The following is a 57,671-nucleotide window of genomic DNA, read 5'->3' as shown; positions in this document are numbered from 1 at the left end:
TGGCGTCAACCCTGATCTCCCTTGGTAGTATGCTGGGGAAATCTGTCGTTGCTGAGGGGATCGAAACTCAGGGGCAGGCAAATTTCCTTGATGAAAACGAGTGCGAATTTGCCCAAGGGTTTTATTACTATCGACCTATGGGTTTTGATACGCTGACCAAGGTGCTTCATTAATCTCTAAAGTAGATTCTTTGACCTGACGGGATGATCCTGACGGGGAAAGAGATTACATTTGGAGCTTCTCAGTAATTTAGCAAGCGAACTAGATCGTGAATAAATGGCTAACACAATGGAGTGTGATGCTGCTGGCGATGCTGATGTCAGGCATGGTTGCGGCGAAAGATGATGCTGAATGGGATCGTTTGGAAGATCTGGTATACCGCTCCCCCCCAGATGCTGTAAGAGAGTTAAGCACTGCGCTGAATGAACGTCAGCATGATGCCGAGTCTTTTGCCTTTCTCAGTGCCTTACTTACTGACGCATACAGTGGCCTCCGTAACTGGGAAGAGGCTGAGCGAGTTGCAAGACTGGCATTGGCCAGGTTACCCGATACGCCTTCAGAGGCCCGAGCACACCTGATGACAGGGCTGGCGTACACCCTGCTTTCACGTAGTCAGTACACCGAAGCAAGAGAGCTATACGGTAGTGCAATAGCCTATGCCGAAATGGCGGGGGATGCTGATTTAGGTGCCGAAGCGCACATGGGTATGGCTAACCTGTTGTCTACTCTGGAACAGAATGAAGGGGCGCTGAAGCATATTAGAATCGCCCACGATTTTGCCTTGCTGAGTGAAGAAACTCGCCTACTAGGTGCCGTTGTCAACGAGATGGCAACCATATACAGCTACATGGGCCGACACCAAACCGCCATTAAGTATTACGGTGAAGCCTATGACTTAGCCGCGCAGCATGGTGACCCTGTTGAGATTGCCGTCAGCCTCTACAATCTAGCCAGTGCTTATCAAGCTGATGAGCAATATCAGAATGCTATTGCCAGTTTTGAGCAGTCCTATGAGGCAGCACAAAAGATGGGACTGAGAGAGGATATGGCCTATGCGCAAATGGGGCTTGCCAATGGATGGTTGGCGCTACAGCGTTTTAGTCGTGCAGAACGCGCCTTTCTGAAAGCGGAAAGAATGGTTGCTGATACTGCTGATCCTGGATTTGCTGTTCAGCTCTATATGACGGGAGCTGAAATTAGTCTGGGCTTGGATAAAGTGTCTGAAGCCGCCGTCACCATTAAAAAAGCTGTCGAGATTCTGGAGGTCAATCCAGACCTGGAAAAAACCTGGATGAAGCAGCAATCGCTGCGCCTGCAGGCCAGCGTGCTGGCGGCGCAGGGTGAATATAATGAAGCTTATTTCAGGCTTAATCGCCATGTCGATCAGTTGGTTGAGTTCTATCACACTGAACAGCGAGATCGAGAAGCATTGCTCAGAGTTGCATTCGATGTTGACCGTCATGCACTTGAAAATCAGATGTTGGAGCAGGAGAGTGCGTTAAGGCAGATGCAGCTAGAGCAGAGCCAATCGGCACAGCATCGCTGGTTTGTTTGGAGCAGTGTGCTTGGTCTGATGTCACTGGCCTTGGCTGCATCGCTCTACTGGCAATGGCGTGCGTATAGGAAGTTGCAGTTGGTGACAAATACCGATCCCCTGACTTCTTTGTATAACCGCCTGTATATGGTTGGTGCTATAGAGAAAATGCTGCATCCACGGGGAATAAGATTACCCTCAGCTTTCAGTGTCATGATGTTTGAAATACGAGGATTTGGCCTGTTAACCGAGCAGGGAAAACATCAATTTGGTGAAGACCTGTTGGTACAGCTGTCCGTTTCCGCGTCTCAAGTATTGCGCGGAAATGATGTACTTGGACGCTTGGGAGGCGAGCGTTTTGTTGTGCTGTTACCGGACACAGACGATAGGCGTGCCTGGCGAGCTTGTGATCGTATGGAAGATGCGATTAATCAGGTACTTCAGCATAATTTGCCATCCTCTCAAGGCCTTGGATGTCGTTTTGGAGTGGCGACCTATACTGGCGATGACCTGAAAGCAGAGCAATTGCTTGAACGAGCGCAACAAGCAATGTTAACGGCATCATCTGAGCGTGAACAGACCACTTCAGAGCAGATTGACCCGCTAATATCTGGTCCTGTTTAAAACAGCTTGGTGTGACATGAATCTGCTTAGGGCAACTTAGTTGCCAAGGTAAGGAGATCCATATCAAGCTGTGCTTAATTAGCTTTTGCATCACTCAAGAGCCTGTGGATAATCAGCTGAATTGCTGATAGTTACGCGTTATTTGGACCCCGTAGTAGTGAAGTGGGCATTTAATTTCAGGCTTGGACTGAGTTGGAAAATCGTTGGGTTACTGGGATTTCTTATCCTGGTGCTCTTTGCTACGTATGCCTACCTGAATCACCGCAACCTCAATAACTACTTCGCCCTAGAGCGTCAAAATCAAAGCCAACTCAGAAACGCTCAGCTTGAAGGCATGCTGGCCAGCATGCTGGAGCAACTTCAGGTTCTCAGTCAGAACCGCTTAAGCCAAGTGGGTCTGAATGGCTCTGATGAAGGGCCACTGACAGACGAAAGCTATCAGGCCATGTCCAGCTTTTGGAGTGGCCTGCGTAACAACCTGGGCTATTCGGTTGATAGTCTGATGTTGTTTGACAGCCGCGCTCGTTTTCTGGATAGCTGGGGATATCAGACACTTCCTCTAGACAAACTCTCCCAAGACATGCTGTTTACACCAACAGCAAAGAATTACCTGCACTGCAGTAAAGAGTGTTATCTGGTGGCGGTTGTGCCATATCGATTCTCATCTGGACTCGCCGTGGTTCAGCGCTATAGCCTGGTGTATGTCATCAAGTTTAATCAGTTGATGCCCGTTATGGAGACTAAATTAGGCTCCATGCTGTTTACCGTCAGGGCGGATAAGGATTCGTTTGAACTACTGGAAGCGGCCTACAAGAAACGTGGAGCGCTGAAAGAACTGCTTAACCAATGGCATCCAAGCCAGTTGGCGCTCGAACCTGTGATGGTAGAGATGGATGACAGAGCACTTGAGATGCGCCTATCTTCTTTGCCGCTGGCGGTGACCAATCAAGAGTCTTTCTACATCGGCTCGTTGGTGGATATCGATGGCACCATGAAAGCGGTACAAAATGCCCAGCGCAATAACCTGCTGTTCAGCGTAGGTTCACTGGTTCTTTTGCTCGGTTCTTTGCTCGTGGTTCTAAAAGGCCCTCTGTTTCGCGTTCGAAAAGTCATTGGCCTGCTGCCACTGCTTGCCCAGTCTCGTTATCGTGATGTTCATAATGAGATCTCCACACTACCCAAAATGCGTTTTTCTGATGAAACGGATGACTTGGCCAATGCGACTTACCAGCTGGCAGACCAGTTGGAAAATATGGAGAAGGAGCTGACTCACCGAGCTGAAGAGCTGGAATGGCTGGCCTCCCATGATTCCCTGACCCGCCTGATCAACCGTCGTCAATTCGAAATCCTGTTGCGTCAGCAGCTGATGAAACATGAACGAGGTTGCCTGTTCTTTATCGATCTGGATAACTTCAAATACATTAACGATTACAGTGGTCACAATGTTGGAGACCGTATGCTGCGCGCCGTTTCTGGTGCATTAGAGCAGGTATTGTCTCCGAATGTTCTGTGTGCGCGATTTGGTGGCGATGAGTTTGCCTTCTACCTACCGGGCGTTGATACCGAACTGGCAGAAATGGTGGCCGCTCGTGTGGTTCGTGTCGTTTCGCAACTGCGGATTGGTGGTAAAGAACAGCTGCACTCAGCCTCCGCCAGTATTGGTATCGTGGCGTATCCAGAGCAGGGCGACTCCCTGGATGAACTATTAGCTCACGCTGACCTGGCTATGTACCAAGCGAAACAACAGGGTAAAAACTGCTATAGCCTGTATCAGCGTGAATCGATAAAAGACGATAAACGTCAGCGCGGTTATTGGTTGGAGCAAGCCCGCCGTGCGGTTGATCAGGAACGACTTCAGTTGGTGTTCCAGCCTATCCAAGAGATGTCCGACGGCAGCACCAGTCATTATGAAGTGCTGCTTCGTTTCCAGGATGAAAGTAACCGTTTGGTGTCTGCCTACCCATTGATTGTGGCGGCAGAAGAGGGTGGCTACATCTCTCGCATCGATTTGTTTGTTATCGAAAATGCTGTGCAGACTTTGCTTGGCCTGCCTGCGTCACAGCAGCATGTCAGTCTGTCGATCAACCTGTCTGGGCGTTCATTTGCCGATCAGCGGGTGATGCGGCAAATCGAAAAGATCCTGACCGCATCGCGTGTTGATTGTCGCCGCCTGATCTTCGAAATCACTGAGACTGCTGCCCTTAATAATCTCACCCTGGCGTGTGAAGCCATTGCAAGACTCAAGGCGCTTGGATGTCGTTTTGCACTGGATGACTTTGGTGTCGGGTTTTCGTCTTTCCATACCCTAAAAGAGCTTCCCGTCGACTTTATTAAGATTGATGGTTCGTTCGTTCGAGAGTTACTTAACAAACCGTCTGATCGCGTATTTGTTAAAGCCCTTGTTGAGATCGCTGGGCACTTTGGGTATCAAACCATTGCCGAATACGTAGAAAATGCCGCTCTCTATGAAGTGCTTAAAGAGTTGGGGATCGATTACGGGCAGGGCTATTTCATTGGAAAACCCGGCCCCATGCTTCATTCTGTTCAGCCTGCACTTGTCGAAGTGACTGCAAGTTAGACATAAGTTGGCGATTAATTCGTCGGCCAGTGTGATAAACCCCGCGAGTTGCTGCTCCTCCTATTCAAGCCTCCGCTAATTTCTGGCAAGGTATAGCGGCCTAACGAATAACAGATATAAGATCCTTGCCAGATGAGCGATTCCACCGCATTCAGCCTTGACGGTGTAGAGCAGGTCCCCCTGCGTCAGTTTACCGAAGAAGCCTACCTTAATTACTCCATGTACGTGATCATGGACCGTGCCCTGCCTCATATTGGTGACGGTCTGAAACCGGTACAGCGGCGTATTATTTATGCCATGAGTGAGCTCGGGTTATCCGCGGCTTCGAAACACAAGAAGTCGGCTCGAACCGTAGGTGATGTATTGGGTAAGTATCACCCCCATGGTGATAGTGCCTGTTACGAAGCCATGGTGTTAATGGCACAACCGTTCAGTTATCGCTATCCGCTGATTGATGGTCAGGGAAACTGGGGTGCTCCCGACGATCCTAAGTCGTTTGCGGCAATGCGTTACACGGAAGCGAGACTGGCCAAGTTCTCCGAAGTACTGCTATCAGAGTTAGGGCAGGGCACCGCTGACTGGCAGCCAAACTTCGATGGCACCATGAAGGAGCCAAAGGTATTGCCTGCGCGCCTACCTCATGTGCTGCTGAATGGTGTGACCGGTATTGCCGTTGGTATGGCGACAGACATTCCGCCACACAATATCAACGAAGTGGTTAATGCCTGTGTACATCTGCTGGATAACCCCAAGGCCGAACTAGATGCCTTGATGGAGTTTGTTAAAGGTCCAGATTTTCCAACCGAGGCGGAGATCATTACGCCTCGCAGTGAACTACAGAAGATTTACCAAAGCGGTCGCGGCAGTCTGAAAATGCGCGCCGTGTTCCAAATTGAGTCAGGCGATATCGTGATTCACGCGCTGCCACATCAGGTCTCTGGCGGCAAGATCCTGGAACAGATCGCGGCTCAGATGCAGGCCAAAAAGCTGCCGATGGTCAGCGACCTGCGCGATGAGTCCGACCATGAAAATCCCACACGACTGGTGATCTCGCCGCGCTCAAATCGAGTCGATGTAGAACAGTTGATGCAACACCTGTTTGCGACCACGGATCTGGAGCGCAACTACCGGGTTAACCTCAATATGCTCGGTCTGGATGGTAGGCCACAGGTTAAGTCGCTGGACCGCATTCTCAGCGAATGGTTGGAGTACCGCAAAACGACGGTTCGTCGCCGCCTGCAGTACCGTCTGGATAAAGTATTGGCGCGTTTGCACATCCTTGATGGTTTGCTTATCGCTTTCCTCAATATTGACGAAGTGATTGAGATTATTCGAAATGAGGATGAGCCGAAACAAGAATTGATGGCACGGTTTGGCCTCAGCGATAAACAGGCGGAAGCGATTCTCGAGCTGAAATTGCGTCACTTGGCCAAGCTCGAAGAGATGAAGATCAAGGGCGAGCAGACCGATCTGGACAAAGAGCGTCAGCAGCTTGAACTGACACTTGGCTCTGATCGCCGTATGAAGACGCTAATTAAAAAAGAACTGCAGGAAGTTGCTGAAAAGCACGGTGACGAGCGTCGTAGTCCGCTAGTTGAACGCATCGAAGCAAAAGCGCTGTCTGAAAAAGACCTGGTGCCAAGTGAAGCTGTAACCGTAGTGGTGTCTGATAAAGGCTGGGCCCGTTGTGCCAAAGGCCATGACGTTGATGCTCCGAATCTCAGCTATAAATCTGGAGACCAATACAAGGCATCAGCGGCAGGCCGAAGTAATCAGCCTGTGGTATTCCTTGATAGCTCAGGACGGAGTTTTGCTACCGATGCCCATACCCTGCCATCCGCCAGGAGCCAGGGAGAGCCGCTGTCAGGACGCTTTAGTATCGTTGCTGGTGAAACCATTGAGCATGTGTTGATGGCGACACCTGGTCAGCGTTATCTGATGGCCTCCGATGCCGGTTATGGTTTCGTTGGTAGTTTTGACAACATGGTCAGCCGCAACAAAAACGGTAAGGCACTACTGACGCTGCCCACTGGCGCCAATGTACTTAAACCATGCACTGTGAAAGATGTTGAGAGCGAGTTCTGTCTGGCCATCTCTAATGAAGGTCGCATGTTGGTGTTCCCACTGAGTCAGTTGCCAGAACTTGCCAAGGGTAAAGGGAATAAGATTATCAGTATTCCTTCTGCGCGCTCTGCGAGTCGGGAGGAGTATGTGAAGGTCCTTGAAGTGATCCCAGCAGATGCGGAAGTTACCCTGTGGGCGGGTAAGCGCAAACTGACCCTGAAGCCAGCGGATATTGAACACTATAAAGGTGAGCGTGGTCGTCGCGGTAACAAGTTGCCAAGAGGACTGCAGCGAGTTGACAGTGTTGAATGGACATTGGCATCGCCCAGCGACGATAGCGTCGATGGTGGCTCGGAGGATTCTGACCCTACCAATCCATCATCGGGAACAGGTGAAAGTGAAAACCTGTTCTGATCACTAGGGTCTGTTGGCCTTTAGTGTATGGATTTTGTTCGAATGAAACACGTTTTGAGCAAGAAATGAGCTACGTAACTTAGCGATCTAAGAAAGTAGCGAATGACGCAGCGCAGAACGTGTTTCAACGAATCCCATTTCCTTCAAAAGAAGGGGCAGCATTTGCTGGGAATTTATGCTTCGTTATCGGCTGCTTATTGAGGGCCACTCAACTTCACAGCCTCTGCCTCGCCTAAATCCCCAGCATATTGCTGCAAAAACATACAGCAAAGGTCAACAGACCCTAAATAACAAAGCGGCTTTAAAGCCGCTTTGTTATTACTTCGATACTTCCTGAACCTGTTTGTAGCCAGCAACCAAGTGCTGCCAATCACTTTCCTGCCAATACCAAGTGTCCACACGGCCAGCCTCCTTGCGACAGGAACGCAGTAATCGGTCGAGATTTGCTTGCTGCCACGCTGGCGATGGTTCGCGTTGTTCGCCACGGTCAAAATCGATCAGGTAAAGCTTGCCTGCGGCATCCCGCAGAATATTGTGAATGTTGAGATCTGCGTGATAGATACCCTGGTTGTGGAATGTCGCTATAAGCCTGCCGACCTGCTGCCACTCCTCCGGGGACATCGCACTGCTTTGCAACTGGTGATAGAGGTCCTGGGCGCCACTAATTTGCTCAATCAGGATATCTGCACGATACCAGAGAGCATGCCGTGAAATGCGACCAGCAATAGGTTTAGGAACCGGCAAGCCTTTGTCATGCATATCCAGCAGCAACTTAAACTCCTGCCAGACACGGGTTTTTTCACGACCAAAAAAGAAATAACTATCGTCACTCAGGTGCGCAACCAAGCCGCCACGTCGGTAGTGGCGAAGCACCCAGTTGTTGCCTTGGTAGTTAACAAAGTAAGTGGTTCCCCTGCCATGGCTGGTACCGGTCACGGCACCTTGCTGTTGCCAAAAGTTGGGAGTGAACCAGTCGACTTGCGGCGTGATTTCGAGACTGTCATTCCAAAGCAGGCAATCGGCGCCGAGGGTCTGGTGTTGCATTCACTAAGGCCTTGAATGGGTTGAGATCAATTAATACCAATCCGTATAAGAATATGACCATATCTTTATGCGGATTGGTATCATTGCCTATTTTATGTGGCGAAGCAGTTATATACCATGTTGGGATAAAGAATATCTCGAATAGCAGGTGAAAGGCCTGCTTGAACTGCAAGTATATGTAGAGATCAGAGGTGTCTATTGCCTCAACCAACGTATACTGCGCCCTCCAAAAAGGAACTAAGCGAGGAACCATGCTGGCTGTGATTCGGGTGTTGCTGATGCTCACCTACCTGATTATCTTCACCGTGCCCTGTGTACTGTTTTGCTTGTTGCGTCCGTTTCACCCTAATTTGATGCACTGGTGTGGCCGTCCATTCAGCTGGATGGTGATTCTTCTTGGTATGCGTCTGAGGGTTAAGGTTCCCGAGTCTGTCGCGCCGATTCAGAGTGCCGTTTATGTAGCCAACCATCAAAACGTCATTGATATTCTGGCGCTTGCGGGTGTATTGCGGCCACGCACGGTTTCAGTCGGTAAACAAAGCCTTGCCTATATTCCTCTGTTTGGATTGTTATACTGGGTCACGGGGAACATTCTGATTAACCGCAGCAACAGTCGCAGTGCGGCGGGCACTATCAAGCAAGTTGTTAAGGCGATTTCAGACAAACAGATGAGTGTTTGGATGTTCCCAGAAGGCACTCGCAGTCATGGTCGTGGTTTGCTGCCATTCAAGAGTGGTGCATTTCGTGTTGCACAAAAAGCAGGTGTGCCTATTGTGCCTGTCGTTGTGTCTGATCTGGAGCATGTCCGCTGGAATAAGTGGAATAATGGCTATCTCACAGTGGAGTACTTGGATCCTATCGCCATCTATCCCGAGGATGATGTGCGCAAGGTGATGAAAAGTACTCACGCACTAATGGCTGAACAGCTGGATCGAATTAACGGTAAGCCGACTGAAGACGCCCCTAAAACTGACGGTAACGCCCAAATAGGCTAGAATCCGCCGCATCTGAAACAGGGCCAATGCCCAGAGCCTGGAGCAACTATGTCTGAACTCGAACAAGAGATCGCAGAGCAGCTGGAAATTAACCGTGAAACGGTGGAAGCACTGCTGGAAGATGGCAGTGATGCAGACGCGGAGTATACGCTCGAACATCATTTTGCCAGCGATAACTTTGATCGTTTGGAGAAGCTTGCCGTTGATGCCTTCAAGAAAGGGTTCGAAGTAACAGATGCGGAAGAACTTGAGCTTGAAGAGGGCGGTATGCTGATCTGTTGTGACGTGATCGCCAAATCTCCGCTCAACATCGAAAAAATCGACCAACAAACTCAAGAAATGTTTGCCCTCGCCGAAAAGCATGATGTGCACTATGACGGCTGGGGTACCTATTTCATCGAATAATTCCCCCCTTTTCGACGACTGACGTACGACCTGCCGCAGATAATTGTGATGGAGTTATAGAAGTCAGCACGGTAACGCTATCAGTGCGTTTGATTGTGCTAACTTTTTAGCTCCAACCCCTTGGCTCAGCGAATAAAAAGGTCGTCGTTATGAGTTGGATCTACAACTTAAACTTTCGCGGTAAACAGCTTTTCCTATCCTCTCTCTTTGTTCTGGTTCTGTTTGTGGTTTCTGTGGTCGCCTATAGCGCCATCAGTGACTTAGTTGCCGAGAACGAAGAGATCAATAAAGAAACCATGCCACGGCTAGGATTGCTGTTACAGGCTGACAGGGACCTTTATCAAGCTCAGGTTGCCGAGCGTTCGCTGGTATTTGTGCCGCCCAATGACCCTTCATATGCGGTGTTTAAAAAGCAGCACAAAGAGAACATGCAGCAGAGCGCAGATCGCATAAACAAGTTTGCTGAACTGAGTAAAGACGACAAGTCGAAGCAGCTGTTCGAAAGCTATAAGCGTCTGCGCAGTACCTGGGAAAAGAGCACCCTGAAAGTATTGGCGATTGCCGATGCAGATTGGGAAGCCGCTAAAGAACTCAGCCTGGGTGATGCAGAAAAGCAGTTCCAGGCGATGCGTGACATCGTGGATCAGCTGACCGAACTGGTGGAAAGCCAGGCCGATCAACAGGTGAAAACCACTGATGAGCACGCCTCCTTTGCCTTAGCGCAGATTTTTATTTATGGCATCGGTGGTGCCATTGTCAGTGTACTGGTCGGGCTCTGGGTGGGCACTGTCGCAGGTAAAACCCTGTCCTATATCCGTGACCGTATGTCAGAAATTGCTGATGGTGAGGGAGATCTGACTCATCGTCTGCAAGTGGAAGGTAAAGATGAGGCTGCGCAGCTTGCTGAAACCTTCAATCGTTTTGTCACCAATCAGTCCGATCTAATCAAACAGATCCAAGCGTTGGTCGCTGGCCTCAATACTGAGCTGGAGCAGGTAAACAGCCTTGCTGATCGCGCCAAACAGGCGGCTAACGAACAGCAGGGTGAAAACGACCAGGTAGCGACTGCGGTGACGGAGATGGCAGCCTCGGTACAGGAAGTGGCCAGAAACGCTACTGATGCGGCTGAAGCGACTCACCAGGCTGATAACGACGTGGTTAACGGCCGAACTGTGGTTGATCAAACCATCGCCGGGATTGAGCAGCTTGCCGCAAATATTGAGCAGGCCGCAGGCGTGATTCAACGCGTGGAAGATGGCAGTAAAGATATCGGCACCGTGATGGATGTGATCAGCGGCATCGCCGAACAAACCAACTTATTGGCGCTGAATGCGGCGATTGAAGCGGCACGCGCTGGAGAGCAGGGCCGTGGTTTTGCCGTTGTAGCAGATGAAGTGAGAACCCTTGCGCAACGGACCCAGGATTCAACTAATGAGATCCGTGAGATCATTGAACGCTTACAAGCGCTCTCTCACGACGCGGTGCAGGCGATGGGTGAGAGTCAGGGCCGTGCGACCGAGTTGGTCGAACATGCGGGCCATACCGGACAGGTGCTTGAACAGATAACGGGTGCAGTGCAGGAGATCGCGGGTATGAATACCCAGATAGCCACGGCTGCTGAAGAACAGTCCAGCACCGCAGATCAGATTAGTGAAAATGTGGTTCGCATTAAACATATGGCAGAAGAGACCGATGCGATTGCCCAGGAAGTTTCTCACTCCAGTGTTAGAGTGCAGGAGCAGAGTGGTGATATAGCAGGTTTGGTAAACCGCTTTAAGGTTTAGTCATCACGTTTAAGAAAATAAAAAGCCGCCCTAATGGGCGGCTTTTTTAATCGTGCTTTTCTAATTCGCTAGAGTGCAGCGATCGTTGCTTTCTGTTCTTCCAGCTTGGCCAGCTGTTTCTCTGCATCTGCCAGCTTATCACGCTCCTTGGCGATAACGGCTTCTGGCGCATTGCTGACAAACTTCTCGTTGCTTAGTTTGCCTTTCAGGCGGCCCAGCTCTTTGCTCAGCTTTTCAGCTTGTTTTGCCAAACGAGCCAGCTCTGCTTCTTTGTCGATCAGACCCGCCATTGGGATCATCACTTCCATATCACCAACCAGCGCAGTGGCAGAGGCCGGTGCTTCTTCACCTTCAGCAAGAACTTTCACAGAAGTAAGTTTTGCCAAGGTACAGAGGAAAGCTTCGTTTTCTGTCTGTCGACGCTGATCATCGGCAGAGGCGTTGCGCAATAGCACTTCCAGCGCTTTATTTGGACTGATATCCATTTCGCCGCGAATATTACGAATACCGACAACGAACTGTTTAACCCACTCCAGATCCTGCTCTGCACTGTCATCAACCAAGTCAGCTTGTTTAGCCGGGAACGGCTGTAGCATCAGGCTGTCACCTTCGACACCCGCTAACGGTGCTACGCGCTTCCAGATGGTTTCGGTGATGAACGGCATCAGCGGATGCATGATGCGTTGAAGCTGTTCAAGCACGGTAACCAGCGTCTGGCGTGTACCACGTTGCTCAGCTTCGCTGCCTGATTGCAGTACAGGTTTAGTCAGCTCCAGATACCAGTCACAGAACTGGTTCCAGGTAAACTCGTACGCAGTGTTTGCAGCTAAATCGAAACGGTAGTTGTCGATATGCTGGCTGAACTCCTCAGTCATGCTTTGCAGCGCAGACAGAATCCAACGATCTGGCAATGATAGCGAAATGTCACCGCCGTTCTGGCCACAGTCCTGCTCTTCGGTGTTCATCAGCACATAGCGGCTGGCGTTCCAAAGCTTGTTACAGAAGTTGCGGTAACCTTCCAGGCGCTTCATATCCCAGTTGATATCGCGACCGGTCGATGCCAGTGCCGCCAAAGTGAAGCGCAGTGCATCAGTACCGTGCGATTCGATACCGGCAGGGAACTGTTTCTGAGTGCGTTTGGCGATTTTCTCAGCCAACTGAGGCTGCATCATGTTGCCAGTGCGCTTGTCCAACAGGCTGTCCAGTTCGATACCGTCGATCATGTCCAATGGGTCAATCACGTTACCCTTGGACTTAGACATCTTGTTGCCTTCGTCGTCACGGATAAGGCCGGTAACGTAAACGGTTTTGAATGGCACCTGCGGAGTACCGTCTTCATCTTTGATGAAGTGCATGGTCATCATGATCATGCGCGCTACCCAGAAGAAGATGATATCGAAACCCGTCACCAACACATCGGTTGGGTGGAAGGTTTTCAGGTCTGGTGTCTGCTCTGGCCACCCCAGGGTAGAGAAGGTCCACAGAGCTGAGCTGAACCAGGTATCAAGTACGTCGTCGTCCTGGCGTAGAACCACGTCATCATTCAGGCTGTTTTTGGCACGAACGTCGGCTTCGTCTGTGCCAACGTAAACGTTGCCTTGGTCGTCATACCAGGCTGGAATACGGTGACCCCACCATAACTGGCGAGAGATACACCAATCCTGAATATCGCGCATCCAGGCGAAGTACATATTCTCGTACTGCTTTGGCACGAACTGGATACGGCCGTCTTCTACCGCTTCAATGGCGGTTTTAGCCATCGGCGCAACACGTACATACCATTGGTCGGTGAGCATTGGCTCAATCACAACACCACCACGGTCGCCATAAGGCACTGTCAGTTCGTGGTCTTTAACCTCGTCCAGCAGGCCCAGTTCATCCATCGCGGCTACGATCGCCTTACGGGCAACGAAACGTTCCAGACCCCGGAACTGTTCTGGCAGCTGGCTCGAATAAACGTCGGCAGCTTCGCCATTGGTATCAAATACTTCTGCTTCGTCGCGGATCATGGCATCGAAGGTGAGTACGTTGATCATTGGCAGCTGATTACGCTTACCTACTTCGTAGTCATTGAAGTCGTGCGCTGGCGTGATCTTCACACAGCCGGTGCCTTTCTCCATATCGGCATGTTCGTCACCAACAATCGGGATCTTGCGATCAACAAATGGCAGTACCACATGTTTGCCGATCAACGCCTTGTAGCGAGGATCTTCCGGGTTAACCGCGACGGCGGTGTCACCCAGCATGGTTTCAGGACGCGTGGTAGCAACTACCAGATAGTCTTTGCCTTCGGCTGTGGTAGCGCCATCCGCCAGTGGATAGCGGAAGTGCCACATAAACCCTTTTTTGTCTTTGTTCTCAACTTCGAGATCAGAGATAGCGGTGTGCAGTTTAGGGTCCCAGTTCACCAGGCGCTTGCCACGGTAGATCAGGTCCTCTTTATAGAGGCGGATAAACACTTCCTGAACAGCGTTGGAAAGGCCTTCATCCATGGTGAAGCGCTCACGCTCCCAATCCACAGAAGTGCCCAGGCGACGCATCTGGCGGGTAATGGTGCCGCCGGACTCTTTTTTCCAGTCCCAAATCTTGTCGATAAAGGCGTCGCGGCCAAGTTCCTGGCGGGTAGGGCCATTCTCAGCGGCCAGTTTGCGTTCCACTACCATCTGGGTAGCAATACCTGCGTGGTCGGTACCTACCTGCCACAGCGTGTTCTTCCCCTTCATGCGATGGTAACGGGTCAGGGCATCCATAATGGTTTGCTGGAATGCGTGGCCCATGTGCAGGCTGCCGGTCACGTTCGGCGGCGGGATCATGATGCAGTAAGGGTCACCTTTGCCGGATGGGGCAAAGTAGCCTTTGGCTTCCCACTCTTGATAAAGGTCCTGCTCGATGTTTTGCGGGGTATAGGTCTTTTCCATAAATCTTTAAATATCAGCTAGCTGTGGCATTCGAAGCGGCCAACTCATAAGTGTCGATGGCCAGACCGGACGCACGATATTGTTTGTAACGCTCACGAGCCAACTGTTTGTCAGCGTCGTCAGCGGGTACGAAATCGATAATGAGGCGGGATTTTACCGCAAATGAAGGCACTTGTGGGCAGAGATTAATCAGAACCGAACGTTGGCCTTTGGGAGCGTGAGTACCTATCTCGACCGGGGCACCACCATTAGGGCCTTCGCCGACTAAATTGTGCGGAACAAAGCTGTCTGGCTCAAAGCTGAACAGCAATTCATCAACTGCTTCTGCCTGTGCTTGATCTGCCGCCAACATGTAGACGCGCTCTTTGTCTAAATAGCAGCGCTCAGCGATTTGGCAGGCGGAAGAAAGCAACACAGGCGCACTTGGCGCCTGTGTTTGTTCGGGAAGCAGGTAAAAAACCACCTGCGTCATTTTATTCTCCCAAAGTTTCGTCTGCGCGATTCAGCAGGAACTGCGTCAGCATCGGAACCGGGCGCCCTGTGGAGCCCTTGTCCTTGCCGCTGCGCCAAGCTGTACCGGCAACGTCGAGGTGTGCCCAATGATACTTTTTGGTGAACCGGGCCAGAAAGCAGCCTGCGGTGATCGCACCAGCAGGGCGGCCACCAATGTTTGCCATATCTGCAAATGGACTTTCCAGCATTTCCTGGTAGTCATCCCAAATTGGCAGACGCCATGCGCGGTCACCACTTTGCTCTGACGCATTGAGCAGCTCGTGGGCCAGTGGGTTGTGGGTACTCATCAAGCCGGTCGCGTGTTTACCTAAGGCAATCACACAAGCGCCAGTCAACGTGGCCACGTCAATCACTAACTCTGGGTCAAAACGCTCAACATAGGTGAGGGCATCACACAGTACCAGACGGCCTTCGGCATCAGTGTTCAGCACTTCTACCGTTTGGCCGCTCATGGTAGTGAGCACATCACCTGGCCGGTAAGCTTTACCATCTGGCATGTTTTCGCAACCCGCGAGAACGCCAATGACGTTAAGTGGCAGGTCCAGTTCAGCCAGTGCTTTCATTGTGCCAAGTACACCGGCTGCACCGCCCATGTCATACTTCATCTCATCCATGCCTTCACCCGGCTTGAGTGAGATACCGCCGGAGTCGAAGGTCAGGCCCTTACCGACAAGTACGATGGGTTGGGCATCGTTTTTAACATCCCCTTTATAGTGGATGATGCTCATTTGGCTTTCGTTTTCTGAGCCGCGCCCCACTGCCAGATAACTGTTCATGCCGAGTTCGGCCATTTCAGCTTCACCGACGACATCAACACTGACTTTGTCGTATTTGGCTGCCAGTTCGTTCGCTTGCTCGGCCAGGTACGCTGGGTTACAGATGTTCGGTGGCATGTTGGCAACGTTCTTACAGGTCTCAATACCTGCTGCCACACTCAATCCGTGACTGATTGCCTGCTCGCCAATCGAGAGTTCGCGGCGGGTCGGAACGTTAAATACCAGTTTGCGCAGTGGACGGCGGGTTTCGCCCTTTTTGCTTTTCAGCTGATCGAAGCTGTACAGGTTGTCGTGGGTGGTTTCTACTGCCTGACGAACCTTCCAATAGGTGTCGCGGGCTTTCACGTGTAGTTCAGTCAGGAAACAGACCGCTTCCATGGAGCCGGTTTCGTTCAGTGTGTTGATCGTTTTGCCGATGATTTGGCGATACTGCTTCTCATCCAGCTCACGCTCTTTACCACAGCCAACCAGAAGAACGCGCTCAGACAGTACGTTAGGAACATGATGCAATAGCAGCATCTGGCCAGGCTTGCCTTCCAGATCGCCGCGGCGCAGCAGGTTGCTGATATAGCCGTCACTGATTTTGTCCAGCTGTTCTGCTATGGGGGATAAGCGGCGGGGCTCAAATACGCCTACGACGACGCATGCGCTACGTTGTTTCTCCGGACTTCCGCTTTTTACACTGAACTCCATAGTGACTCCTCAAACCTTAAAGACAAACCAAGGTGTTTGTTACATAATGCGTGCGACGCATTAGTTTGTTAGTGATAAAGCCCGCTAATTGCCGCGAACTTTTGGTTATGTACTATAGTCGAAGTGGTGGCAAAAGCACTGATTTCAACCCGAAAAAATATAAAAACGGTGCGTTAGCTTAAATTTACGCTTAACGCATCCAAAATGAGCAGTTTGTAGGCAGAATATTCGTGATTCTTTTTCGCTACCTGGCCAAAGAACTTCTGAAAGCGCAGCTCACCGTGCTGAGTGTTCTCATGCTGGTGTTTCTCAGCCGCGAGTTCGTGTCGGTTCTAACCAAAGCCGCAGAAGGTAAGTACCCCGCCGATCTGGTTACCAGCCTGGTGTTACTCAACATGCCCGGGTTGATCCTGATGATCCTGCCGCTCAGTATGTTTCTGGGGATCCTGATTGCTCTTGGCCGTATGTATGCCGAGAGTGAAATGGTGGTGATGCGAGCCTGCGGTGTCAGTGAATGGTACGTGGCACGTGTTACCTTGGTGGTTGCCTTTTTCCTTGCTTTCCTCGGCGGAGCAACCAGCTTATATCTGAAACCCTGGGCCGAAGAACAACAGTTACAGATGCTTGAAGAGGCTGATGCCAGCGCAGGATTGCGTACCCTGGTGGAAGGTCAATTCAAACAAACCTTTGATGGCCGGTCTGTGGTCTTTGTTGAAAAGATCAGTCGTGACGGCAAAACCCTGTTCAAGATTTTCTTAGCGCGAACTCCCAAAATTAATGAGCGCCACAAGAATTTTGAGATCGTGGTATCCGATATGGGGGCGATCCAGGAAGCTGAAGGCGAGCCCAGCATGTTGCACCTGAGCGAGGGAACTCGCTGGGAAGGTAACCCACGGCGGATGGATTACCATATTGTCGACTTTGAAGAGTATCAGGTACTGCTCAAAGATTTCGATATCGACGAGAAAGGCCGCAAGATGGATGCGTGGCCGCTGACCAAATTGATGGAAGAGGGCTCTGTAGAGGCAAATGCCGAGATTCACTGGCGTTTAGCTGTGCCGCTCTCTATCCCGATTCTTTCTCTGATTGCAGTGCCGCTTGCTGCTGTAAACCCTCGTCAGGGTAAGTTTGCCAAGATGCTGCCAGCGATTTTGCTCTATTTGGGTTATTACGTGTTGTTGATGTCAGGACATAAGGCGTTGAAAGATGGTGCGTTGCCCAGTGGCTTGGGCCTATGGTGGATACATGGATTAGCTCTTTTCTTCGGTGCTGCACTCCTGATTAAGGGCCGTCCCTTGGGCGTCAGACTTATGGCGAGACTAAAAGGGAGACAGGCATGATTAAGCTGCTTGACCTCTATATCGGTCGAACCATTATCGCTACCTCTTCGCTCTGCTTGGTAGTACTGGTTGGTTTATCTGGCATCCTCAAGTTTGTGGGTCAGTTGCGCCGTGTAGGCAAAGGCACCTATGAGATGACAGATGCCTTGCTGTTTACCTTGTTGAGTGTGCCCCGTGATATCGAAATGTTCTTTCCCATGGCGGTATTGCTGGGTGCATTGATTGGCCTGGGCATGTTGGCGTCCAACAGCGAACTAGTGGTGATGCAGGCGGCGGGATTGTCTCGTTTGCAGATCACGGGGTCGGTGATGAAAACCGCCATCCCACTGATGCTGCTGGTGATGGCGCTGGGCGAGTATGGCGCCCCTGTCGCCGAGCGTATGGCGAAAGAGTTGCGGGCTCAGGAGTTATCCGGCGGTAGCCTGATTACGTCGGAACGAGGGATATGGGCTAAAGATGGCGACAGTTTTGTCAATATTGGTGAAGTGGTTGATGAGAACTCATTGGGGCAGGTCACCATTTATGAGTTTGACCGCAAGTTAGATCTGCACCGCATCGTTTCCGCGCGTACCGCGGAGTTCAAGGGCAGTGTTTGGCAGCTTGAAGACGTCAACTTCACCCAGTTTGAAGAGCTTAAAGTGAGTCATCGCTATCAGCCTACCGACTTCTGGAACTCGTATCTGACCCCTGAAAAACTCAGTGTGGTAACAGTGAAACCTGAAGCGCTGTCGCTGCAAGGGCTTTCTGACTACATTGCCTATCTGGAAAACAGCAACCAGGAGCCGTCCCGCTATCAACTGGCGTTTTGGCGCAAGTTGCTACAACCCATGACCATTGCTGTGATGATGCTGCTGGCGTTGTCGTTTGTGTTTGGGCCACTGCGATCAGTGACCATGGGGGCGAGGATCCTGATGGGAATTGTGGCAGGTTTCACTTTCTATATTTGTGAGCAGATATTCGGACCGATTGCGCTGGTCTACCAAATGCCACCGTTCCTGGGAGCTGCGCTGCCGGGTATCTTGTTTACCGGAGTTGCGGTGCTACTACTGCGGCGAAATACCTAGTTGCACCGACACTCTCTTCATTGGCAGGGCCTGAATATGCTAAACACCCTGCCAGTTTTTGAGTTGATTCGCCTCTTTGCTAAGCACAACAACCACACAATCCGCCATGTAATCTTGAAATGCGCGCTTTTGGCGGCGGTCAAAAATTACTAGAAGATTGCCCAACCCCATCGCTGCGGTAAACAAACGAATAAGTGCCTGAGTAAAAGTGATAGGCGTACCATCTTCATTTTGCACTTTCAGGCGCCAGGCGCGCATGCCAAGGGTTTGACCACTGCGAACCCAAAACCAGCAGAAAAAGCTACAGATACACACTGCCAGATAGAAACTGAACCAAGGCTGAACGCCCAGGTACTCAGCCATATCCTGATATCCTTCAAGTGAAATCAAACCGAGTTTTTCCAGTATTACCGTAAACAGCATGGCAACGGCGCCTGCAACCATATAAATGGCAGCAACCAGCAAGGCGTCGTATATAAAAGCGCCTAATCGACGCAAAAATCCGGCACGGGGAAAGTCAGCATGAGGGTGTTTTGGCATAGCTCGCTCTTATCAAGTTGGCGTTAGTGCGCAGCTAGTGTATCAGATGATTTTTCTTCGCTCTGTATGTTATTTGTGCGGTCGCGCAAACGGGGCTTGTCAGCGCAACATGAATACGTATAATGAGCGCACTTCGTTACTGGTGGACACCAATTCACCCCGGTAACGTCAGGCGGAAGCCTTAAAATTCATTGCCAGTGTGATGGAATTGGTAGACATGACGGATTCAAAATCCGTTGCCTTTGCGGGCGTGGCGGTTCAAGTCCGCCCACTGGTACCAAATTCGGAAACCCAGCCTTATGGCTGGGTTTTTTCGTTTTGGATTATCTTCTCGAGGAGCATTCCTTGATCTGCTTACTCTTTTCCAGCTGTACCTTTACACTTCAGCGATCTCTTCTTCGCTTCAACCATTCGAAATTGCCCCAATGACTGCGTAAACTAGCGCCACAACAATTAAAACTTAAACCATTCCAGAGTTAACAAGGAGCCATTCATGCGCAAGAGCCTGCTGTTATTGCTGTCTCTGTTCGCTGCTTCCGCCGCAACATCGGTTCACGCCAAGCCTCAGGGCTTAACCGTGGACAAAATATCCGAACTCAACAAGATTCACAGCGTAGCTGTATCTCCCAACGGTCATCACCTGGTGTATGGCGTGAACTCGCCAGCCGTCGGTGACAAAGCCAAAACCAATTACCTCTACCTGAAACCGCTGAGAGAGAATGGCGTCGCTCGCCAAATCACCAGTAGCACAGGTGAGCACAATGTTGTTTGGGCACCCGATAATAGTGGTATCTACTTTCTCACCGGCCGTAGCGGTTCCAGCCAGATCTGGTTCCTCAGCCTGACGGGGGGCGAGGCGGTTCAGGTCTCTGATCTGCCACTGGATATTGAAGGATTTAAGATCGCGAAAAACGGCCAAACCTTTGTCCTGTCTATCAGCGTTGATCCTGAGTGCGAGACATTGGATTGCACAGTAAAAAGCAAACAGAAAGCTGCTGAAGAAAAAGCGACCGGTCGTGTCTATGATCAGCTGATGGTGCGCCACTGGGATACCTGGCTGCCTAAATGGAAACGTCATCTGTTTAGCGCCACTCCCGACGCCAAGGGCAAAATCACAGATGCCACTGATTTGATGCCAAACTGGCAAACTGATGTGCCTGCCCGTCCATTCTCAGGAATGGAAGAGGTTGCGATTACCCATGATGGTGCGCAGGTTATCTTTACTGCGAAGGCGCCTGGTCCAGATCAGCCTTGGCATACCAATTACGATCTATATGCCGTCAAAGTTGGTGGTAACAAGCCTCAAAACCTGACAGAACAAAACAAAGCGTGGGATGCACATCCTGTGCTGTCGCCAGATGGTAAAACGCTGGCTTATCTAGCCATGATAAAGCCAGGTTTTGAAGCGGACCGTTTTGGCATCATGCTGATGGACCTGAAGAGCGGTAAAACACACGAAGTGGCGGCTGATTGGGACCGCTCTACCGGTGGCTTAGTGTTTTCCAACGATGGTAAAACGCTTTATGTGAGTGCGCAGGACTTGGGTCAGCGCAGCATCTTTGAAATCGATATTGCCAACGACAAGGTCGAGCGCCTTTATGCCGATGGCTATGTGGGTGACTTGCAGTTTGCAGGTGGCAAGCTGGTGTTTACCCGTCACGCTTTGAATGCGCCAAAAGAGATTAAGGCACTGAGCTTGGCGAACAATAAGGTTTATGCGCTGACCGCAGTGAATGCTGACCATTTGAAAGAGATCAGTTTCGGTGATTTCGAACAATTCACTTTTAAAGGCTGGAACGATGAAACTGTTTACGGCTATTGGGTGAAACCGGTTGGCTTTAAGAAGGGCCAGAAGTATCCGGTAGCGTTCCTGATTCACGGTGGTCCACAAGGCTCATTTGGCAACATGTTCCATTACCGCTGGAATGCTCAGCTTTGGGCGGCACAGGGCTATGGCGTGGTGATGATCGATTTCCACGGCTCTACTGGCTACGGCCAGGAGTTCACCAACTCCATTTCTCGTGATTGGGGTGGCAAGCCACTGGAAGATCTACAGAAAGGCTTTGCGGCTGTTGCTGAGCAACAGGCGTGGCTGGACGCCAATAACGCTTGTGCACTTGGCGCGTCTTACGGTGGTTACATGATCAACTGGATCGCAGGTAAATGGAACGATGGTTTCAAGTGCCTGGTAAACCACGCGGGTTTGTATGATCTGCCTGGCTTCTATGCCACCACCGAAGAGCTTTGGTTCCCAGAGCACGAGTGGGGCGGCCCACAATGGGATGGCAGCGAAGACTACACCAAGTTCAACCCGGCTGACTATGTTGAGAACTGGCAGACGCCAATGCTGGTCATCCACGGCGAGAAAGACTTCCGTGTACCTTACGACCAAGGCCTGGCGGCATTTACCGCGCTGCAGCGTCGTAACATTCCCAGCCGTTTGATTATGTACCCAGAAGAAAACCACTGGATCCTCAATATGGATAACCTCAAGCAGTGGTATTCCGAAGTGTTCCGTTGGATGGATGCCTGGACTGAAAAGTAAAGTTCCCAGTTAACTGAATACCTTTGTTTACCCAGGAGAGCGGTTTAGCTCTCCTGGGTAGGCAGAGTTGCTCCCGCGCGGCATTTCCCATTTTTTAAGTCGCTCAACTCTCACTTTCTGCGCTTCATTTCTTGCTTTACTCATCGTCAAACTCGATGACCTGCCTGTTGATCAGCATGGTCGTTGCATCACTATATTAAAATATTGAACGAACGGTCGGTATTGATCTATGCTTTTATTAGCAGATGAATTGAGAACGTTATGAATAAGAAAGAACTTGCAGCGATACAGATGAAACAGCGCGTCATTGAAAAGACCATCGAGCTCTTTGGTACAAAGGGGCCGATTGAGTTTTCGGCAGCCATGTTGAGCAAGGAAGTAGGTGCAAGCAAAGGCGCGCTGTATCACCACTTTGAAAATCTGGATGCCGTCAAACTCGCTGCGCTGCAGTCATTAATTGATAGTTTTATGTATACCGGCGCTGAGGAAAAACCCTCTTATCCCAGTTTAGAAGCGTACCTGACCGACATAGGTGAGCAGGTGTTTTATCTGATGGAGCAGGAGCCGGTAAAGGTAAAAGCGATGCTGGCATTCGTTCAGCAGGCAGTATTTGAGCCGGTTTTTCAAGAAAAAGTGCGCAAGCTGTTTCAGCATAGCCTTGCACAATATTCCGAAGTTGTACGCTATCTGTTTCCTGACTTAAGCGACAAACAAATCACGGCTGCCGTACAGATTATAGACGCCCATTTAGGCGGAACCATGTTGCATTGGTACTTGTTGAATACGCCAGAACAGTGTCGTGAAAACTGGCGAAGTTTCTGCCGAATATTCTGCAACAGTATTGCTCAGGGGGTTGTGTGATTCGGATGTGGCTGAGCTTAGTGATGGTGCTGATGGTAACCGCCTGCGAAGAGAAAATGGAGGCGGAAAAGGTCTCGCTGCCGTCTGTTAAACCGATCCCGGTTGAAGTCATCACCTTAAAACCCCGTCAGCTCCAAGGCTCGCTCAATCTCTATGGTGTGCTTGAGCCCACGTCGTCCGTTGCCATCAGTGCAGACTTTTCTGCGCCGGTAGCAGAGGTGCTGGTGAAAGAAGGCTTGCGGGTATCGAAAGGTCAGCCTTTGTTGCGATTTGATATGCGTAAAATCTTGCTAAAGCGCCGCCAAATCCAGCATCGATTGGAGCAAGCACAAAGTCAGCGCACCCATGCCGAGCTGTCACTGTCTCGACAGCGTGAACTCATCGTCAGCAATACGGTATCTCAGCAACAGCTAGACAATGCGCAAGCTGATTTTGATTCGGCCCAAGCGCTGGTGATGACTTTGGAAAGTGAACTACAAGTCGTGTTGCAAGACCTCAACAATGCTGAATTACGAAGCCCTGCCGCTGGTGTCATTCGTACTCGCTTGGTTGAGCCTGGAGAAAACGCCGAAGCGTATGCGCCACTGTTCGAACTGGAAACCGACAGCAATTTGCGGGTGTCTGTGTTTGTTGGTGAGAAAATGCTGCCGCTATTACGGTTGGGGAATAACGCCATTGTTGACACCGTGTTTGGTGAGGCGAGCGCCAGGATCACATCCATTGCATCGAATGCTTCTTCAAATACCGGAAACTACGAAGTAAGACTGTTATTGGATAATGCTGATCATCGCTTCAAGGCGGGGATGAGTGTGAGCGTCGCTGTGCAAACCGTGCCTCAGGAAGGTGTCTTGCTCCTGCCTGAGTCTGCGGTCGTAGCCGACGGTGGTGAACATGTCATATATACGGTAAAGAATGAAAAGGCTCATCGCCGAGCCGTTCAGTTGGGATTGGGATTGAATGACAACCTGGTCATTTTATCTGGTGCAAAGTCAGATGATGTGGTGGTTGTGATTGGCGCTGACCGCCTGACTCAGGGCAGTCCCGTTCAGATTGAGGTGGACCATGCACCCCAATAAAAGCAGTGCTAAAAACTACTGGCTAAACCTCTTTATTTTACGTCCAAAACTTGGACATCTGGTCATGGCGCTGGTGCTGGTTTTGGGCCTGATGAGTTTGGTTGTGCTGCGCTATGAAGTGGTGCCGAAGATAGAGATGGGCATTATCAATGTCACAACGACCAAGGCTGGCGCCGGGCCAGAAGAGATAGAGCTGTCCATTTCTGCCCCCCTTGAAGAGGAGATACTGAAGGTTAATGGGGTCAGTAAAGTGTTGTCACGAAGCATGGAAAACCTTTCTCTGATTACAGTGATCTTAGACCCAGACACCGAGCAGGCGCAGTCGTTTAAGCGCTTGTCTGACGTGCAGCGCGCGGTTGATCGAGCCCAATCAAAACTGCCCAGCGACCTGATTGATAAGCCCTTGGTAGAGGCCCTCTCTACCGACAATTTAGCGGTGGCAGAGTTGCATATTACTGGGCCGGCCTCAGAACTTGTGCTCCGACAACAGGCCCGGTTATGGGAGCAAAAGCTCCGGGCGACACCGGGTGTCGCTGGTGTTGAGAGGTTAGGGTATCGACGCCCAGAAATAAGTATTGAACCTGACCTGCGAAAGCTGTGGCAGCTCGGCATTGGATACAGCGAGATCCAACAGGCGATACAGCTCCGAAATGTCCGTGACAGTGGCGGTTCCTTGGCTTCTCTGGTTGGCGAGAAAAAGGTGCTGACAGTGGGCCAGTTTGATGACCCGCTGGAGGTGGCTGATGTCATCATTCGAAGTGCGCAGCCGGGGAATGAAGTTCGCCTCAGAGATGTCGCCCAAGTAGTAAGAACGTTTGAAGATTGGTCGGTGCAGCTCCGCAGCGATGGTCAACTGGGGATCGCCCTGCTGATTAAGAAACAAGGCTCTGCTGACGAATTGAAAACCATCGCCAGCATTCGTGCGTTGCTGGACGAGTCATCTCCGGCACCTGGCGTCGAGCTTAAACTGGTTAACGACGTATCTCGATTTACCTACGACATGTTGGATGCGTTGGTGAGCAATGCTGTACTTGGGCTGATATCTGTTTTTCTAATCTTGTGGTTATTTTTGGGTGGCCGCATGGCGTTCTGGGTCAGTGTCGGATTGCCATTTGCGGTCTTGGCCACTTTCTGCGGCATGTTGATGTTCGGGCTTTCTGTTAACAGCCTCACCTTGATGTCGATAATCCTGGTGTTGGGAATGTTGGTGGATGATGCCATTGTCACAGGCGAAGCGATTCAGGTACGAAAGGAGCAAGGGTTAACATCGGTCGATTCTGCCATTCTCGGCACTAAAGATATTGCGGCACCCGTTCTGGTCAGTGTGCTTACCACCATACTGGCATTTGTACCCATCACCTTCCTGGGTGGGCTGGAAGGCAAGTTTGTTGCCGCAATTCCTCTTGTGGTGGGCATGACACTGTTGGCGTCATTGTTTGAGAGTAAGTTTCTGCTACCTGCTCACCTGGCACATAGCGAGTTTAAAGTTCGTCCCCGCATTTGGCTCAATCAGCTTCAGCATCGCTATCAAAAGGTCATGCGCTACTTATTGCGACGGCGCAAGTTGGCAGTGTTCGGCATGGTGACGGTTTTTATCGTGGTCACTGCAGTGAGTGGCTCTTTGGTAAGGTTTCAGCTCTATCCTGAAACCGCCGTCGATACTATCCATATTTCAGTCGAGCTGCCCAATGGCACTGCTTTCGAGCAAAGCGTGGAGCGGGTAGAAGAGATCGAACAACTCGTGCGACAAACCGTGCCAGCATCGGATCTTTTGAACATCACCAGTCAGATTGGTCACCATGATACTGATCCCTATGGCGGATCCATGGGAAGAAACCAAGCCTGGGCGATTGTGACCGTGTTTTTAAAACCACAAAACCAGGTGCAACAAGACCAAAGACAGACGCTGGCTGAGCTCAAGCAGGTGACACAATCTCTTCAAGGCTTTGTCATGCTGAGAGTTGAACCAATGAGCGATGCGCCCATTATCGGTAAGCCGGTTGAATTGGAAGTGATGTCAGATGGCACAGATAAACGTGTCATTGCAGCCAGTATTAAGCAGTATCTGAAGCGTGTGCAAGGGGTGACGCAAGTCTGGGATAGTGATCGTACCGGCAAGGCGATTGTGGACCTTCAGTTCAATCATCACAACCTGGCGTCCTATCATTTGAGTGTGAAGCAGGTCGCTGATGCCGTTCGTATTGCGATGGATGGCCTGTTGATTTCTGAGCAACAACTTGCCGCAGAGCGGATCTATTTCAGGCTGAGATTGCCCCCGCAGGCGAGAGAGAAACTCTCAACCCTGAGGGATCTGTTTGTGGTCAATGAGCTTGGCAAAGCCGTCGCCCTGAGTTCTGTCGCTGATTTTTCCCTTCGCCCGGGTGAGGCAGATATTAAGCGCCATAATGGTCGCCGCACTGTGACTGTATATGCCGAAATAGATCGCAGCCAGACAGATGTTGTCACGGTGAATGAGCAACTCAGTCAATTTATTGCGGCCCAGGATTGGTCTGTACGCTATCCCGATGTCACCTTCTATCAAGGAGGCGAAATTGAGCAGCATCGGGCCAGTTACACTGAGTTAGGGTTTGCGTTTGCAGGGTGTCTGATGCTTATCCTGCTGGTGTTAGTGGTCCTGTTTAACTCCTTTTCCCAACCACTGCTGGTGATGGCCGTGTTGCCTTTCTCAATCATGGGCGTTTTCCTGACCTTTGCGATTCAAGGGCTTCCGCTGAGCTTTATGGCGTTGATCGGTGTCTTGGGGCTGGTGGGTGTGCTGGTCAATGATGCCGTTGTGATGATATTCACCTTGAACAAAGAGGCGCATGGTGGTGATCCAGAGAAAGTGGCAGTGCTTGCCACCCGAAGGTTCAGGCCGATTGTGATCACCTCCCTTACTACGCTAGTAGGTTTATTGCCTACGGCATATGGGTTAGGTGGCTACAATCCCTTTGTGGCACCAATGGTGATGACCATGGCGTGGGGCGTCGTCTTTGGCACCCTGATTTCACTGCTACTGCTGCCTTGCTTGTTTATGCTGAATGATGATCTGAGAGTGGCGCTTAAAAATATCTTTCACGCCCACGATACCCAGCAAGCCGATCCGCCTATAAACAAATAGCTTCCACATGGATGCTTGTATTGCCCGAGAAACCAGCAAAGGGGTAGGATTACCGACCTCCGTAGGATGAAGGAGTCTGTTCTCGAATGTCTACCCGTTATCATCAGCGACTGATCCCGGTTATTCGGCATCTGGAAAAAAACTATATGTCGCCACTGAATCTTCAGGAGCTGGCGACGATAGCAAACCTATCGGCTTTTCACTTTCATCGTGTGTTCTCTGCGGTTACCGGAGAAACGCCAAAGGAGATGATACGCCGGTTGCGGTTGGAGAATGCAGCGTTGGATCTTTACTGCACCAATCGCTCGGTAACAGAGGTGGCGCTTGATTATGGCTTTTCCAGTTCGCAAAGTTTGGCGAAGGCGTTTCGTCAGTACTACGCTCTAACGCCCTCTGCTATCCGAGATTGTCAAAACTACGAACAACTTAAGGCAATTTTGCAAAACAGCAAGATTGGACACACTTTGCGCAAGTCTGGACACGCAGACAGCCCGGTGGCTTTACATAATGCAGATGAAACTAGTCAACGGAGTCATCTAATTATGGAAACCTGTCATTTTGAACCCGGAAAATTGGCGTACATTCGTGTTACTGGCCCTTATGGCGAGGGATACGATGTTGCTACCAATCAACTTTATCAGTGGGCGGGTGCTAAAGGGTTGCAGGAGTGCACCTGTATTTTTATTTACCACGACAACCCTGAGATAACCCCCGCTGAAAAATGTCGTACTGATGTGTGTCTGATGGTGCCGGAGGGGACTGATGTCTCTGGCCCGGTCGAGTTGCAGGATTTTCCTGGAGGGAGCTATGCCGTGGTCAGGGAAACGATTACCGACCAAAGCCAGTATGGCCAAGTTTGGCAGAGCCTGGTCGATCAGGTTGTCAACTCGCAGATGGAGATGGATGATCGGCCCTGTTTCGAGCTTTATCACAGCTACGACAAACAAAATAATCATGCCGATGTCAGCTTCTGTAATGCAGTGAAAGTGTGAGTGGAAACAAAAAGGCGCCTCAAGGCGCCTTTTTCCTAGCCGGGAGACCGACTGCTCAGTTCTACGAGAAGAGTGACAGTGCTTTTTAGTTTGAAGCCATCCTGTCACTCGCAAACAAGCGATAGGCGAAGCCCAAACCGACAGCGTAGGTTGTCTCGTCGATAAACAGCGGGCTATCTTCGTTTTCTGCGCCTTGATGAAAGCTTACCCGGCCACCCAGGAACACGCGGGCGCGTTTCTCCATCAGGGTAAATACCAGGCCAAAACCGACGTCTGTACCCATATAGCCGCCATTCGCATCATAGGCTTCACGATCAGGGCGGACATCTCTATCATCGACCTGATAGAAGTAGTCAGTTAGCTTTTCTGTGCCCCAAACCGGGCCAACCGTACCGACAAACCTTATCTCTCGGCCAAACAGGTTGTCATGCTCGTAACGCAGCTGGGGTTCAAAGGCATAGCCACGTTGTTCTAGGTTGGAAAAATCGGTAGAGAATACCGCGCGGGCCTGCAGTTTTAGGTCGAGTTTTGTTTGCTCATCATCTGCACGGTAGATTTTGTACTTGAGTTCTGGGCCGATACCGAACAGATAATCCAGATCCTCCATACCCTCACGGGCGTCGTTCTCATCGGAGTCGGCATTGAATGAACCATCAAGGGACAGATCTAGTTCCCAGCGGTCGTCTTCAAATGCCTGCGCCTTTAGTAAGCCATCTTCACCGGCGCGTATCACTTCGCCACGATAGATCAGGTAGGGCAATGCAATCTGGTTGGTATGGCTTTGGCCCGCTGCCGGGTAGTCTGGTCCATAAACGATACCGCCTGCCAGACCGACTTCCCAAAGGGGCTGCGGGCTTTCGGTTTTGCATGGGCTTGCTGTCACACACTCGACTTCCAGAGACTCTGCGCTAGCTGGCACACTGCAGATCCCCATCAACCAGCCTATCGCAACTAATCTCTTGTTCTGTGTCAGCATCTTGCTCTCTCACCAGTTTTTCTTTGATTCTATGGCGCTATCCCAACGTTAGATCAGTGGGCGCTGATAACTGGACCGGCAATGTGTCAGAGTTATTACAGAGAGCGGATCGCTAGTTTCAGATTGAATTAAAAAAAAGCCCAGTACTGAGACTGGGCTGTTTAGAATCATCGGCAGAGCAGGTAACAGGTAGCGACTAGCGAGGTTACGAGAATCTGAGTTGGTGATTGCCATGCTGCTTTTTTGCCTTCAGGTAATCTGAGTTACCTGGTTTCAGGTGGACTGAGGTATTTACCATGGTCTCTACCGTAATGCCGGCGGCCTTCAACTGCTCAGTTTTGCGTGGGTTGTTTGAGAGCAGGCGGATATGGGTGATGCCGAGTGCTTTTAGCATCTCTGCCGCTTCACTGAATTCACGCTGGTCTTCACCGAAACCCAATTTGACGTTGGCTTCGTAGGTGTTCAGCCCAGTGTCCTGAAGCTCATATGCATCGAGCTTGTTATACAAACCGATACCACGACCTTCCTGTCTCAGATAAAGAAGTATGCCGCCTTCAACATGGAGCAGTGAGATCGCTTCGTTCAGCTGCTCACCGCAGTCACAACGAGAGGAGTGAAACACGTCGCCGGTCAGGCACTCGGAATGCATTCTCACCAGCGGGATGTCGCTGGTGGTGCTGTTGGTTCCAGTGTTGTGGGTATGAGTCCCTTTAAATCTCATAGCGACATGTTCACAGCCGGACTCGAGTCCGTTGAAAGAGATGATCTCAGCCTCAACCTGCGCCGCTCCAACTTTCAGTGGCACCGCTTTTCTTACTTCTACCATGGGGTTCTTTCTAACCTCAGCTTCTAACGCTTTGTCTGACACTTGCTCTAACTCTAAATAGCTTGTTGTTTTGTACGATGGCTAAAGGGCATTGGACTGCGACCAGATCCGCAACTTATCCAATATCTCCAGGGCTGATTGACCAAACTCGGTCAGCTCATAGGTCACGGCGACCGGACGATCGTTGATCACTTTTCTGATCACCATGTTATTGGCTTCCAGCTCCTTCAGGCGCTGGTCCACCATCTTCTTGCTGGCGCCACCTAACATGCGCGACAAATCGTTGAATCGTACCGGGCCATCCTTGAGGTGATAGATGATAGAGCCGGTCCACTTTCCGCCGATTAAACGCATCCCTTTTTCGATGGCGCATGGTTCCAGGCAGGGATTCTCAACTTTTTTTCTGCCATATGCGTCTGTTTTTACTTGGCTTTCCAATTCTAACCTCGAAAAACTTAGTAGGTTACTAAAAGTATACTAATTGATTAATGTTTGGAGGTTACCATAATAAACCGCATGTCAACAATCCAAACGAACCCTATTTACTTATTCACGTACTAGAGTGATTGACTGGGTCATTCGATGTCAGGAGCAAACAGATGAGCAACGTTCTAATTATCAACGCCCACGAGCCTTCACCTTATTCAGAGGGCAAGCTGAACTCTTCACTGGTAGAAAAAGCCAAAACGCGATTGCAGGAGAAGGGACACGAGGTGCGCGTGGTAACCATGCAGGACGAGATCGTGGTTGAGGAGCAGTTGGCGCACTTTGAGTGGGCTGATCGTGTGATCCTGCAGTCTCCTATCAATTGGATGACCATCCCCTGGTCGTTCAAGAAGTATATGGACGAAGTTTTTACCGCAGGCATGGGTGGTGCCCTGTGTAACTTTGATGGCCGCACACCGGAACAGCCGAAAAAGAACTACGGTACCGGGGGCACCCGCACTAATACCAAGTACATGTTGTCTGTGACGTTTAATGCACCGGCTGAATCGTTCGGTGATGACGATGAGTACCTGTTCCGGGGCAAGACGGTTGATGACCTGCTGTTGCACATGCACGCGAACTTCCGTTTCTTTGGCATGACTGCACTACCTACTTTTGCCTGCTACGACGTGATGAAAAACGCCGATATCGAAAACGACTTTAAGCGGTTCGACGCCCATTTGGACAAAAACTTTTAGTTGTCAGTCATCACTTCGGGTGGCGCATGTCGGGGGGCGCATGTCCGGTGGCGACCGCAGGCATGTTGCTACCCACGTGAGACAACCTGTTGTGTTCAGAGAGGCAAAAGATGAGAACGCGTAATAGGAGAGTGCACCCCATGAATAGACACATTAACCGAGTGCTGAGCAGCGGCGCTCTGCTGCTCCTGTTTATGCTGCCGGGGCTGTCGATGGCATCTGCGTTTAAACCCGCACATATTGCGTCGCCAGAACAGTATCAATTGCTGCTTGAGAATGAGCAGGTGTTGGTACTGAAAATGGTACTGCAGCCGGGAGAGGCGGACACGATACATCGTCATCACGACGAAACTGTCTACTTTGAAAAAGGCGGCACGCTGACCATCACTGAGGGCGATGGCAAGTCGATAGTCGCCGAAGTCCCTGATGGTCATGTGATGTGGCATCCGGCTTGGGTCCATCAGGTGACCAACTCCGGCGACACCACGGTTGTTGCCATCATCGTCGAGAAAAAACCGTAAGCGTGTTTTGTTAGCTATCTCATTACCAATTCAGACTGACTGAGAGGGAAAGTGATGTTTACCTACTACGACATTGATAACGCTCCGGAAGCGTCTAAGCCGTTGATGGAGCAGTCGCTTAAAGGCTTCGGCATGTTGCCAAATCTGCACAAGATCCTGGCCGAAGCCCCAGCGACCTATGAAGCATATAACACCATCTTCAACCTGTTTATGAAAAGCACCACCTTGTCTCCGGTAGAGCAGCAGGTGGTCTTTATGACGGCGAACTTTGAGAACAACTGTCACTACTGTGTGCCTGGCCATACTTGGATGATGAAAGCAGGCAAGATGCCCGATGAGGTGATCGAAGCGCTTCGAGAGGGCACGCCCATTCCCGATCCTAAGCTGCAGGCACTGCATGACTATACCAAGGCGCTGCTTGATCAGCGTGGTCATATTGGTGACGAAAAACTGCAGGCGTTTTTGAACGCGGGATACAGCAAACGACAGGCGCTTGAAGTGCTTACCGGGCTGGCATCCAAACTGATCTCTAACTTTACCAACGCTCTCACTCACACCGAAGTGGATGAACCGATGAAGCCATTTGCTTGGACTCACCCGTCAGAGCGCTAAGGGAGTACCCGGAAACAGATACCTGACAATCGACTGAGTATGCGGCTGACATGCGCCGTTGGCATATGCCGGTAACACATATAGGTAACAGTGCGCACAGACGGCCGATGACTGATTAAGGAATTCTAATGAGTAAACAAAAAGATATTCACCTCTACACTGCATCGACCATGAATGGGTGGAAGCCGGTGATTTTTCTCGAGGAAGCGGGCGTTGAGTATGACCTGACGCCCATCGATTTTTCCAAGAAAGAGCAAAAGGCGCCAGACTACGTCAAGCTCAACCCCAATGGGCGTATTCCAACCATAGTCGATCGTTCAAACGATGATTTTGTGGTGTTTGAATCGGGCGCCATCCTTTGGTATTTGGCAGAGAAATACGGCAAGTTTCTGCCCAAGGACCCTAAGGAGCAATCACGCACCTTGCAATGGTTGATGTTCCAGATGGGAGGGGTAGGGCCAATGATGGGCCAGGCCATGTATTTTCAACGCATTGCCGCCAAACAGGGCGAGGAACATCCGTTTGCCATCAAACGTTACGTCGATGAAAGTCGTCGCCTGTTTGAGGTGCTGAACACGCACTTAGAGGGGCGTGAGTATCTGGTGAATGATGAGTTCACCATTGCAGACATCGCGACTTACCCCTGGGCGCGTGCCTTCTACTGGGCCAATGTCTCGGTTGAAGGACTGCAACACCTGCAAGCCTGGTTTGGTCGTATTGATGCCCGTGAAGCAACCCAGCGCGCATTAGAGATCCCCAAACCTTTCTGGGCATTCTTTGGTAAGGGTGATGTGGCGGCACAGGAGCGTGAAAACGCCGAACGCTTTAAAAGTGATGTGAGCAAGCAGTCATGAGCCAATCGAATACAGCAAAGAAACATGTGCGCATTGATATTGTGTCAGATGTGGTTTGCCCTTGGTGTGTCATCGGATACAAGCGCCTTGAAAAGGCCCTCTCGACCATGGATTCAGAGATCGAAGCTGAGATCCATTGGCATCCTTTTGAGCTGAATCGCAAGATGCCCGAGGGCGGTGAAAACCTGCGTGCCCACTTAGCCGCTAAATATGGCACCACGCTGGAAGGGAGCATTCGTGCCAGAGCGAATTTGACAGAGCTGGGTGCAGAGTTGGGCTTTCGATTCGATTACTTTGATGAAATGAAGATGTTCAATACCTTCAAGGCGCATCAACTTCTGCACTATGCCCGTGAATATGCCCGTGAACAAGGCAAAGAGACGGAGTTAAAGCTCCGCCTGTTCTCCGCGTTTTTTGGAGAGCGCAAAGAGATCGATCAAAACGAGGTGTTGGTGGCGGAGGCCGTTGCAGTCGGTTTGGATGAAGGCGAGTGTAGGGCGCTGCTGAGTGACGGCCGCTTTGCTGATGCCGTGCGAACTGAGCAAGTCACTTGGCTCAACCGTGGGGTGCATGCTGTTCCTACCTTCGTGTTGAATGGCGAGCGAGCCATTTCGGGGGCTCATGAAGTCTCTGCGATGCAGCAAATGTTGGAAAGTTGTGCACAACAGATCGAAAGCTAAAGCCAATGACTTAAACCAAAAAAGCCAGCCTCGTGCTGGTTTTTTTCTGCCTGACGATTGGCGTTAGCTTGTATTTCAAAAGGTTAGCTCTGACATTCTGGTAACGATGACAAATATTAGCAAAATCAATTTATTAAACGCTGTTCAAAACCTGTCTTGATTAGTGAAGACTTCAATTTTTAAGTGTGACTGAGTTCAAATAAAAGTGGTTAAAAATTGCGCATTATCGCCGCTGCTTGTGACTGAGGCTTCCAGTGGTTTGTTGAAGCCGACGTGGCGAGTGAAGGACAAACTAATAATAACTCACAATCACTTAACCTAAGGAAAGTGTTTTGAAATCTATAAAAAAAATGGTGTTGTCAGCTTTAATCGGTCTGGGCTGTATCAGTACCTCTGCTTCTGCAGAAGTTATCCTACATGCGTTTAACTGGAAATACTCTGATGTCGCAGCCAGAGCGCAAGAGATTGCGAATCTTGGCTACAAAAAAGTGCTTGTTTCCCCCGCTTATAAGTCCTCTGGTGGCGAGTGGTGGTCGCGCTATCAACCACAGGATTATCGTGTGATTGATAGCCCATTGGGTAACACGCAAGATTTTAAAGCGATGATCAATGCGCTCAACGCTGTGGGCGTTGCTACCTACGCTGACATCGTTTTCAATCATATGGCAAACGAGACCTGGAAACGGGAAGACTTGAATTATCCAGGTACCGAAGTGCTCAATGAATATGCGTCAAACAGCGGCTACTACAATCAGCAGATTGTGTATGGCGATTTGCTGGATAACTTCCTCGGCGCGAATGATTTTCACCCTGAGGGCTGTATCTCCAACTACAACGACGTAGGTGATGTTCAGTACTGGCGTTTGTGTGGCGGCAACGGCGACCGTGGTCTGCCAGACCTTGATCCAAACAACTGGGTGGTTGCGCAGCAACGATCTTACTTGAGTGCGCTTAAATCGATGGGCGTAAAAGGCTTCCGTGTCGATGCGGCGAAGCACATGACCAATTATCACCTGAACGCTGTGTTTACGCCCCAGATTAAAGCGGGCATGCATGTGTTTGGCGAAATCATTACGACCGGTGGCTCAGGTAGCGGTGAGTACGATAACTTCCTTGCGCCATACCTATATGACACCGATCATGCCGCCTATGACTTCCCGCTGTTTGCAACACTGCGAGGAGCATTGAACTTTGGTGGCAGCATGAGTTCTCTGGTAGACCCTGGCGCCTATGGCCAGGCGCTAGAGGGGGGCCGCGCTATCACCTTTGCTATCACTCACGACATTCCGCTTAACGACGGTTTCCGTTATCAGTTGATGGATGGTACCAATGAACACCTAGCCCACGCTTATGTGATGGGTCGTGACGGTGGTACTCCGCTGATCTACTCGGACAATAACGAGAGTGGTGATAACCGTTGGGTTAACTTCTACAAGCGTGGCGATATTCAAGGCATGTTGCGCTTCCATAACGGTGTGCAGGGCACAGGTATGCGGATCCTGAGTCACAACGAATGTCATATCCTGTTCTCTCGTGGTGACAAAGGTGTCGTCGGCATCAACAAGTGTAGTGGCGGGCAGGATGCATGGGCTGATGCGAGCAGCGCTGGACTCTGGTGGTATACCAGTTACCGCGACACGCTCGATGGCGGTAATGTCGAAACGATCAGCAGCAACTGGCATAAATTCTACCTGCCGCCACGCAGCGCCAGAATGTGGTTAAGAGACTAAATGTGGCTGAGAAACTGATAGTTATCAGGTGAATAAAGGCGGACTTAAGTCCGCCTTTTTGTATTAACGGCATAACGAAACTGGGTTGAACTGTTTACAACTGATTCTCTTCATCCTCTTCGCTGGGATCTTCTTCCATGGACAAGGTGAGTCCGGAAGAAGTGGTTTCACCATCACCGGTATCATTGTTTGCCAGCTTGAATTTCAGTCTCAGGTTATTGGGTGAGTCGGAGTTTTTGAGCGCGTTTTCTTCGTCAATTTTTCCTGCTCGCTCAAGCTTGAACAGTGCACTGTCAAAGGTTTGCATCCCCAGTGTTTCTGATTTCTCCATGATCTCCTTGATCGTAGAAAAGTCGCCTTTCTGGATCTGCTCCTTAATGGTGTGGGTGCCGATCAGCACTTCAACAGCAGCGCACCGCTTGCCATCTACGGTGGGTACCAGGCGTTGAGAGACAAATGCGCGTAAGTTATTGCCCAAGTCATTGAGCAATTGGGGGCGTCGCTCTTCAGGGAAGAAGTTAATGATGCGATCCAACGCCTGATTGGCATTATTTGCGTGCAGGGTAGAGATCGCCAGGTGGCCGGTTTCAGCAAATGCCAGCGCGTGCTCCATGGTCTCGCGATCGCGGATCTCACCAATAAGGATCACATCCGGTGCCTGGCGCAGGGTGTTCTTCAACGCGGCATGAAAACTGCGGGTATCTACCCCAACTTCGCGTTGGTTGATAATGCATTTCTTGTGGCGATGAACGTATTCGATCGGGTCTTCGATAGTGATGATATGACCACTGGAGCTGGAGTTGCGCAGGTCAATCAATGCGGCCAGGGATGTCGACTTCCCTGAGCCTGTGCCACCCACAAACAGCACCAGCCCACGCTTGATCATGATGACTTCTTTAAGCACTTCCGGTAGGCCAAGATCAGCAAATTTGGGAACTTCGGCTTTAATGTTCCTGGCAACAATAGAAACTTCGTTGCGCTGTTTGAAGATGTTAATCCGAAATCGACCAATGTTAGAGAGCGAGATCGCCAGGTTCATCTCAAGTTCATGATGGAAGATCTCCCGCTGCTCCTCATCCATGATGCCATCAGCGATTTTGGCAATCATGCCAGTGGTCATAGGCTCTTTAGCCAGTGGTTTCAGTACGCCTTCAAACTTGGCACAGGGTGGTGCGCCGGTACTCAGATAAAGGTCACTGCCATCATTTTTGGCCAGGATCCTGAGCATGCCATCAATGTCCATTAAATCCATATCGGTTCCATTTTTGTTCTTTTGTCTTATTAATGTAGACACGGTGGTGAGGTTCGTCGTGAGCAGAAACGAAAAGGGATTACTGACGCTCTAAGTATTCATCGAAACTATGAATACTCAGCTACGGGGGAAGGCGCGATACCGGGGCGGAATTGGCTAAAAAATGTCAAAAAACTTGCCATCTGTCGACTTTTTCCGGCTATTGTTAGCTAACAATAGGAACTGGTTTGTGGACCGACCTTGCTGCGCGTTAAGTGACTTGGGCGAGGTTAGTTTTCGGCAGAGACAGGGAATCAAATGGAATTACGTCGTGCTTTGGGGAGCTGCGTTGTTAGCTTAATAGCTGTCCTTATTACGCTCTGGATACCGCTAAGTGTCGATGCCAGTGAGGCTGCACCACTTCGTATTGGCTATCGAATCGATAGTGCGCCAATGCAGTATCAAAATGAGCATGGAGAGGCCAGTGGTATCCTGGTCGACTACTGGCGTACCTGGGCCGAGGTGGCCGGTACACAGGTGGAGTTTGTTGGCGGCTCTAACGCTGATACGCAGGCCTGGTTGGTTGATGGTCAGATCGATCTGATTGCGGGGGTGTTCGAAAACGAAAAACGTGCCCGGCAGATGGTGTTCTCGAAGCCTCTCCTACACAGTGAATATTTTCTCTACTTCAACACCGCGCAGGTTAATTTGCCCTCCGCCAATGCGATTGAAAATCACAGCATTGGTGTCACCCGCAACAGCTTCCATCACGACTGGGTTGAGCGCCATTACCCGGGGGCCGATCTGCGCACCTTCGATAGTTATGGCGACTTGTTCTCAGCAGCAGCGCGAGGTGAAATCGAACTGTTTGTTTCCCAGCCACTCTATCTTGCAACTTATCTCAAGCATCACCCCTCAACCGTCAGGTTTGAGCCAATTATGCCGGCGCTATACGGACGTCCGTACCGAGCAGCAATCAGCAAACATAATCTGCCGCTGCTCAAGTATGTGGATCGTCATATTGTCCAGATCGATAACAAGCAGAAGGATGCGATTTCCGCCAAGTGGAGTGGGTTTCATTGGGAATATATGCGCCATGAAACTCAGGCGACTGAACAGGACAAATTCCGTGCTCGCTTGAGTGCAATGGAGATCGCCTGGTTAGAGGCTCACCCTGTTATCCCGCTGGGGGTTGATGGCCGCTGGCCACCTGTGGATTTTGTTGATGACAGCGGTGAACTTACTGGGGTTCTGGAAGAGTACCTGACACTGCTGGAAGCGAGGCTGGGTGTGACCTTTGAGCCTCGGATCTTTGGTAGTTTTGGCGATATGGTATCGGCGCTGGAGAAGGGCAATATTAAGGCGGGCGCGACTATCGTGAAAACGCCCGATCGTAGTAAGGAGTTATGGTTTACCTCGCCTTATTTCAGCGCGATTAAGGTGATTGTCAGCCGCAGCGATCAGGCACCCTTCCAATCATTGACTTCGTTGCATGGTCATAAAATAGCGCTGGAGCAGGGCTTTTATCTGGTCGATGAGATCCGAAGTAGCCATCCCCAGATTGATGTCCATGTTTATCCCTCCACAGAAGATGCATTAAAGGCGCTCTCATTTGGTCAGGTGGATGCGTATATCGGAAACCAAGCCGTGGTCTCCTGGTTTTCCCGCAGCCTGCAGCTGACTAATTTAACCTTTAGTGGTGACCCCGAGTATGAGCCTGCTCATCAACGTTTTGCTGTGCACCAGGACCCGCAATGGCAGCCTTTGGTTGGGATACTGAACAAAGCGCTGGATAGCATCGATGTCTCTAATCGAACACAGATTTATAAGCGCTGGATCAGTGATGATGCACAACAGTTCACCCTGAACCCCATTATGTTGTCCCACAATGAGCGGCAATGGTTGGAGCTGCATCGCACTTGGCGTTTGGGTATTGATCATGCCTGGCCTCCGTTCGAGTTTGTCGAAGATGGCGCTTATCGCGGCATATCTGCCGATATCATGGCACTGCTGGCCCGTAATCTGGAAGTGGAGTTTGAGCCCGTGACATCGCTCGATTGGCAACAGACCATGACCGCGTTTGAGCAGGGTGAATTGGATATGTTGGCGGCGGTGGGAGCTACCCCTGAACGACGCCAGAAGATGCTGTTCACCAAACCCTATATGGAACACCCATACATGATCCTGGTGCACGATGACACGCGATTTGTCACCGAGATGAATGACCTTCTGGATAAGCGAGTTGCTGTTGTCGAAGGGTATGCGATCCAAGATATCCTGCGTGCCGAATATCCTGACCTGGAGATGAAGGCCTTTAACAACAGTGAAGCGGCTCTGTTGGCTCTGAGTGGCGGCGAAGTGGATGCTTATATAGGCATTCTCGGTAGTTCAGCCTGGACACTGGAAGCACTCGGTATTCGCAATGTTAAAGTCGCGGCACCCACACCCTATCGGTTTGCTCAGTCGATAGCGGTACGAAAAGATTGGCCAGAGCTTATTCCCATTCTTAACAAAGCGATCAGTTCTCTCTCTGATCACCAACGTAAGGCGATTGAGAACCGTTGGTTCTCAGTGCAGTTTGAGCATCACGCCAATCACTATCAGATCTGGCGGGCGATCATTATCACTTGTGCCATCGCACTGCCTATCATCGTGGTTGTGCTGATCTGGAATCGGAAGCTTAATCATGCAAAAGATCGTCTGAAGGAGAGCCGGGCGCGCCTGGCTGAGGCTAAGCTGGCGGCTGAACAGGCAAGTCGCTTTAAAAGCCAGTTTTTGGCAAACATGTCCCATGAGATCCGCACGCCAATGAACGCCATTGTTGGCATGACCCACCTGATGTTCAAAACCTCGCTTGATAATAAACAGAGGGACTACGCCGAGAAGATAAACCGCGCTTCACTGACCTTGCTGGGTGTTATTAATGACATATTGGATTTCTCCAAAGTAGAAGCTGGCAAACTGGAAATAGAGGATTCTGAATTTCAGTTGCAGGAGATATTCGCCAGTCTGTCGGGATTGTTAGCGACCAAGGCCGCGGAAAAAGGGATTGAAGTACTGCTGGATATTGAATCTGGCTTGCCGGATAAACTGGTTGGTGATCCTCTGCGCATAGAGCAGGTGCTGATTAATTTAACGCAAAATGCGATCAAGTTTACCGAACGTGGTGAAGTGATTGTAAAGGTCAGGCAGAAGGAACTGACAAACTCTCATGTCACACTGGCATTCTCAGTCAAGGATACCGGTGTAGGCATACCGTCTGAGCAGCTGCAAAAGCTGTTTTTGCCCTTCACTCAGGCAGACGGCAGTCGAACCCGGCAACATGGTGGTACCGGCCTGGGGCTTAGCATCAGCAAACAGTTGGTGGATCTGATGGGTGGTGAGATCCACGCCTCCAGCGAAGTGGGTAAAGGCAGCATTTTTGGCTTTAACCTGACACTTGCCTTAGCCGATGCAGATACCGACTCCTCCAGCGTATTTCGTGTGGATCCTGATCTTCGGGGCATTCGGGTATTGGTGGTGGACGATAATGCCAGTGCGCGTCAGGTGCTGCATGAAATGCTGACCTCCTTCTCATTTAAGGTTGATACCGTTGCCAGTGGCTCGGAAGCGATAGATCTGGTTCACCGCGCCAATAGTGAGCCGGATGGCACTCCTTATCAATTAGTATTGATGGACTGGCAGATGCCGGGCATGAATGGCATTGAAGCGTGCCGGGCAATCCGTTATCTGCCGTTGGTCCATAACCCGGTGGTGATTCTGGTGACCGCCTATGGACGCGAAGATGTGGCACAGGAAGCCGAGTTGGCTGAACTGGATGGCTTCTTGATTAAACCGCTGAACGCATCGTTGCTGTTTGACACCATAGTGCGCTTGTTTTCTGGTGAGCAGGGGACCGCTTCTGTCGAGAGTGACGCGGCTGAAGCACAGCTCAAGGGCCAGGTGCTGCTGGTAGAAGATCATCCGGTAAATCAGCAGGTGGCTGAAGAGCTTCTTCAGTTGATGGGGTTGCAGGTTACGGTTGCAGGGAACGGTGAGGAGGCGATTGCCTGTTTGGCCAAACAACCGTTCGAGCTGGTGTTGATGGATGTTCAGATGCCGGTGATGGATGGCTTCACCGCAACTCAAAAGATCCGCGAAATGTCCGCCTTTGTTGATTTACCCATCGTGGCCATGACCGCCCATGCGATGAAGGGCGACCGGGAACGGTGCTTGGCTGCGGGTATGAATGAACATATCCCTAAACCCATAGATCCAAAACGTCTATACGAGGTGCTTAGCCAGTGGCTTGATGTTGGCCACCCTGTGGCCAACGATGAAGAAGCCTTACCCAAGCCAGAGCAGATAAAGATAGAAGGGCTGGATACCGCATGGGGCATATCAAGAGTCGGTGGAAACCCTGAGCTTTATCTGAAGTTGGTCAGTGAGTTCTTCCAACGCCATCGTAATGAACTGCTGCATATCCGCAAAGCGGCTGAGTGTGGTGACCTTAAAGAGGTCCACCGAGCGGTGCATACCTTGAGGGGCGTCGCAGGAAACATTGGCGCCAAACCGTTGGAACATGCGGGGGCGAGGTTGGAGAGTCGGATCCAGGTCGAGTCATTCAGTTTCTCTTTGGCTGAATGGTCGGCATTTGAAGATGCTTATCAGCAACTGTTTGATGCCTTGGCTGAACAGGTCGCAACTGAGCAAGAAGATGAACTAAATGAGCAGGAATCGCCCACAATCGTCGTTCCCCCCGACCAGTTGAATGAGTTGCTCGGCCCGTTGATGCGTTTGTTGAAAGAGGGCGATCCCAGCGCCAAAGGGATGGTGAAAGAGTTGGAGTCTCAACTGGACCAACGTCTCGCCGCCCAGCTCACCGATCTTATTAACGAGTTCGAGTTTGATAAAGCTAGAGATGTCATTGCTGAAACCTTGAGTCATGCAGAGTAAGGAAATAGCGAAATGGAGCAGTTAGCCACGGGACGTGTTCTTATTGTTGATGATGAAACCTTCTACATAGATGTGTTGGTTGAACTTCTCGGAGAGCACTATCAGGTCTCTGTCGCCAAGAGTGGCGAGCAGGCAATGAAGCGGATTAATGATGGTTTCAGACCTGATCTGATCCTGCTGGATGTATTGATGAAAGGCATGGATGGTTACCAGGTGTGCGCCCAGCTCAAAGCCACGCCAGCATTAGCAGATATTCCAGTGATATTTCTCACTGTGAAAAGTGATGTAGATTCTGAGATGCATGGCTTTGAACTGGGTGCATCTGACTACATTGTTAAACCATTCAGTCCGCCAATCGTGCGTGCCCGGGTATCTACCCATATAGCTTTGGCTAAGTCCCGACAGGCGTTAAAAGCGAAGAATATTCTGCTGGAAGAGCGAGTCCAGGAGCGAACTGAGGAGATCGCGCGAACCCAGGACGTGGCTATCTATTGCATGGCGTCATTGGCGGAAACCCGTGACAACGAAACCGGCAAACATATTCGCCGTACCCAGCATTATGTGAAGTCTCTGGCGGAAGCCTTGGTTGATCACCCCAGATTTCAACAGCAGCTGAACGAGGAGTACATTGACCTGCTGTTTAAGTCCGCACCGCTCCATGACATAGGTAAAGTGGGGGTGCCCGATGCGGTGCTTCTCAAACCCGGCAAGCTTGATGCTGCCGAATGGGAAGAGATGAAAAAACATGCCGAGTATGGCAAAGAGGCGCTGGAGAATGCCGAGAGTGAGTATGGCAGCTCAGATTTTCTTTGTGTCGCCAAAGAGATCGCTTACGGCCACCATGAAAAATGGGATGGCAGTGGTTATCCGCAGGGAATATCAGAAGAGCAGATCCCGGTATCTGCTCGGTTGATGGCGGTCGCCGATTGCTACGATGCGCTGATTAGCCGTCGGGTATACAAACCTCCTTTCACTCATGAGCAGGCGGCTCAAATAATTCTGGATGGGCGGGGTAAACACTTTGATCCGGCGGTCGTTGATGTTTTTGAAGCGATTCAAGACAGGTTTATTGAGATCGCCAAAGAATATGCCGACGATGATTACGAGTAGCCGAAAACCGGTGGACCAGCGGAATTAGGCTTATCAGCTCTGATTCAGAAACAAACGGATATTTGAAAACCAGCACTCGCTGGTTTTTTTGTGGGCGCTGAAAATGGGCGGACGGAGGTATGTAAACGCAAATTTCTAATCGGCTCATAAGGATAGAAAACGGCATTCCCTCGTGTCCGTAACAGTGTGCTTGATTTAAAAAATACCGTGTTAAATAAATGTGACAGATTTCAAAAACAGGCGGTTAAAAAATAGGCATTATCGCCGCTGCCTTGCGCACCAAATGAGTGCGCCCTGCGTCCACAGGGAAAAGGCGTATGACTATAAATCTAAAAACTAATAACTACACAAACAAAGGAAAAGTGTTTTGAAATCTATCAATAAGTTGGCCCTGTCAGCCTTGTTTGGCTTGGGTTGCTTCAGTGCATCTTCTTCCGCTGAGGTTATCTTGCACGCGTTTAACTGGCAGTACTCAGATGTGGCGGCTAAAGCACAAGAGATCGCCAATCTAGGCTACAAGAAAGTATTGGTGTCACCTGCCTATAAATCATCAGGTAATGAGTGGTGGGCGCGCTATCAGCCCCAGGATTATCGTGTTATTGATAATCCTCTTGGTAACACCCAGGACTTTAAAGCGATGATCAACGCGTTGAGTTCTGTCGGTGTTTCAGTCTATGCCGATATCGTTTTCAACCATATGGCGAATGAGACTTGGAAACGTGAAGACCTGAACTATCCAGGTACGGAAGTGTTGAACCAGTATGCGGCAAATAGCGGCTACTACAACCAGCAGATAGTGTATGGCGACTTGCTCGACAACTTTCTGGGGGCAAACGACTTCCATCCTGAAGGTTGTATCTCCAACTACAACGATCCCGGTAACGTTCAGTATTGGCGCCTGTGTGGTGGCAATGGTGATCGCGGCCTACCGGATCTGGATCCAAATAACTGGGTGGTTGCTCAGCAGAAGGCCTATTTGAATGCCCTCAAATCTATGGGCGTGAAAGGCTTCCGCGTCGACGCAGCTAAACATATGAGCATGTATCATCTGAATGCGGTGTTCACTTCGGACATTAAGTCAGGTATGCATGTATTTGGCGAGATCATTACCACGGGCGGTTCAGGTAATGGTGATTATGACAACTTCCTGGGACCCTATCTTTACTACACCGATCACGCAGCCTATGACTTCCCGCTGTTTGCTTCCATCCGCGGCGCGCTCAACTTCGGCGGCAGCATGAATCAGTTGGTTGACCCTGGCGCTTACGGTCAGGCTTTGGAAGGCTCTCGTGCCATTACGTTCGCTATTACGCATGATATTCCGCTTAATGACGGCTTCCGTTACCAGCTGATGGATAGCACTAATGAGCACCTGGCTCATGCATACGTGCTGGGTCGAGACGGCGGTACTCCGCTGATTTATTCAGATAACAATGAGAGTGGTGACAACCGCTGGGTAGACTTCTATAAACGTGGTGACATCCAGGGCATGTTGCGATTCCACAATGGTACTCAAGGCACTGGCATGCAGATCTTGAGTCACAGTGATTGTCATATTCTGTTTAAGCGTGACCACATGGGTATTGTGGGCATCAACAAGTGTGGCAGTGGTTATGATGCCAGGGTGAGCACCGCTAATTCAGGCCTCTGGTGGTATACCAACTACCGCGATACGTTGAACGGCGCCAATGTAGAGAATATCAGCAGCGATTGGCATAAGTTCTACCTGCCGCCTCGCAGCGCAAGAATGTGGCTGAAAGATTAATCGATAAACAGGTATGAGAGAGGCGGACAGATGTCCGCCTTTTTTGTGTCAGCTCGCAGTGGTAGCTTTCACAAACTGGTTAAAGTCAGACTCAGGCAGTGGGCGGCTGTATAAATAGCCCTGCAGGGTGTCACAGCCCATCTCTTTCAAACGTGCCAATTGTGGCTCGGTCTCAACACCTTCGGCCACCACTTTCATCTGCAGGTGATGGGAGATACCTATGATGGTATTCACCAACGCTTCGTCTTCACTCTGTTCAAGCATCTCAACAATAAAGCTACGATCGATCTTCAGCTTGTTGACCGGAAATTGGCGCAGGTAGGCCAGTGATGAATAACCAGTGCCAAAATCGTCGATGGATAAACCCACCCCCAAGGCTTTGAATCGGTTCAGTACCGCCAGTACTTCATCCTGCTGATGCATGGCAACACTCTCGGTGATCTCCAGTTCAATCAGTTCAGCAGGTAGTTGGTGACGTTGCAGTGCTCGCTCTATCTGTTGATACAGCTCGGGATGTTGAAACTGACGGGCTGAGATATTGATAGCGATGGGAATGGCTTGGCCTGCATCCAATAGGTTTTTGGCAACACGACAGGCCTGCTCAATTATCCACTCGCCGATCTCTATGATAAGGCCGCTTTGCTCTGCCACCGGAATAAACTCCACGGGTGACACCATGTTTTCACCATGCTGCCAACGTAGCAGGGCTTCGGCACCGATGATTTTTCCTGTGGCTATGTCCATCTGCGGCTGGAAATAGAGTCGCAGCTCGTAGTTGGCGATCGCTTTTCTAAGCTGTGCCTCCATGGTCAGACGTTGCTGGCGATGGTCCAGCATGTCGGGGTGGTAGTGCACAATTGTTTGATTGGATACCGTAGCCTCATCCAAGGCTGTGGTTGCCTGCAGGATAAGGTTACTGGCATCTGTGGCGAGCGCTGGGAAGTGACTTATCCCCATCTCCAGCTCCAGCTGGAACTCACCAAAGTCGGTATCCAGTGGGTCTGCGGCCCGAGTCATCAATTGTTGAGCTACTTCGGCTAATTCTGTGGGGGATGAAAACGGCCAGATCTTCAGGGCAAAAGCACGGCTACTGATGCGATAGAGTTCAATCTCGCCATCAAAGCGGATCTCATCCAGCAGGCTGCGCAGACGTTTGCTCATCTGCAGCAAAATGGTATTTACCTGCTCATGACCATAACCGGACACCAGTTGGTTAAAACGCTGGATCTCAAATACCGCTAACCCCACAGGCTGCTCTGGCATCTGCTCAAACTGCTGCTCCAGGCGACCCGTCAGACAATACAGATTGGGTAGCTGGGTGCGGGCATCATTGTGGGCCAGAAACTCAAGCTCTTCCTGTGCGGTTTTGAGCTCACTGATATCGCTGATATGCAGGTCAAACTGCTTTTGTTGGTCGACATAACCGATAGAACAGAGCAGGTGTTTTTGGTTTAAACGGTATTCGAAACGCTGTGAACGCAGCCCATAGTCGTTAAGGATCTGCTGCTTATAGTGGTCCAGCTTTTCTGGCAGTAAAGCGTTTAAGTTTTCTGGGGCCAGGCCAGCCTGTTCAAGTAACTGATAACAGGCGGCGTTACTGAAAACGATCTCGTTATCTTCCGTGACAGTGAGTACGGGATTGGGGTTACGTTTGGGGTATTTTGCCAAGCGTTCGTTTTTGCTGGCGGCACTGAGAAAACCAAACACCAGTCGGCCGCTGAATGCGGCAATCACTGCAATACCGATGGCAAATACCACCGCCCAGATTCTTGCCAAACCCAGATCATCCTGCACATGCATAATCGTGTTGTTGATATCCGCTGAGCGTTGCTTCATTAGCTGCTGAGCACGTTCCTGGAGTACGGCTACATCCTCGCTGATCATCGCCAACTGGGCTCTGGCCAGATCCCAATCGGTACTGGCGTGCTGCATGTTCTGGTTGAGCTCGATGGCATGTTGTTTCAGCAGGCTTAAGTCGAGCACGTACATATCATTGCCGACATTCTGTTTCATCACGAAGTCATCGGTTTCGATCTGTAAGCGTTCAAAGTCAACGTAGTAGTCGTTATCACTGGTGGCGTATAGTTGATAAAGCTGTTGCTCCATCTCCTTAATGGCGGCACGAAAATATCCCAGCTTTTCCAGCTCAGGTATTGAGTTTGAGACCAGTGCGTTGGTATCCCGATTAATACTCGATACGGTATGTATCGCTGCGACACTGAGCAGCAGCGCCATGGCGAGCATGATCCCGTACAACACACTGGTGCGCTTTTTCAGGGCGCGAAGCTTTTGGCTATTCACAACCTAACCTCTACTACTTTGGCTATTCGTATAAAGGACCTGATAACCACTAAAGATATTCAAGCAATAGCGAATAAACTAGGAGACTGAGATCAAACAATGGCAATAATAATTGCCAAACGCACCTAAGCTAACCGGATCGGAGTTAGGCCATCACTTGAATGCCGTGGCGTTGATTAAGCCTCAGATGACGATTTAGCGAGAATGAATCTGCTCAGAAGGCCCAGTGGAACGCCACAAATAGCGCCATAAAGGTGTGCTTGAATCGCGATCTGTCCCGGCATCAGCTCACTGCTGCTCTGCAATGGACCTAACGTTTGCTCCCAACCGATTTTGGCGATCACAAACAGCAGCACAAAAGGCGCGAACGGGTTACGTCCGAACAGTTGGACCGCCGCGCAGGTAAGTAAACCGTAGAAAGCCCCCGAGTAACCTATGTACCACTGGTTGCTGGTATCAAAAAGCACTAAGCCGAGGCTAACGGCGATAGGGCACAGTAGCAGTGGTGGCAGTAATCGTGATAGCCGAGTCATCTCTGGAAACAAGCTTAACGCGGCGATTAGTGAACCGATATTCAGCAAAAAATGTGACCAGTTGGCATGTAACCAGTGTGCGGTGAATAACCGCCAGGGTTGGCAAAACCGAACATCAACACGATGGTTTGTCCCCTGAGTTTCAGACTGCAGCAGGCCTTGTGCTAACTCCAGTCTAAGCTGGGGCAGTAGGTCGTCCTGAAACAGTTGCAACAGGGTCAGCAGGAGCAGTAAGCCAGCAACAAACAGGTAACCCGAGAGCTTTTCCCCCGCTAGAGACTTAGCTCCTGCAAAAGACTTAGCACCGGCCAGTGGGGTCGTGAGTGCAGCCAGCCATCGTTTCATCGCGACGCACGTGTTTTTGCTGAATCTCCAGTCGCTGCTTGCCCTGCAACTGCCTGCCCTGAAACTGATAGTCCAGTGGCTGGAGTTTGTTCCATTGCCAGCCTAAGCGGGCGCATATGGTAAGTGTGCCGGGTTTGTGAATGATCAAATGCGGCCATCCAAAGATAAATGCCGTCTTCGATGGGCAGGTCGTGTTGGTCATTCGAGTGAAGCTTGCGGCGCAGTTCCAGTGTCCATTTGCCGTTGTTCCAGCTGCCAACTGCATCGACGCCACCGCGGCCCATGGTAAAACGTCCCAGCGAGATAACCGACGGTATCACGGTGCCGATAGGGAATGTATCTGCGTCAGGTGAGTAGCGTACGGTATCGTTCCAGGCCAACCACCAGCGACCTTGATCCGATTGGGATGGATCCATGTTTGGTGTGCCCATGCGTGCCAACACCTGCTGGTTCTTGGGCAGGCGCAGTGGTTGGACTATCTCATCTGAATAGATCTTCCAGTTCATCAGATAGCCGCCACACTCGGGCTTAAGGCGAAAGTCATTGCCCTCAAATCGAACCTTGTGTTCACAATCCAAATCTTTCTGGTAACCACCGGTATAACGTTTGTACTCGGACTTGGACGGAAGCGGGCGACCAAAGTGATTGTCATCGGCCTGGCCGATACCGCCGGTGCGTACCGCTTTCCAATGCCAGACATCAGTGATGGAACCGTCGGTGGTGTAGTGCAAACCGCGTCCGCCCATGGATGCAGGGCGTTCACTATGTGGCTTTTTACCCAGGTGTACAGTTCCGGCCCCTGCCAGCTGACTGGTGCGAGACAACATCACCGCGAACTTATCTTCATAGAATTCGTTTTCATCGGCTTTGCCCGCGCCGGTTTGCTGAACCCGCCAGCCTTCGTCAGTTTTTATCAAAGGGAGGTGCGCGAGACTGCGCGTCTTATCGGCCCACTCAAACAGGAAATAGCCATACTCGCCATCATGCAGCGCCCGGACATTCACGATGACGCTGCCATTTTCATGATTGCGACCATTAAAGGTTTTTACCGATACCGAGGGGGCATGATTCCAATCGGTTTCTCGCGCTTCACCGTCCAGCTCTATGGCTTGCTGAGTGAATACAACCTGCAGTGTGTTTTGAGTGGATGGTGTCAGGGCGTAAAGCGTGGCAGGCACTGCCAACACGACAACGCCTACCCATACTAAAGATGACGGTAGAGGTTTGCGGGGGATAAAAACCGTCAAGGCGCCAGTAAATTTGCGTGCCAGTACCGCGACAAGAATATGCAGCACAAGAAACACGATGCAGGCCCAGGCACTGAAGTGATGGATCTGGTTTAGCTCCGCTGCACGGTTGTTGGTCAGTAAAAGGGTCAAACCGGTGGCCGCAGAGATCAGAAGACAAATCAGACCGAGCCAGATCAAACCTCTCAGAACGGTCTCTGCGTTTAAAAACAGTTTTTTGCCTTTGAGCTTTAGACGCTGGAAGCGACCACTGACTGCCTGGTGGATCAGATAGAGCAGGGTAGCGGTGAGAAAAGCGCCGGCAAACAACAGGTGCCACTCATGCATTTCACCCATTGGCAGGTACTGACGGATCGCGTGAGCGCTGCTTTCGAGTTGGTTAGATGCGGAGATCTGTAGTCCGGTGGCAAACAGGCCGATAAGCGCGGGTAACCAAAGCAGGTGAGATAACCATACGGGCAACTTGCTGCCTTTTACCTTTTTGCTGGTCGCCTTTCTTCTGGTCGCCTTTTGGGCGGTCACTTTTTTACTGACTTTGGAATTCTCTGTCACTCGGTTGGGTTGTGCTGGTTTCACGGGGGATCTCTGGACTTCAAATCACATCAACCAGCGCAGTCTAGAGACATACCATGAAGTTTATATGACAGGTCGGATCTCCCGGTCATTTGTCACACATAACTGGAGTGCAACATTAAAGAAACGCAACTGTAACAGTAAGCTGCGAGCTTCCCCGCGTCTCTGGAGTGAATAACTCTTTATTCTAATAAAACGTGGAGAAACGTATGAAAATGCGTCTACTGCCTTTGTTGATGGCGGGATTAGCCCAACCAGCAATGGCCGCAAGCGATTTACCGCGCATCGCTTGGACTGATGATCCCACTTCGACCGCTACCATCGGATGGCGTCAGGTGAGTGGTACAAACCCCGAGGTTCGCTACGGCACCGCTGCTGACGGCACCGGTTGGGCGGTACATGCCAATGACGGTTCCAAAACCTTCGTGCATCCAGATGATGATGCCGGTGTTGAGCTGACAACCTGGTTTGCCAATCTGACTGGCCTGACGGCTGATACTGCATACTACTTCCAGATCTGTGACAGCGAAGGTTGTAGTGATACTTCATGGTTTAAGACCGCGCCAGCAACGCCTGGTGACTTTACCTTTATTGCCGGTGGTGACTCGCGTACTAACGTTGAGCCACGCCAGGAAGGTAACAAGCTGGTTGCTGCATCACGTCCACTTTTCGTACTTTTCAACGGTGACTTTACCGATGATGGTGACCACGAGCAGTGGGTGCAATGGCTGCAGGACTGGCAGCTGACGCGCAGCGAAGATGGTCGTATGTACCCGATCGTGGCGAGCCACGGTAACCACGAAAATGATGTTTACGACATGCTGAACTACGTGTTTGGCTTACCACAGAGCGGCTATTATAAGCTGAGTGTGGGCGGTAGCATGTTAGATATCTTCACACTAAACTCAGAATCTGAGCCAGGTGTTGGTTATGGCGCATATGACGACCAGAACAGTGATGCCTGGGATGCGCAGACCACCTCATTTAAAGCTGATGCAACGGCGTCGACGGCGACCTGGAAACTCGGTAACTATCACCGTCCAATGCGTCCGCACACCAGCGGTAAGTCGGAAGGTACTGGTCGTATTGAAGCCTGGGCAGAAACATTCCGTGACCAGGGTTTCAACCTGATCGTCGAATCAGATACCCACATGGCGAAGTACACCTTCCCTGTGGTGCTGAGTAGCGACGAAGGCAGTTACCAGGACTTCAAACGTGATGATGCCAACGGCACCATGATTATCGGTGAAGGTAGCTGGGGGGCACCGACTCGCCCAACCGATGATGATAAGCCGTGGACCATGGATAGCGGTTCATTCTGGCAGTTCAAACTGATTCACGCGTCGCCGACCAATATGAAGATCCACACGGTACGTTTTGGATCTGAGCATGAAGACCTGGCAGGAGACACGTATAGCGCAGACGCGGTCACACCACTGACCCAGGCCGAGCAGGATGCAGACGCATTTGCTGTGGCCGGTGATCTGCCGCTGTGGAAGCCATTGTCAGGTGCGGTATTGGACCTGCCTGCGACAGGTTTTGTTGGCGCAGATATCGACAACCTGCAACTGGTGGGCTCTGGTGCGATGTGGAAGTACCTGGACGACGGTTCTTCTCCCGCTGACTGGCAAACCACAGGGTTTGACGACGCTGCCTGGGCGCAGGGTAATGCACAACTGGGTTACGGTGACGGCGACGAAACAACTGAAATCAGTTACGGCGACGATGCGGATAACAAACACATCACCACTTACTTCCGTCGTGCATTCACCATTGCCAAGCCGGAAGATGTGATCAAACTGACCCTGCGCATTCTGCGTGATGACGGTGCCGTGGTTTACATTAACGGCCAGGAAGCAGCCCGCAGTAACATGCCCGGTGGTGATATCACTTCAACGACACCTGCCGCCAGCGGTATCGGTGGTAGCGCAGAAACCACTTATTACGAATACGCTTTGATGCCAGAGCTATTGGTTGCTGGCAACAACGTGATTGCGGTAGAAGTTCACCAGTCTGGTGGTACCAGCTCAGATATGAGCTTCGACCTCGACCTGACTGCTGTGGTTTCTAACATCGCTGACACCGCCGCAGTTTCGGCCACCACTATTGAAGCTGCGCCAATCTCTATCAGTGAGATTGAACTGAGCTGGAACGACGATGCCAGCTTTGATGAAGTGGGTTACCAATTAGAGCGCAAAGTGGGTGATGGCGACTGGGCGGTTCTGACCTGGCGCATTGAAGCGGATACCACCACTTACACCGACGAGAAACTGAACGAAGGTGAGGCCTACAGTTACCGCATCCGTCCATATAACGCGGCTGGCCTGTCTACCCATAGTAATGAAGTGGCATCAGCCACCCTGTCTAACCCGGTACCACGCATCTTCTCTGAAGACTTTGAACTGGGCTCTCTCGGTGAGATGACCGCTTATGATGCCGCCAGTGACGCGGCCTGGGCTATCAGCACCACAGGTAACTGGGCTTACATGAATGGTTACGGTGCAGACACAGCATCAGATGACTGGCTGATCACGCCTGCGCTGGATCTGTCTTACTACTCAGATACCTCACTCTCATTTGAGACCAGTACCCGTTACGATGGCCCGGTACTGGGTGTGAAATATTCGACCGATTACACCCTGGGTGAAAACCCTAATGACAGCACCTGGACTGATATTCCAGAGTGTTCAACCACGGATGCAGCTGTTTGCTGGACCAAAGTGTCTATTGATGACTGGAGCTTTGAAGCGACAGATGTCGACATTTCCGGAATCGATTTCGGCGGTAAGCCGGTGCACTTTGCCTTCCACTACACCTCAACCGGTACCGGTGGCGGTGATGGCGCAGGTTGGCAGGTTGATAACATCACTGTGCGCGGTAATTACAGTGCCTCTGAGATCGTGGGTGACTCCATGGCCGGTGGCGTACCAGCAAGCTGGACTAACCACAATGCGGCGAGCACCGCGAACTGGGACGCAGTGACTAAAAACGAGATCCCTGCTGCCTACATCAACGGCTACGGTGCAGATGCTGCCAGCGATGACTGGTTGATCTTCCCTGGCGCAGAGCTGACCGCAGATGACCGAGCCACACTGGCATTTGATTACTTCCAGGAGTACTCAGGTCCAGCATTGAAAGTGATGGTCTCTACTGACTACACCGATGGCGCAGATCCGGCGACAGCGACCTGGGTTGACCTCAACGTTGAGTTGCCCGCTATCCACAAAGAGTGGGCGAGTATCGGTCCTATCAGCCTGGCGGGTTACGAAGGCACTGTGCATGTCGCTTTCCATTACACCTCAACGGGCACCGGCGGTGGTCAGGGTGCAGGCATAGGTATTGCCAACGCCAAGATCGCTAAGAACCTCGACGGTGTATATCTTGAAAACGAAATCCTGGAAGAGAAGTTCAACAGCCTGGATAACCTGGGTACATTCGAAGCTTACTCTCGTAGCTCTAATGCAGACTGGAAAGTTGAAGAGCGTGGCGGCGATCTGGGTGCCATCATCAGCGGTTACGGTGCTGATGGCCCAAGTGACGACTGGCTGATTTCACCAGAGTTGAACATTCTGAACTGGCAGAATGCCCTGATCACCTTTGAGATCTACACCAAGTACGGTGGCCCAGCGTTGGAGGTCTACATCTCCAACAACTACAGTGGCAGCGATGATCCGCAGGCGGAAGGTGTCACCTGGACCAAACTGGAGATTGACCAGTCTGCCGAGGTGGAAGACACTTGGAACCCTTACACCGTTGATGTTTCCGGGTACACGGGGCAGGCTCACGTCGCCTTCGTATACACCTCAACCGGCACGGGGAGCGGTGAAGGTCGTCGTAGCGGTGTAAACAACTTCCGCTTCGTTAGCACTTACGGTCAGGAAGGTTTGAAAGCTAACTTCTCACTGGGTCAAACCCTGTATACCACTGTTGAACCCGTCAGCTTCCAGGCCACAGTTTCTGGTGGCGTTGCCCCATACACTTATCTGTGGGCATTTGGTGACGGTGAAACGTCGACAGACGCTGAATCCACTCACACATACAGTGAAGCGGGCAGTTACACTGTGACGCTGACAGTGACTGACACAGAAGGCACTGAGCAGGTCAGCACCCGAGAGAATCTGGTTGAAGTGCTGCAGTCTACGCAGGAAGAAGTGCCTGTAATGACTGGCGATGTGCGTATCGCAACCTTTAATGCCTACCTTAACCGCAGCAGCGAAGGCCAGATCCTGGAAGACGCGTTAGCCGGTGACGACCCGCAGATCGCAAACGTTGCCGAAATTATTCAACGTGTTCGCCCTGATATTCTGCTGCTAAACGAGTTCGATTATGTAGCGGACGGCTCTGCCGTAGACGCGCTGAAACAGAACTACCTGGAAGTGAGCCAGAACGGTGCTGATCCCATCGAATATCCTTACATGTTCCTGGCGGCATCGAATACCGGTATCGCCAGCGGCGTGGACCTGGATAACAACGGTGAAGTCGGTGGTCCCGGTGATGCCTTTGGCTTTGGTGAGTTCCCTGGCCAATACGGCATGGTGATACTGTCTCGCTACCCGATCCAGACTGAAAACGTACGTACCTTCCAGAACTTCCTGTGGAAAGATATGCCGGATGCGATGCTGCCGGTAGACCCTGAAACAGGTGAGAGCTGGTACAGCGCCGAAGCGTTGGACGTATTCCGTCTCTCCTCTAAGAGCCATTGGGATGTGCCAGTAGAAGTGGATGGCGAAGTTATTCACGTGCTGGCCAGCCACCCAACACCGCCAGTATTTGATGGTGAAGAGGACCGCAACGGCACACGCAACCACGACGAAACCCGTTTCTGGCGTGATTACGTAGATGCCAGCCTGTCTGACTATATCTACGACGACAATGGCAACACGGGTGGTTTGGGCGAGAACCAACGCTTCGTGATTATGGGTGACCTGAATGCCTCTTCCGTTGAGGGCGATGCGACCGGTGACCCCATTAGCTTGCTGACCGAAAGTGCGTATATCGACGGCACCATGGTACCGATGAGCACCGGTGGTGAAGAGAACGACGCAGGCAACGAAAATGCACCGATGCATACCGCCGACTGGAAGATGCGTGCTGACTATGTGTTGCCATCTATCTTCGGATTCGAGATTGAGCATACCGCAGTGTTCTGGCCTGGCCGCGCAGACGTACTGTACCGTCTGGTTGGCCCTGGTGTAACCAGCTCGGATCACCGTTTGGTGTATGTTGATGCGACCCTGACGGAGCGCTCTGACAACAGTGGCACACCAAGCACTGACAGCGATGATGACGATGACGGCCTGTTCGGTTCTACCGGCTACGGCATGATCATTTTCGCTATGCTGGCTGGGTTCTGTCGCCGCGTGTTTGCTGTGAAAAAGCGCAAATAAACAGCGTTAATCGCAGTTAAAATTGAATCAAAAAAGGGCGCTTCGGCGCCCTTTCTATTGGTTGGAAACTGATTATTTCTTTTTTAGGTTCATGTACAGCGCAAGTCGTTCGGTAATATCTGGGTTAAAAACACCGGGTATTATTTGATCGCCTGAAGCGACCAGCCTGCATTCCATCTTGGCCTGCTTTAGTTGGTATTTTAGGCAGTCTTCTATTGCCGCTAAATCTGCTTCTGTCTGGGAGACTTCGCTTCTGCCTTCGCCAAACTTAAACTTATAACCGGATACTGTCATGGCAAGCGCCTTGTATTTGCGCGCCCCTCCATATCGGTAAAAGGTGACGGCACTATGAAATTGCATCGCAGCGAGGTCCGGCTCACTTTTTACGGTGTGAAAAACTGAGCCATTGGTGTTTAGAATGTTCCACTTTCCAAATTTCCAGAAGTCTTCTGTGCCTTTTTTTGTTCTAAAAGCACCCGTGTGCATATTGGCAAGCTGCTTGTCGTAATAGACATAAAATGCGGGTAGCCCAGAAATAAAGAGCTTTTGTTTTAGTTCTGGGTAGTCATTGACCTCGTTTAAACTGTTAAAACCGACATAGATATGACGATAGCCTTGGTCAAATTTATCTGTCATGCCTTCGAGTATCTTTTGAGAATCTTCGCAATAGCGGCAGCCTTTGCCATCAACGCTCATAAAGATGTAGAGCGGTGACTTTACTGACTCTTCATCCAGGTGTTTCATGACGTCACCTGGGGGCACACGAGTAAATATACCACTGGTGACGAGGGGATTGGTCTCTGGCTGCTTGTCTGCAGCAAATGCTTGGGAAGAGCTGGATAGCAGGAAAGCGGTAAACAGAAATCGAATCATTGAAAAGTCCTTTTAGGCGGTGACTAATGGCATTTCCTTACTGCATTAGTATGGCGGAACACGACGGTACTTAAGTTGCTCTCAAGCAAACAGCATTAATAATTATCATCTTAAATTCAACTGCTAAAACAGACCCCAGTTACTGCTAAACACTACTTACCGTTACAGCCAAAAACGCATGTAGCGTTTTGTTACGTTTCTTAATCACTTGTTGGGCAGGCTATCGGTACTCTGATCGCGAACGAGATGAGTGATATCGAAGGAAAAGAATGAAAACTCTCAGCCTGACATTTTTGGTGCAGATCATGGCTTTGCTGCTTACAGCCTGCAGTGCTCCACCTAAATTGGATGCACGCATTGAGATCACTGTCGAGCAAAATCGCTCACGTGCAGATTTTCCTAATTCGATATTACCCCTGCTGGAAAAGAAGTGGGCTCACGGTGAGCAAGATTGCATGGCAACGCCAGACACTGCCGTTGATGTCTATCAGCATAGCGAGACCAGCTACATCTTAAGGGTCAGCAAATGCATCAGTTTTGAAGCGCCATTTCTCTATCTGCTTATCGGAGATGACAAGGTATTGCTGGTAGATACCGGACCGACCGATGATGAGGTCATGCTGCCGCTTTACCAAACCGTTAAACGTCTGGTATCCAAACACAAGGACAGTGAGAGTAAACCTTGGTTGGTGGTTCATACCCATAGTCACGGTGATCATTACGCGGGTGATGCACAGTTTAACGGATTGGCAGGGGTGACTTTGGTATCGCCCAAAGCAAAACAGATGGCCCAGTTCTTTGGGTTCGATAATTGGCCAAAGGGGCAGGCGACCATTGAGTTGGGTAATCGAACCTTGACCGTATTTCCAATCCCAGGTCATCAAGAGGAGTCGATAGCCATCTATGATCCGGAAACTCAGTGGCTGCTGACTGGTGATACGGTCTACCCGGGTTTGATTTATGTGAAGCACTGGCAGGATTACCGTGACAGTATTCAGCGTCTGTATCAGTTCACTAACGAACAGCCTGTAAGTGCAGTGTTGGGTTGTCATATCGAGATGACCACAACACCGGGATTGTATTACCCCATCCGCACCCTCTATCAGCCCAATGAAGCACCGCTGGCGTTGAGTGTTAAAGACCTGGCATTGCTCAATGACCAACTAAAAAGTACCCCACAACCTACCGAGATAACATTTGATAACTTTGTCGTCATGCCCATGAGTGGCCTGCAGAAACAGATAAGTAATACCGCACGGTGGGCGAGCCAGTAATGTGAATCTACAGGTTTAATGGAGAACCGCTGAGATACGAGGCCGGTCAAAAGTTAGCAGGGATATCCTTCCTCAGACAGCCAAGCCTGTGCTTCTTGGTCAGTATCGAAAAAGCGTTGCAGGCAGATGTCTGCATCCGATGCTTGGTAGACCTTATTAAACTGCGTTTCGATGACAGAAGAGATCGCCTTAGATTCTGGCTGCGCAAAGACAATAGCGATGCGTCTCAAACCGTGCTTTATCCGCCACAGGTGCAGCGACTGCAATAGAGGTAGCGAGTCTGGGGTGTAAATACCATCTCCATGCAGCCTAGCGAGCATCGCCCACTTAACACCAGCTAAGTAAGTTGTTACGGTTTTTTTCACGCCCACTTCAAAGGTTCTTGCCGCTTCGAGATTAAACGGACCTCGAGCCTCAACAATCAGCACATGGTTCTTCACCGAGAAATCAAATTGGCCGTGAGCTTCAAATTTCATCTATGAGCTACCTCATGCCGTTAAAGACATCTGCTATCGGCTTCCCTTTAACTATACGAGTATTTTCCCAAGGAGAAGGTGTAAATCTCTGGTTTGAACTGACCAAACTGAAGAATAATCAAAATCTTGACTATGCTTTTCATCAGGAGCGAGGCTCCGAAAAGTGTCTCCTGACTAAAAAGGTGAAGCAATGAAAAAAGTACTTTCCATGCTAATTGCTGTGTTTCTGGTGGGATGTTCAGCCAAAGGCTCTACACCCGCGGAGCAAAGGGCTGAAGTTCAAAAAATGAATCAGGAAGTTATTAGCGCCGTCTACAAACAGGAACCCGCGGCCAAGAAATTGATGAGTACCGCAGC

At 50.7% G+C, this 57,671-nt stretch carries 40 protein-coding genes and 1 tRNA gene (2 of these 41 cut by a window edge); 27 read left to right on the top strand and 14 right to left on the bottom strand.

The genetic code is table 11. The features are described from left to right. From ABEA14_RS09655 to parC, 4 genes are all read left to right on the top strand, one after another. Window positions 1-173, top strand: partial view of a bifunctional diguanylate cyclase/phosphodiesterase gene (locus ABEA14_RS09655; RefSeq protein ID WP_345339758.1) — the final stretch only. It extends 2,182 nt beyond the left edge of the window; only the last 173 of its 2,355 coding nucleotides appear in the window; the start codon falls outside the window, past its left edge; the stop codon is at window positions 171-173. A 95-nt stretch (window positions 174-268) separates the two neighbouring features. Next, window positions 269-2,158, top strand: coding sequence for a tetratricopeptide repeat-containing diguanylate cyclase (locus ABEA14_RS09650; protein ID WP_345339757.1), 1,890 nt, complete (start codon window positions 269-271; stop codon window positions 2,156-2,158). A gap of 121 nt (window positions 2,159-2,279) precedes the next feature. Beyond that, window positions 2,280-4,736 carry a putative bifunctional diguanylate cyclase/phosphodiesterase gene (locus ABEA14_RS09645; protein ID WP_345339756.1) on the top strand — a complete coding sequence of 819 codons (2,457 nt, stop codon included), beginning with the start codon at window positions 2,280-2,282 and terminating at the stop codon, window positions 4,734-4,736. 132 nt (window positions 4,737-4,868) lie between these two features. After that, window positions 4,869-7,214, top strand: a complete 2,346-nt coding sequence (parC, locus tag ABEA14_RS09640) for a DNA topoisomerase IV subunit A (protein ID WP_345339755.1) — start codon at window positions 4,869-4,871, stop codon at window positions 7,212-7,214. Window positions 7,215-7,532: 318 nt separating this feature from the next. On the opposite strand, the gene ABEA14_RS09635 is transcribed toward parC, so the two are convergent. Beyond that, entirely contained in the window at window positions 7,533-8,258 is a 726-nt protein-coding gene (locus tag ABEA14_RS09635) for a 3-deoxy-D-manno-octulosonic acid kinase (protein WP_345339754.1), read from the bottom strand. A gap of 251 nt (window positions 8,259-8,509) precedes the next feature. On the opposite strand from ABEA14_RS09635, the gene ABEA14_RS09630 reads away from it, so the two are divergent. The 3 genes from ABEA14_RS09630 to ABEA14_RS09620 all read left to right on the top strand — a co-directional run bounded on the left by ABEA14_RS09630 (window position 8,510) and on the right by ABEA14_RS09620 (window position 11,442). Then, on the top strand, window positions 8,510-9,253 hold the full coding sequence (locus ABEA14_RS09630) for a 1-acylglycerol-3-phosphate O-acyltransferase (protein WP_345339752.1): 744 nt from the start codon (window positions 8,510-8,512) through the stop codon (window positions 9,251-9,253). 48 nt (window positions 9,254-9,301) lie between these two features. Then, the gene (rraB, locus tag ABEA14_RS09625; protein ID WP_345339751.1) at window positions 9,302-9,658 is read left to right on the top strand and encodes a ribonuclease E inhibitor RraB; all 357 of its coding nucleotides are present in this window, start codon (window positions 9,302-9,304) and stop codon (window positions 9,656-9,658) included. Window positions 9,659-9,807: 149 nt separating this feature from the next. Continuing rightward, window positions 9,808-11,442, top strand: coding sequence for a methyl-accepting chemotaxis protein (locus ABEA14_RS09620; RefSeq protein WP_345339749.1), 1,635 nt, complete (start codon window positions 9,808-9,810; stop codon window positions 11,440-11,442). A 68-nt stretch (window positions 11,443-11,510) separates the two neighbouring features. Here ABEA14_RS09620 and ABEA14_RS09615 read toward each other — a convergent pair whose 3' ends face one another. Genes ABEA14_RS09615 through pepA form a run of 3 tightly spaced genes read right to left on the bottom strand, consistent with a single transcriptional unit; the run spans window position 11,511 to window position 16,342 of the window. Next, window positions 11,511-14,360 carry a valine--tRNA ligase gene (locus tag ABEA14_RS09615; RefSeq protein WP_345339748.1) on the bottom strand — a complete coding sequence of 950 codons (2,850 nt, stop codon included), beginning with the start codon at window positions 14,358-14,360 and terminating at the stop codon, window positions 11,511-11,513. Between the two features lie 13 nt (window positions 14,361-14,373). Next, window positions 14,374-14,832, bottom strand: coding sequence for a DNA polymerase III subunit chi (locus tag ABEA14_RS09610; protein WP_345339747.1), 459 nt, complete (start codon window positions 14,830-14,832; stop codon window positions 14,374-14,376). Window position 14,833: 1 nt separating this feature from the next. Continuing rightward, window positions 14,834-16,342 carry a leucyl aminopeptidase gene (pepA, locus tag ABEA14_RS09605; protein WP_345339746.1) on the bottom strand — a complete coding sequence of 503 codons (1,509 nt, stop codon included), beginning with the start codon at window positions 16,340-16,342 and terminating at the stop codon, window positions 14,834-14,836. A 230-nt stretch (window positions 16,343-16,572) separates the two neighbouring features. Between pepA and lptF the strand changes: the two genes are divergently transcribed. Together lptF and lptG are read left to right on the top strand one after the other, a co-directional pair. Beyond that, the gene (gene lptF, locus ABEA14_RS09600; RefSeq protein ID WP_345339744.1) at window positions 16,573-17,682 is read left to right on the top strand and encodes an LPS export ABC transporter permease LptF; all 1,110 of its coding nucleotides are present in this window, start codon (window positions 16,573-16,575) and stop codon (window positions 17,680-17,682) included. Next, window positions 17,682-18,746, top strand: coding sequence for an LPS export ABC transporter permease LptG (lptG, locus tag ABEA14_RS09595; RefSeq protein WP_345339826.1), 1,065 nt, complete (start codon window positions 17,682-17,684; stop codon window positions 18,744-18,746). Before lptF ends, lptG begins: the two co-directional genes overlap by 1 nt. A 39-nt stretch (window positions 18,747-18,785) precedes the next feature. On the opposite strand, the gene ABEA14_RS09590 is transcribed toward lptG, so the two are convergent. Then, a complete protein-coding gene (locus tag ABEA14_RS09590; RefSeq protein ID WP_345339743.1) occupies window positions 18,786-19,286 on the bottom strand; it encodes an RDD family protein in 501 nt (166 codons plus the stop codon). A gap of 193 nt (window positions 19,287-19,479) precedes the next feature. On the opposite strand from ABEA14_RS09590, the gene ABEA14_RS09585 reads away from it, so the two are divergent. The 6 genes from ABEA14_RS09585 (at window position 19,480) to ABEA14_RS09560 (ending at window position 27,881) form a co-directional block, all read left to right on the top strand. Next, window positions 19,480-19,566 (top strand) — tRNA-Leu (locus tag ABEA14_RS09585). Window positions 19,567-19,779: 213 nt separating this feature from the next. After that, window positions 19,780-21,831 (top strand): S9 family peptidase, encoded by a 2,052-nt coding sequence (locus tag ABEA14_RS09580; protein WP_345339742.1) that lies wholly within the window; start codon window positions 19,780-19,782, stop codon window positions 21,829-21,831. 261 nt (window positions 21,832-22,092) lie between these two features. After that, window positions 22,093-22,692 (top strand): TetR/AcrR family transcriptional regulator, encoded by a 600-nt coding sequence (locus ABEA14_RS09575; protein WP_345339741.1) that lies wholly within the window; start codon window positions 22,093-22,095, stop codon window positions 22,690-22,692. Between the two features lie 5 nt (window positions 22,693-22,697). Next, the gene (locus ABEA14_RS09570) at window positions 22,698-23,768 is read left to right on the top strand and encodes an efflux RND transporter periplasmic adaptor subunit (protein WP_345339825.1); all 1,071 of its coding nucleotides are present in this window, start codon (window positions 22,698-22,700) and stop codon (window positions 23,766-23,768) included. Then, a complete protein-coding gene (locus tag ABEA14_RS09565) occupies window positions 23,755-26,889 on the top strand; it encodes an efflux RND transporter permease subunit (protein ID WP_345339740.1) in 3,135 nt (1,044 codons plus the stop codon). Before ABEA14_RS09570 ends, ABEA14_RS09565 begins: the two co-directional genes overlap by 14 nt. Before the next feature lie 86 nt (window positions 26,890-26,975). Continuing rightward, complete coding sequence (locus ABEA14_RS09560) at window positions 26,976-27,881, top strand: AraC family transcriptional regulator (RefSeq protein WP_345339739.1); 906 nt, start codon at window positions 26,976-26,978, stop codon at window positions 27,879-27,881. Between the two features lie 85 nt (window positions 27,882-27,966). Here the strand turns inward: ABEA14_RS09560 and ABEA14_RS09555 are convergent, their stop codons facing one another. The 3 genes from ABEA14_RS09555 to ABEA14_RS09545 all read right to left on the bottom strand — a co-directional run bounded on the left by ABEA14_RS09555 (window position 27,967) and on the right by ABEA14_RS09545 (window position 30,121). Continuing rightward, window positions 27,967-28,857 carry a MipA/OmpV family protein gene (locus ABEA14_RS09555; RefSeq protein WP_345339738.1) on the bottom strand — a complete coding sequence of 297 codons (891 nt, stop codon included), beginning with the start codon at window positions 28,855-28,857 and terminating at the stop codon, window positions 27,967-27,969. A gap of 205 nt (window positions 28,858-29,062) precedes the next feature. Beyond that, complete coding sequence (locus ABEA14_RS09550; protein ID WP_345339824.1) at window positions 29,063-29,683, bottom strand: GTP cyclohydrolase II; 621 nt, start codon at window positions 29,681-29,683, stop codon at window positions 29,063-29,065. Window positions 29,684-29,764: 81 nt separating this feature from the next. Next, a complete protein-coding gene (locus tag ABEA14_RS09545) occupies window positions 29,765-30,121 on the bottom strand; it encodes a winged helix-turn-helix transcriptional regulator (RefSeq protein ID WP_345339737.1) in 357 nt (118 codons plus the stop codon). Between the two features lie 161 nt (window positions 30,122-30,282). Between ABEA14_RS09545 and ABEA14_RS09540 the strand changes: the two genes are divergently transcribed. From ABEA14_RS09540 to ABEA14_RS09515, 6 genes are all read left to right on the top strand, one after another. Further along, window positions 30,283-30,867: an NAD(P)H-dependent oxidoreductase gene (locus ABEA14_RS09540; RefSeq protein ID WP_345339735.1), complete on the top strand. Its 585-nt coding sequence runs from the start codon at window positions 30,283-30,285 to the stop codon at window positions 30,865-30,867. A 140-nt stretch (window positions 30,868-31,007) separates the two neighbouring features. Further along, window positions 31,008-31,388 carry a cupin domain-containing protein gene (locus tag ABEA14_RS09535; protein ID WP_345339733.1) on the top strand — a complete coding sequence of 127 codons (381 nt, stop codon included), beginning with the start codon at window positions 31,008-31,010 and terminating at the stop codon, window positions 31,386-31,388. Window positions 31,389-31,442: 54 nt separating this feature from the next. Beyond that, a complete protein-coding gene (locus ABEA14_RS09530) occupies window positions 31,443-32,000 on the top strand; it encodes a carboxymuconolactone decarboxylase family protein (protein WP_345339732.1) in 558 nt (185 codons plus the stop codon). Window positions 32,001-32,128: 128 nt separating this feature from the next. Continuing rightward, window positions 32,129-32,854, top strand: coding sequence for a glutathione S-transferase family protein (locus ABEA14_RS09525; protein WP_345339731.1), 726 nt, complete (start codon window positions 32,129-32,131; stop codon window positions 32,852-32,854). Then, the gene (locus ABEA14_RS09520) at window positions 32,851-33,534 is read left to right on the top strand and encodes a DsbA family oxidoreductase (RefSeq protein WP_345339730.1); all 684 of its coding nucleotides are present in this window, start codon (window positions 32,851-32,853) and stop codon (window positions 33,532-33,534) included. The genes ABEA14_RS09525 and ABEA14_RS09520 overlap by 4 nt, the downstream gene beginning before the upstream one ends. Window positions 33,535-33,866: 332 nt before the next feature. Further along, window positions 33,867-35,264: an alpha-amylase family protein gene (locus ABEA14_RS09515; RefSeq protein ID WP_345339729.1), complete on the top strand. Its 1,398-nt coding sequence runs from the start codon at window positions 33,867-33,869 to the stop codon at window positions 35,262-35,264. A gap of 94 nt (window positions 35,265-35,358) precedes the next feature. Here the strand turns inward: ABEA14_RS09515 and ABEA14_RS09510 are convergent, their stop codons facing one another. Beyond that, a complete protein-coding gene (locus ABEA14_RS09510) occupies window positions 35,359-36,507 on the bottom strand; it encodes a PilT/PilU family type 4a pilus ATPase (protein WP_345339823.1) in 1,149 nt (382 codons plus the stop codon). 306 nt (window positions 36,508-36,813) lie between these two features. On the opposite strand from ABEA14_RS09510, the gene ABEA14_RS09505 reads away from it, so the two are divergent. The 3 genes from ABEA14_RS09505 (at window position 36,814) to ABEA14_RS09495 (ending at window position 44,305) form a co-directional block, all read left to right on the top strand. Next, window positions 36,814-41,430, top strand: a complete 4,617-nt coding sequence (locus ABEA14_RS09505; protein ID WP_345339728.1) for a transporter substrate-binding domain-containing protein — start codon at window positions 36,814-36,816, stop codon at window positions 41,428-41,430. Window positions 41,431-41,442: 12 nt separating this feature from the next. After that, a complete protein-coding gene (locus ABEA14_RS09500; protein ID WP_345339727.1) occupies window positions 41,443-42,540 on the top strand; it encodes an HD domain-containing phosphohydrolase in 1,098 nt (365 codons plus the stop codon). A gap of 367 nt (window positions 42,541-42,907) precedes the next feature. Further along, the gene (locus ABEA14_RS09495; protein ID WP_345339726.1) at window positions 42,908-44,305 is read left to right on the top strand and encodes an alpha-amylase family protein; all 1,398 of its coding nucleotides are present in this window, start codon (window positions 42,908-42,910) and stop codon (window positions 44,303-44,305) included. 48 nt (window positions 44,306-44,353) lie between these two features. Here ABEA14_RS09495 and ABEA14_RS09490 read toward each other — a convergent pair whose 3' ends face one another. From ABEA14_RS09490 to ABEA14_RS09480, 3 genes are all read right to left on the bottom strand, one after another. Continuing rightward, on the bottom strand, window positions 44,354-46,606 hold the full coding sequence (locus ABEA14_RS09490; protein WP_345339725.1) for a putative bifunctional diguanylate cyclase/phosphodiesterase: 2,253 nt from the start codon (window positions 46,604-46,606) through the stop codon (window positions 44,354-44,356). Window positions 46,607-46,782: 176 nt separating this feature from the next. Beyond that, the gene (rrtA, locus tag ABEA14_RS09485) at window positions 46,783-47,484 is read right to left on the bottom strand and encodes a rhombosortase (protein ID WP_345339724.1); all 702 of its coding nucleotides are present in this window, start codon (window positions 47,482-47,484) and stop codon (window positions 46,783-46,785) included. Beyond that, on the bottom strand, window positions 47,481-49,307 hold the full coding sequence (locus ABEA14_RS09480; RefSeq protein WP_345339722.1) for an ethylbenzene dehydrogenase-related protein: 1,827 nt from the start codon (window positions 49,305-49,307) through the stop codon (window positions 47,481-47,483). Before ABEA14_RS09480 ends, rrtA begins: the two co-directional genes overlap by 4 nt. Before the next feature lie 206 nt (window positions 49,308-49,513). On the opposite strand from ABEA14_RS09480, the gene ABEA14_RS09475 reads away from it, so the two are divergent. Then, on the top strand, window positions 49,514-54,691 hold the full coding sequence (locus ABEA14_RS09475; protein WP_345339721.1) for a choice-of-anchor J domain-containing protein: 5,178 nt from the start codon (window positions 49,514-49,516) through the stop codon (window positions 54,689-54,691). A 72-nt stretch (window positions 54,692-54,763) separates the two neighbouring features. Here ABEA14_RS09475 and ABEA14_RS09470 read toward each other — a convergent pair whose 3' ends face one another. After that, window positions 54,764-55,435, bottom strand: coding sequence for a thioredoxin domain-containing protein (locus ABEA14_RS09470; protein WP_345339719.1), 672 nt, complete (start codon window positions 55,433-55,435; stop codon window positions 54,764-54,766). A 398-nt stretch (window positions 55,436-55,833) separates the two neighbouring features. Between ABEA14_RS09470 and ABEA14_RS09465 the strand changes: the two genes are divergently transcribed. After that, the gene (locus ABEA14_RS09465) at window positions 55,834-56,838 is read left to right on the top strand and encodes an MBL fold metallo-hydrolase (protein ID WP_345339718.1); all 1,005 of its coding nucleotides are present in this window, start codon (window positions 55,834-55,836) and stop codon (window positions 56,836-56,838) included. A gap of 53 nt (window positions 56,839-56,891) precedes the next feature. On the opposite strand, the gene ABEA14_RS09460 is transcribed toward ABEA14_RS09465, so the two are convergent. Then, window positions 56,892-57,314 carry a hypothetical protein gene (locus ABEA14_RS09460; protein ID WP_345339716.1) on the bottom strand — a complete coding sequence of 141 codons (423 nt, stop codon included), beginning with the start codon at window positions 57,312-57,314 and terminating at the stop codon, window positions 56,892-56,894. A 190-nt stretch (window positions 57,315-57,504) separates the two neighbouring features. Here ABEA14_RS09460 and ABEA14_RS09455 point away from each other — a divergent pair, with 190 nt between their 5' ends. Continuing rightward, on the top strand, window positions 57,505-57,671 hold the 5' portion of the coding sequence (locus ABEA14_RS09455) for a lipid-binding SYLF domain-containing protein (protein WP_345339715.1). 385 nt of this gene lie beyond the right edge of the window; 167 of the gene's 552 nt are visible here — the first part of the coding sequence; it begins with the start codon at window positions 57,505-57,507; its stop codon lies beyond the right edge, outside the window.

The organism is Corallincola platygyrae, from assembly GCF_039544265.1.
In the GTDB taxonomy this organism is placed as follows: Bacteria; Pseudomonadota; Gammaproteobacteria; order Enterobacterales; family Neiellaceae; genus Corallincola; species Corallincola platygyrae.
This window is presented reverse-complemented; position numbering and strand designations above follow the sequence as displayed.

Bases quoted from the DNA above. Each gene is read 5' to 3' on its own strand.
- ABEA14_RS09540 (WP_345339735.1), top strand. From the start codon at position 30,283: ATGAGCAACGTTCTAATTATCAACGCCCACGAGCCTTCACCTTATTCA.
- ABEA14_RS09460 (WP_345339716.1), bottom strand. From the start codon at position 57,314: ATGAAATTTGAAGCTCACGGCCAATTTGATTTCTCGGTGAAGAACCAT.
- ABEA14_RS09520 (WP_345339730.1), top strand. From the start codon at position 32,851: ATGAGCCAATCGAATACAGCAAAGAAACATGTGCGCATTGATATTGTG.
- ABEA14_RS09635 (WP_345339754.1), bottom strand. From the start codon at position 8,258: ATGCAACACCAGACCCTCGGCGCCGATTGCCTGCTTTGGAATGACAGT.
- ABEA14_RS09575 (WP_345339741.1), top strand. From the start codon at position 22,093: ATGAATAAGAAAGAACTTGCAGCGATACAGATGAAACAGCGCGTCATT.
- ABEA14_RS09565 (WP_345339740.1), top strand. From the start codon at position 23,755: ATGCACCCCAATAAAAGCAGTGCTAAAAACTACTGGCTAAACCTCTTT.
- pepA (WP_345339746.1), bottom strand. From the start codon at position 16,342: ATGGAGTTCAGTGTAAAAAGCGGAAGTCCGGAGAAACAACGTAGCGCA.
- ABEA14_RS09505 (WP_345339728.1), top strand. From the start codon at position 36,814: ATGGAATTACGTCGTGCTTTGGGGAGCTGCGTTGTTAGCTTAATAGCT.
- rraB (WP_345339751.1), top strand. From the start codon at position 9,302: ATGTCTGAACTCGAACAAGAGATCGCAGAGCAGCTGGAAATTAACCGT.
- ABEA14_RS09560 (WP_345339739.1), top strand. From the start codon at position 26,976: ATGTCTACCCGTTATCATCAGCGACTGATCCCGGTTATTCGGCATCTG.
- ABEA14_RS09590 (WP_345339743.1), bottom strand. From the start codon at position 19,286: ATGCCAAAACACCCTCATGCTGACTTTCCCCGTGCCGGATTTTTGCGT.
- parC (WP_345339755.1), top strand. From the start codon at position 4,869: ATGAGCGATTCCACCGCATTCAGCCTTGACGGTGTAGAGCAGGTCCCC.
- ABEA14_RS09615 (WP_345339748.1), bottom strand. From the start codon at position 14,360: ATGGAAAAGACCTATACCCCGCAAAACATCGAGCAGGACCTTTATCAA.
- ABEA14_RS09525 (WP_345339731.1), top strand. From the start codon at position 32,129: ATGAGTAAACAAAAAGATATTCACCTCTACACTGCATCGACCATGAAT.
- ABEA14_RS09500 (WP_345339727.1), top strand. From the start codon at position 41,443: ATGGAGCAGTTAGCCACGGGACGTGTTCTTATTGTTGATGATGAAACC.
- ABEA14_RS09570 (WP_345339825.1), top strand. From the start codon at position 22,698: ATGTGGCTGAGCTTAGTGATGGTGCTGATGGTAACCGCCTGCGAAGAG.
- ABEA14_RS09510 (WP_345339823.1), bottom strand. From the start codon at position 36,507: ATGGACATTGATGGCATGCTCAGGATCCTGGCCAAAAATGATGGCAGT.
- ABEA14_RS09535 (WP_345339733.1), top strand. From the start codon at position 31,008: ATGAATAGACACATTAACCGAGTGCTGAGCAGCGGCGCTCTGCTGCTC.
- ABEA14_RS09555 (WP_345339738.1), bottom strand. From the start codon at position 28,857: ATGCTGACACAGAACAAGAGATTAGTTGCGATAGGCTGGTTGATGGGG.
- ABEA14_RS09475 (WP_345339721.1), top strand. From the start codon at position 49,514: ATGAAAATGCGTCTACTGCCTTTGTTGATGGCGGGATTAGCCCAACCA.
- rrtA (WP_345339724.1), bottom strand. From the start codon at position 47,484: ATGAAACGATGGCTGGCTGCACTCACGACCCCACTGGCCGGTGCTAAG.
- ABEA14_RS09550 (WP_345339824.1), bottom strand. From the start codon at position 29,683: ATGGTAGAAGTAAGAAAAGCGGTGCCACTGAAAGTTGGAGCGGCGCAG.
- ABEA14_RS09610 (WP_345339747.1), bottom strand. From the start codon at position 14,832: ATGACGCAGGTGGTTTTTTACCTGCTTCCCGAACAAACACAGGCGCCA.
- ABEA14_RS09470 (WP_345339719.1), bottom strand. From the start codon at position 55,435: ATGAAACACCTGGATGAAGAGTCAGTAAAGTCACCGCTCTACATCTTT.
- ABEA14_RS09620 (WP_345339749.1), top strand. From the start codon at position 9,808: ATGAGTTGGATCTACAACTTAAACTTTCGCGGTAAACAGCTTTTCCTA.
- ABEA14_RS09630 (WP_345339752.1), top strand. From the start codon at position 8,510: ATGCTGGCTGTGATTCGGGTGTTGCTGATGCTCACCTACCTGATTATC.
- ABEA14_RS09530 (WP_345339732.1), top strand. From the start codon at position 31,443: ATGTTTACCTACTACGACATTGATAACGCTCCGGAAGCGTCTAAGCCG.
- ABEA14_RS09465 (WP_345339718.1), top strand. From the start codon at position 55,834: ATGAAAACTCTCAGCCTGACATTTTTGGTGCAGATCATGGCTTTGCTG.
- ABEA14_RS09580 (WP_345339742.1), top strand. From the start codon at position 19,780: ATGCGCAAGAGCCTGCTGTTATTGCTGTCTCTGTTCGCTGCTTCCGCC.